The 55,384-nt window shown below is 61.5% G+C and carries 57 protein-coding genes, 6 tRNA genes and 1 pseudogene (1 of these 64 cut by a window edge); 16 read left to right on the top strand and 48 right to left on the bottom strand.

All coding sequences use genetic code 11. From position 1 onward, the window contains the following. Window positions 1–251: 251 nt before the first annotated feature. The 29 genes from ACR2J1_RS01540 to ACR2J1_RS01680 all read right to left on the bottom strand — a co-directional run bounded on the left by ACR2J1_RS01540 (window position 252) and on the right by ACR2J1_RS01680 (window position 27,053). The gene (locus ACR2J1_RS01540) at window positions 252–527 is read right to left on the bottom strand and encodes a DUF1467 family protein (RefSeq protein WP_434017597.1); all 276 of its coding nucleotides are present in this window, start codon (window positions 525–527) and stop codon (window positions 252–254) included. Window positions 528–529: 2 nt separating this feature from the next. Then, entirely contained in the window at window positions 530–934 is a 405-nt protein-coding gene (mce, locus tag ACR2J1_RS01545) for a methylmalonyl-CoA epimerase (protein ID WP_434017598.1), read from the bottom strand. Between the two features lie 100 nt (window positions 935–1,034). After that, on the bottom strand, window positions 1,035–2,720 hold the full coding sequence (locus ACR2J1_RS01550; protein ID WP_434017599.1) for a ribonuclease J: 1,686 nt from the start codon (window positions 2,718–2,720) through the stop codon (window positions 1,035–1,037). 19 nt (window positions 2,721–2,739) lie between these two features. Continuing rightward, on the bottom strand, window positions 2,740–3,519 hold the full coding sequence (locus ACR2J1_RS01555) for a biotin--[acetyl-CoA-carboxylase] ligase (RefSeq protein WP_434017600.1): 780 nt from the start codon (window positions 3,517–3,519) through the stop codon (window positions 2,740–2,742). Continuing rightward, window positions 3,519–4,961, bottom strand: coding sequence for an NADH-quinone oxidoreductase subunit NuoN (gene nuoN, locus ACR2J1_RS01560; protein WP_434017650.1), 1,443 nt, complete (start codon window positions 4,959–4,961; stop codon window positions 3,519–3,521). The genes ACR2J1_RS01555 and nuoN overlap by 1 nt, the downstream gene beginning before the upstream one ends. Beyond that, a complete protein-coding gene (locus ACR2J1_RS01565; protein ID WP_434017601.1) occupies window positions 4,962–6,476 on the bottom strand; it encodes an NADH-quinone oxidoreductase subunit M in 1,515 nt (504 codons plus the stop codon). It lies immediately after the preceding gene. After that, window positions 6,473–8,398: an NADH-quinone oxidoreductase subunit L gene (gene nuoL / locus ACR2J1_RS01570; RefSeq protein ID WP_434017602.1), complete on the bottom strand. Its 1,926-nt coding sequence runs from the start codon at window positions 8,396–8,398 to the stop codon at window positions 6,473–6,475. Before nuoL ends, ACR2J1_RS01565 begins: the two co-directional genes overlap by 4 nt. Before the next feature lie 11 nt (window positions 8,399–8,409). After that, window positions 8,410–8,718: an NADH-quinone oxidoreductase subunit NuoK gene (nuoK, locus tag ACR2J1_RS01575; protein ID WP_434017603.1), complete on the bottom strand. Its 309-nt coding sequence runs from the start codon at window positions 8,716–8,718 to the stop codon at window positions 8,410–8,412. After that, on the bottom strand, window positions 8,715–9,326 hold the full coding sequence (locus tag ACR2J1_RS01580) for an NADH-quinone oxidoreductase subunit J (protein ID WP_434017604.1): 612 nt from the start codon (window positions 9,324–9,326) through the stop codon (window positions 8,715–8,717). The genes nuoK and ACR2J1_RS01580 overlap by 4 nt, the downstream gene beginning before the upstream one ends. A 97-nt stretch (window positions 9,327–9,423) precedes the next feature. Continuing rightward, the gene (gene nuoI, locus ACR2J1_RS01585; RefSeq protein WP_434017605.1) at window positions 9,424–9,915 is read right to left on the bottom strand and encodes an NADH-quinone oxidoreductase subunit NuoI; all 492 of its coding nucleotides are present in this window, start codon (window positions 9,913–9,915) and stop codon (window positions 9,424–9,426) included. A gap of 16 nt (window positions 9,916–9,931) precedes the next feature. Further along, entirely contained in the window at window positions 9,932–10,954 is a 1,023-nt protein-coding gene (nuoH, locus tag ACR2J1_RS01590) for an NADH-quinone oxidoreductase subunit NuoH (protein ID WP_434017606.1), read from the bottom strand. Continuing rightward, window positions 10,947–13,055: an NADH-quinone oxidoreductase subunit NuoG gene (gene nuoG, locus ACR2J1_RS01595; protein WP_434017607.1), complete on the bottom strand. Its 2,109-nt coding sequence runs from the start codon at window positions 13,053–13,055 to the stop codon at window positions 10,947–10,949. Before nuoG ends, nuoH begins: the two co-directional genes overlap by 8 nt. Continuing rightward, window positions 13,048–13,515, bottom strand: coding sequence for a hypothetical protein (locus tag ACR2J1_RS01600; RefSeq protein WP_434017608.1), 468 nt, complete (start codon window positions 13,513–13,515; stop codon window positions 13,048–13,050). Before ACR2J1_RS01600 ends, nuoG begins: the two co-directional genes overlap by 8 nt. A gap of 9 nt (window positions 13,516–13,524) precedes the next feature. Continuing rightward, window positions 13,525–14,826, bottom strand: a complete 1,302-nt coding sequence (gene nuoF / locus ACR2J1_RS01605; RefSeq protein WP_434017609.1) for an NADH-quinone oxidoreductase subunit NuoF — start codon at window positions 14,824–14,826, stop codon at window positions 13,525–13,527. After that, entirely contained in the window at window positions 14,826–15,575 is a 750-nt protein-coding gene (gene nuoE / locus ACR2J1_RS01610) for an NADH-quinone oxidoreductase subunit NuoE (RefSeq protein ID WP_434017610.1), read from the bottom strand. Before nuoE ends, nuoF begins: the two co-directional genes overlap by 1 nt. Window positions 15,576–15,607: 32 nt before the next feature. Further along, window positions 15,608–16,819: an NADH-quinone oxidoreductase subunit D gene (locus ACR2J1_RS01615; protein WP_434017611.1), complete on the bottom strand. Its 1,212-nt coding sequence runs from the start codon at window positions 16,817–16,819 to the stop codon at window positions 15,608–15,610. Next, a complete protein-coding gene (locus ACR2J1_RS01620; RefSeq protein WP_434017612.1) occupies window positions 16,819–17,259 on the bottom strand; it encodes a thioesterase family protein in 441 nt (146 codons plus the stop codon). Before ACR2J1_RS01620 ends, ACR2J1_RS01615 begins: the two co-directional genes overlap by 1 nt. Then, entirely contained in the window at window positions 17,256–17,882 is a 627-nt protein-coding gene (locus ACR2J1_RS01625) for an NADH-quinone oxidoreductase subunit C (RefSeq protein ID WP_434017613.1), read from the bottom strand. Before ACR2J1_RS01625 ends, ACR2J1_RS01620 begins: the two co-directional genes overlap by 4 nt. 26 nt (window positions 17,883–17,908) lie before the next feature. Beyond that, window positions 17,909–18,466: a NuoB/complex I 20 kDa subunit family protein gene (locus tag ACR2J1_RS01630; protein ID WP_434017614.1), complete on the bottom strand. Its 558-nt coding sequence runs from the start codon at window positions 18,464–18,466 to the stop codon at window positions 17,909–17,911. Continuing rightward, on the bottom strand, window positions 18,457–18,822 hold the full coding sequence (locus ACR2J1_RS01635) for an NADH-quinone oxidoreductase subunit A (RefSeq protein WP_434017615.1): 366 nt from the start codon (window positions 18,820–18,822) through the stop codon (window positions 18,457–18,459). Before ACR2J1_RS01635 ends, ACR2J1_RS01630 begins: the two co-directional genes overlap by 10 nt. A gap of 138 nt (window positions 18,823–18,960) precedes the next feature. Next, a complete protein-coding gene (locus tag ACR2J1_RS01640) occupies window positions 18,961–19,380 on the bottom strand; it encodes a D-Ala-D-Ala carboxypeptidase family metallohydrolase (protein WP_434017616.1) in 420 nt (139 codons plus the stop codon). A 187-nt stretch (window positions 19,381–19,567) separates the two neighbouring features. Further along, window positions 19,568–19,644, bottom strand: a tRNA-Asp gene (locus ACR2J1_RS01645). Between the two features lie 159 nt (window positions 19,645–19,803). Beyond that, window positions 19,804–19,879: transfer RNA gene (locus ACR2J1_RS01650), tRNA-Val, on the bottom strand. 102 nt (window positions 19,880–19,981) lie between these two features. Beyond that, window positions 19,982–20,257: an HU family DNA-binding protein gene (locus tag ACR2J1_RS01655; protein WP_434017617.1), complete on the bottom strand. Its 276-nt coding sequence runs from the start codon at window positions 20,255–20,257 to the stop codon at window positions 19,982–19,984. A 188-nt stretch (window positions 20,258–20,445) separates the two neighbouring features. Continuing rightward, window positions 20,446–22,872 (bottom strand): endopeptidase La, encoded by a 2,427-nt coding sequence (gene lon, locus ACR2J1_RS01660; protein WP_434017618.1) that lies wholly within the window; start codon window positions 22,870–22,872, stop codon window positions 20,446–20,448. 258 nt (window positions 22,873–23,130) lie between these two features. Further along, window positions 23,131–24,396: an ATP-dependent Clp protease ATP-binding subunit ClpX gene (gene clpX / locus ACR2J1_RS01665; RefSeq protein ID WP_434017619.1), complete on the bottom strand. Its 1,266-nt coding sequence runs from the start codon at window positions 24,394–24,396 to the stop codon at window positions 23,131–23,133. 299 nt (window positions 24,397–24,695) lie between these two features. Further along, the gene (clpP, locus tag ACR2J1_RS01670) at window positions 24,696–25,346 is read right to left on the bottom strand and encodes an ATP-dependent Clp endopeptidase proteolytic subunit ClpP (RefSeq protein ID WP_434017620.1); all 651 of its coding nucleotides are present in this window, start codon (window positions 25,344–25,346) and stop codon (window positions 24,696–24,698) included. Window positions 25,347–25,473: 127 nt separating this feature from the next. Beyond that, a complete protein-coding gene (tig, locus tag ACR2J1_RS01675) occupies window positions 25,474–26,895 on the bottom strand; it encodes a trigger factor (protein WP_434017621.1) in 1,422 nt (473 codons plus the stop codon). A gap of 73 nt (window positions 26,896–26,968) precedes the next feature. Beyond that, window positions 26,969–27,053, bottom strand: a tRNA-Leu gene (locus ACR2J1_RS01680). 161 nt (window positions 27,054–27,214) lie between these two features. Here ACR2J1_RS01680 and ACR2J1_RS01685 point away from each other — a divergent pair. From ACR2J1_RS01685 to ACR2J1_RS01715, 7 genes and pseudogenes are all read left to right on the top strand, one after another. Beyond that, window positions 27,215–27,334 carry an IS630 transposase-related protein gene (locus ACR2J1_RS01685; protein WP_434017622.1) on the top strand — a complete coding sequence of 40 codons (120 nt, stop codon included), beginning with the start codon at window positions 27,215–27,217 and terminating at the stop codon, window positions 27,332–27,334. A gap of 26 nt (window positions 27,335–27,360) precedes the next feature. Beyond that, complete coding sequence (locus ACR2J1_RS01690) at window positions 27,361–27,621, top strand: hypothetical protein (protein ID WP_434017623.1); 261 nt, start codon at window positions 27,361–27,363, stop codon at window positions 27,619–27,621. Next, window positions 27,593–27,856, top strand: coding sequence for a transposase (locus tag ACR2J1_RS01695; protein WP_434017624.1), 264 nt, complete (start codon window positions 27,593–27,595; stop codon window positions 27,854–27,856). The genes ACR2J1_RS01690 and ACR2J1_RS01695 overlap by 29 nt, the downstream gene beginning before the upstream one ends. A 392-nt stretch (window positions 27,857–28,248) precedes the next feature. Continuing rightward, window positions 28,249–29,283 carry a cysteine synthase A gene (locus tag ACR2J1_RS01700; protein WP_434017625.1) on the top strand — a complete coding sequence of 345 codons (1,035 nt, stop codon included), beginning with the start codon at window positions 28,249–28,251 and terminating at the stop codon, window positions 29,281–29,283. A gap of 10 nt (window positions 29,284–29,293) precedes the next feature. Continuing rightward, the gene (gene sseA / locus ACR2J1_RS01705) at window positions 29,294–30,148 is read left to right on the top strand and encodes a 3-mercaptopyruvate sulfurtransferase (protein ID WP_434017626.1); all 855 of its coding nucleotides are present in this window, start codon (window positions 29,294–29,296) and stop codon (window positions 30,146–30,148) included. Between the two features lie 36 nt (window positions 30,149–30,184). Continuing rightward, window positions 30,185–31,360 carry a cystathionine beta-lyase gene (gene metC / locus ACR2J1_RS01710; RefSeq protein WP_434017627.1) on the top strand — a complete coding sequence of 392 codons (1,176 nt, stop codon included), beginning with the start codon at window positions 30,185–30,187 and terminating at the stop codon, window positions 31,358–31,360. Continuing rightward, window positions 31,360–32,138, top strand: a pseudogene (locus ACR2J1_RS01715) (SDR family NAD(P)-dependent oxidoreductase); the annotation flags it as partial. The gene metC and the pseudogene ACR2J1_RS01715, both read left to right, overlap by 1 nt. Before the next feature lie 36 nt (window positions 32,139–32,174). Here ACR2J1_RS01715 and ACR2J1_RS01720 read toward each other — a convergent pair. From ACR2J1_RS01720 to ACR2J1_RS01745, 6 genes are all read right to left on the bottom strand, one after another. Beyond that, the gene (locus tag ACR2J1_RS01720) at window positions 32,175–33,035 is read right to left on the bottom strand and encodes an SMP-30/gluconolactonase/LRE family protein (protein ID WP_434017628.1); all 861 of its coding nucleotides are present in this window, start codon (window positions 33,033–33,035) and stop codon (window positions 32,175–32,177) included. 44 nt (window positions 33,036–33,079) lie between these two features. After that, a tRNA-Arg gene (locus ACR2J1_RS01725) sits at window positions 33,080–33,155 on the bottom strand. Between the two features lie 49 nt (window positions 33,156–33,204). After that, the gene (locus tag ACR2J1_RS01730; RefSeq protein WP_434017629.1) at window positions 33,205–33,510 is read right to left on the bottom strand and encodes an ETC complex I subunit; all 306 of its coding nucleotides are present in this window, start codon (window positions 33,508–33,510) and stop codon (window positions 33,205–33,207) included. A 39-nt stretch (window positions 33,511–33,549) separates the two neighbouring features. Next, a tRNA-Pro gene (locus ACR2J1_RS01735) sits at window positions 33,550–33,626 on the bottom strand. Between the two features lie 100 nt (window positions 33,627–33,726). Further along, on the bottom strand, window positions 33,727–34,206 hold the full coding sequence (locus tag ACR2J1_RS01740; RefSeq protein WP_434017630.1) for a DUF192 domain-containing protein: 480 nt from the start codon (window positions 34,204–34,206) through the stop codon (window positions 33,727–33,729). A gap of 5 nt (window positions 34,207–34,211) precedes the next feature. After that, a complete protein-coding gene (locus ACR2J1_RS01745; protein ID WP_434017631.1) occupies window positions 34,212–34,784 on the bottom strand; it encodes a cold-shock protein in 573 nt (190 codons plus the stop codon). A gap of 475 nt (window positions 34,785–35,259) precedes the next feature. Here ACR2J1_RS01745 and ACR2J1_RS01750 point away from each other — a divergent pair, with 475 nt between their 5' ends. Beyond that, a complete protein-coding gene (locus ACR2J1_RS01750) occupies window positions 35,260–35,682 on the top strand; it encodes a VOC family protein (RefSeq protein ID WP_434017651.1) in 423 nt (140 codons plus the stop codon). A gap of 20 nt (window positions 35,683–35,702) precedes the next feature. Here the strand turns inward: ACR2J1_RS01750 and ACR2J1_RS01755 are convergent. The 6 genes from ACR2J1_RS01755 to ACR2J1_RS01780 form a co-directional block, all read right to left on the bottom strand. Further along, window positions 35,703–35,777 (bottom strand) — tRNA-Glu (locus ACR2J1_RS01755). 57 nt (window positions 35,778–35,834) lie between these two features. Then, window positions 35,835–37,655 (bottom strand): single-stranded-DNA-specific exonuclease RecJ, encoded by a 1,821-nt coding sequence (recJ, locus tag ACR2J1_RS01760; RefSeq protein WP_434017632.1) that lies wholly within the window; start codon window positions 37,653–37,655, stop codon window positions 35,835–35,837. 62 nt (window positions 37,656–37,717) lie between these two features. Continuing rightward, window positions 37,718–38,710, bottom strand: coding sequence for a class II fructose-bisphosphatase (gene glpX, locus ACR2J1_RS01765; protein WP_434017652.1), 993 nt, complete (start codon window positions 38,708–38,710; stop codon window positions 37,718–37,720). 64 nt (window positions 38,711–38,774) lie between these two features. Continuing rightward, window positions 38,775–40,097 (bottom strand): homoserine dehydrogenase, encoded by a 1,323-nt coding sequence (locus tag ACR2J1_RS01770; RefSeq protein WP_434017633.1) that lies wholly within the window; start codon window positions 40,095–40,097, stop codon window positions 38,775–38,777. Window positions 40,098–40,106: 9 nt separating this feature from the next. Beyond that, entirely contained in the window at window positions 40,107–41,339 is a 1,233-nt protein-coding gene (locus ACR2J1_RS01775) for an LL-diaminopimelate aminotransferase (protein ID WP_434017634.1), read from the bottom strand. A 93-nt stretch (window positions 41,340–41,432) separates the two neighbouring features. Next, complete coding sequence (locus ACR2J1_RS01780) at window positions 41,433–41,708, bottom strand: hypothetical protein (protein ID WP_434017635.1); 276 nt, start codon at window positions 41,706–41,708, stop codon at window positions 41,433–41,435. A gap of 174 nt (window positions 41,709–41,882) precedes the next feature. Between ACR2J1_RS01780 and ACR2J1_RS01785 the strand changes: the two genes are divergently transcribed. Further along, a complete protein-coding gene (locus tag ACR2J1_RS01785) occupies window positions 41,883–43,700 on the top strand; it encodes a PHA/PHB synthase family protein (protein WP_434017636.1) in 1,818 nt (605 codons plus the stop codon). Here the strand turns inward: ACR2J1_RS01785 and argC are convergent. The 3 genes from argC to rplM form a co-directional block, all read right to left on the bottom strand. Then, window positions 43,697–44,746 carry an N-acetyl-gamma-glutamyl-phosphate reductase gene (gene argC / locus ACR2J1_RS01790; RefSeq protein WP_434017637.1) on the bottom strand — a complete coding sequence of 350 codons (1,050 nt, stop codon included), beginning with the start codon at window positions 44,744–44,746 and terminating at the stop codon, window positions 43,697–43,699. The genes ACR2J1_RS01785 and argC overlap by 4 nt on opposite strands. A gap of 94 nt (window positions 44,747–44,840) precedes the next feature. Beyond that, window positions 44,841–45,311 (bottom strand): 30S ribosomal protein S9, encoded by a 471-nt coding sequence (rpsI, locus tag ACR2J1_RS01795; protein ID WP_434017653.1) that lies wholly within the window; start codon window positions 45,309–45,311, stop codon window positions 44,841–44,843. A 25-nt stretch (window positions 45,312–45,336) separates the two neighbouring features. Continuing rightward, the gene (gene rplM, locus ACR2J1_RS01800; protein WP_434017638.1) at window positions 45,337–45,801 is read right to left on the bottom strand and encodes a 50S ribosomal protein L13; all 465 of its coding nucleotides are present in this window, start codon (window positions 45,799–45,801) and stop codon (window positions 45,337–45,339) included. 178 nt (window positions 45,802–45,979) lie between these two features. On the opposite strand from rplM, the gene ACR2J1_RS01805 reads away from it, so the two are divergent. From ACR2J1_RS01805 to ACR2J1_RS01820, 4 genes are all read left to right on the top strand, one after another. Continuing rightward, window positions 45,980–46,783 carry an enoyl-CoA hydratase gene (locus ACR2J1_RS01805; RefSeq protein WP_434017654.1) on the top strand — a complete coding sequence of 268 codons (804 nt, stop codon included), beginning with the start codon at window positions 45,980–45,982 and terminating at the stop codon, window positions 46,781–46,783. Between the two features lie 16 nt (window positions 46,784–46,799). Then, window positions 46,800–47,321, top strand: coding sequence for a CoA-binding protein (locus ACR2J1_RS01810; protein ID WP_434017639.1), 522 nt, complete (start codon window positions 46,800–46,802; stop codon window positions 47,319–47,321). Window positions 47,322–47,438: 117 nt separating this feature from the next. Beyond that, window positions 47,439–47,663: a cysteine rich repeat-containing protein gene (locus tag ACR2J1_RS01815; RefSeq protein ID WP_434017640.1), complete on the top strand. Its 225-nt coding sequence runs from the start codon at window positions 47,439–47,441 to the stop codon at window positions 47,661–47,663. 94 nt (window positions 47,664–47,757) lie between these two features. Further along, a complete protein-coding gene (locus ACR2J1_RS01820; protein WP_434017655.1) occupies window positions 47,758–49,044 on the top strand; it encodes an O-acetylhomoserine aminocarboxypropyltransferase in 1,287 nt (428 codons plus the stop codon). On the opposite strand, the gene ACR2J1_RS01825 is transcribed toward ACR2J1_RS01820, so the two are convergent. Then, the gene (locus ACR2J1_RS01825; RefSeq protein ID WP_434017641.1) at window positions 49,023–50,132 is read right to left on the bottom strand and encodes a COX15/CtaA family protein; all 1,110 of its coding nucleotides are present in this window, start codon (window positions 50,130–50,132) and stop codon (window positions 49,023–49,025) included. The genes ACR2J1_RS01820 and ACR2J1_RS01825 overlap by 22 nt on opposite strands. 105 nt (window positions 50,133–50,237) lie before the next feature. Here ACR2J1_RS01825 and ACR2J1_RS01830 point away from each other — a divergent pair, with 105 nt between their 5' ends. Beyond that, complete coding sequence (locus ACR2J1_RS01830; protein WP_434017642.1) at window positions 50,238–50,441, top strand: DUF2842 domain-containing protein; 204 nt, start codon at window positions 50,238–50,240, stop codon at window positions 50,439–50,441. On the opposite strand, the gene ACR2J1_RS01835 is transcribed toward ACR2J1_RS01830, so the two are convergent. Both ACR2J1_RS01835 and ACR2J1_RS01840 read right to left on the bottom strand, forming a co-directional pair. Beyond that, the gene (locus ACR2J1_RS01835) at window positions 50,438–51,298 is read right to left on the bottom strand and encodes a polysaccharide deacetylase family protein (RefSeq protein WP_434017643.1); all 861 of its coding nucleotides are present in this window, start codon (window positions 51,296–51,298) and stop codon (window positions 50,438–50,440) included. The genes ACR2J1_RS01830 and ACR2J1_RS01835 overlap by 4 nt on opposite strands. Continuing rightward, window positions 51,241–51,492, bottom strand: a complete 252-nt coding sequence (locus ACR2J1_RS01840; RefSeq protein ID WP_434017644.1) for a hypothetical protein — start codon at window positions 51,490–51,492, stop codon at window positions 51,241–51,243. The genes ACR2J1_RS01835 and ACR2J1_RS01840 overlap by 58 nt, the downstream gene beginning before the upstream one ends. 602 nt (window positions 51,493–52,094) lie before the next feature. Between ACR2J1_RS01840 and ACR2J1_RS01845 the strand changes: the two genes are divergently transcribed. After that, window positions 52,095–52,313, top strand: a complete 219-nt coding sequence (locus tag ACR2J1_RS01845) for a hypothetical protein (protein ID WP_434017645.1) — start codon at window positions 52,095–52,097, stop codon at window positions 52,311–52,313. Beyond that, window positions 52,273–52,743, top strand: a complete 471-nt coding sequence (locus ACR2J1_RS01850; RefSeq protein ID WP_434017646.1) for a GNAT family N-acetyltransferase — start codon at window positions 52,273–52,275, stop codon at window positions 52,741–52,743. Before ACR2J1_RS01845 ends, ACR2J1_RS01850 begins: the two co-directional genes overlap by 41 nt. Window positions 52,744–52,796: 53 nt before the next feature. Here the strand turns inward: ACR2J1_RS01850 and ACR2J1_RS01855 are convergent, their stop codons facing one another. Then, window positions 52,797–55,384, bottom strand: the 3' portion of a protein-coding gene (locus tag ACR2J1_RS01855; RefSeq protein ID WP_434017647.1) for a Wzz/FepE/Etk N-terminal domain-containing protein. 34 nt of this gene lie beyond the right edge of the window; the window shows 2,588 of its 2,622 coding nt (coding positions 35–2,622); its start codon lies beyond the right edge, outside the window; it ends in the stop codon at window positions 52,797–52,799.

A 55,384-nucleotide genomic window follows, 5' to 3' on the forward strand; every position in this document is an offset into this window, starting at 1 on the left:
CGGGACCGGTAAAGATCTCGGTGTCATGCGTTGAGATTGGACCAGGTCCAAGTCTTGGGAGGAAGTAGCTCCAGGCGCACCCAATTTGCAGTAGCACATAGGCGCAGCCGCTCTCTGGCCAGAAATTCGAGGTACATCGCTGACTAGCGACTCTCGTCGGCCGGAGAGATAAAGAGACGCGTTACTGAAGCAAGGTCAAAACGACTTTGCTTTTTTTTGGCTAGAATCATGATTTTAGAAGACGAAGGGCGTCATTGCACACGGTCAAAACGCGGCAGGAACGGAATGTCGTCGAGCGTGATCGCGTGATGGACGACGATTGCATACACGCCGGCAAAGACAATGCTGGCGATCACCGTCGTCGCGAGCATTTTCGGTAGCAACTTCGGCAGGTGCGGCGCGCTCGCCACGGTTCCCGGCGCGACCTCGCCCTCCTCCTCCTGAGTCCGGACGCCGATCGGCAACATGGCGAAAAGAACGATCCACCAGATGACGAAGTAGATGGCGACGCCAAAGGCGATCGTCATGTTTAAGCCTGTTCCAGTTCAACCAGGGTGCCGCAGAAATCCTTGGGATGCAGGAAGAGCACCGGCTTGCCATGGGCCCCGATCTTCGGGTCACCTTTGCCGAGAACGCGCGCCCCTTTGGCCACGAGGCGATCCCGCGCTTCCATGATGTCCGGCACCTCGTAGCAAAGATGATGAATGCCACCGTTGGGATTGCGCTCGAGAAAGCTGGCTATCGGCGATCCCTCGCCGAGAAGTCCTAGAAGCTCGATCTTGGTATTGGGAAGCTCGATGAAGACCGTGGTCACCCCATGTTCGGGCTGGTCGACCTCTTCCGATACTTGGGCGCCGAGCGTATCGCGATAGATTGCGGTCGCCGCCTTTAGATCCGGCACGGCGATGGCGACATGGTTCAAACGGCCGATCATCTACTAATCCTCGCTTCGCACTGAACGTGTTCTAATATGCTTCCATGTCCCGCGCTACTTGAGCGGCTTGCTGATGCGCTATCGCTTCGCTACTTGAGCGCTAAAGCACCGTCAACAAGACCGAGCACATCGGCTTCTTGCCCCAAGCCTGGTTGATAGCGGCTCGGACGCTGCGGCGCACCGCCTCGCAGACCGTCGCTTGATCCTTACGCCGTGGGCGGGGGATGCTTTCGATCGTGCCAATCACCGCGTCACGCGCAATCGTCGCCAAGGGCGTTCCCTCGCGGTCGGTCGCAGGCAAACCGGTGAGCGTAACCTCGGGATCTGCGAGAAGCAGGCCCTTATGCGACAGCACCAATGACACGGCGACCGTCCCGGCAAAGCTCAGCTTCCTTCGATCCCGCACCTGACCCTCGTCGGCCCGCGTGAGTATCGCGCCGTCGCGATAAATGCGTCCCACGGGCACGTCGTCGATGATCTTGGCAGGCTCCGGCAGCAGCCGCACCATGGTGCCGTTGCGGGCACGCACCACCTGCTTTATGCCGAGCCGTTCGGCGAGCTTGGCATGAGCTTCCAAATGGCGGCCTTCGCCATGCATCGGCACCGCGATGCGCGGCTTGGTCCAGGCGTAAAGCTGCTTCAATTCCCCGCGGCGGGGATGGCCGGAGACATGCACAGCCGCATTCTGATCGGTGATGACCTCGATGGTCTTGTCCGCCAGCGCATTTTGCACCCGCCCGACGGCCTTCTCGTTGCCGGGAATCGTGCGGGAGGAGAAGATCACCCGGTCGCCGGGATCGAGCTCAACATTGGGATGCTCGCCGGCGGCGATGCGCGACATGGCGGCGCGCGCTTCGCCCTGGCTCCCGGTGCAGAGCGCAACGACATTGCTCGGACGCAAACGGTCAAAGGCGGTCTCCTCAAGAAACGGCAGGTCGGGATCGAGATAGCCCGTCGCCTGGGCCGCCTCGATGACGCGATACATGGCGCGCCCCACGACCACGAGCTCCCGCCTTGCGGCGGTTGCGGCATCGGCGACTGAGCGAATGCGGGCAACGTTTGAGGCAAAGGTCGTCACCGCGACACGCTGCGGCGCCTCGCGGATCAAGCGTGCGAGCGTGACGGCAACGTCGGCCTCGGAGGGAGACACGCCTTCACGCACCGCATTCGTAGAGTCGCAGATGAGCGCCGCGAGCCCTTCCTCGCCTAAAGCGCGGAGGCGCGGCTCGTCTGTCGGGGCGCTCGTCAAAGGATTCGCATCAAGCTTCCAGTCGCCGCTATGGAGGACCGTGCCGAGCGGCGTCTTGATAATCACCGCCGACGGTTCTGGAATCGAGTGCGACATGCTCACGAGCTCGATCTCGAAGGGACCGATCGTCCGGTGGCTGCCCATGGCGACGATCTCCAGAGGCAGATTTTTGCTAGGCCCGTTCTCGGAAAGCTTCAAGGAGAGCATGGCCGCCGTAAACGGCGTGGCATATATGGTGACATCGCCCAGCCTGGGCCAGAGATCGGCGACCGCGCCGAAATGATCCTCATGGGCGTGGGTCAGGAGGAGGCCGACGATGTTCTGACGTTCGCCTTCCAGGAAACTGATGTCGGGGAGGATGACATCGATCCCGGGCTCATAGTCGCCGCCAAAGGTGATGCCCATATCAACGATCAGCCACTCCCGGTCTGATGGCGGACCGTAGCCGTAAAGATAGAGATTCATGCCAATCTCGCCGACGCCGCCGAGCGGGACGAAGACGAGTTCGGGGTCGTTGCGATTTCGTTTTGCGGACATGGATGGCGGCTATCGAGGTTCAGTGACCAGAAAAGAAGACGTCGCCGGCCGTGACGCGGCGTTCCGAACCGTCGGGCGTCAGCAGACGCAGGGCACCATTTGCATCAAGGCCCGCATATGCGCCTTCTATCTCCGCATCGTTCAGCCTGACGCGCAGGGGCCGTCCCGTGGGGCCCGCGCGATCGAGCCAAGCGCGGCGGACGGTCGGAAACCCCGCGCCGTCCCCCCAGCGGGTGAGCCATGCATCCGTCGTCTCAGCGAGTGCCTCCAGGGCGGCGGCGGGCGTGACGTCGACGCCATGCGCGGCGAGGCTCGTTGCCGGCTTCGGTACGTCGTGCGGATGGCTCGCGAGATTGATCCCGGTGCCGATCACCACGACGGAGCGCGTGTCAGATGGAGCGCAGGCATTTTCCAGCAACATGCCGGCAAGCTTGGCCCCTCCGAGCAAGATATCGTTCGGCCATTTCAATATCAGGTTAGACTGATTTTCGGGGCCGAGGAGCTTGGACACGGTGTCGTAGGCGACGACGCCGGCAAGCAGCGCGAGCTGGGCTGCCGTGCGCAGAGGACAATTGATGACGACCAGGAGACTGGCAAAGAGATTTCCCTGGCGGGACTGCCACTCCCGTCCCGCCCGCCCGCGGCCATGCGACTGCCGTGCCGACCAGATCCACAGCGGGCCGGGCTCGCCGGCGGCGGCGCGCCGGCTCGCCTCGGCATTAGTGGAGTCCGTCGTCTCCAGCCGCAGGAGCCGATATCCGCTAGGAACTTTTGCCGAGAGAGAGGAGAGTCCTGCCATTAAAACAGAGACTTGGCCGCGGCCCCGGCGGCGGTCACCAGCGGTGCGGGATAGACGAAATAAAGCAGCGTGAAGAGCCCGCTCACACCAAGGACAGCAACAAGAGATGCGGGCATCGGTTCGAAGCGTTCGGCTGGGGCGTCGAAATACATGAGTTTGACGATGCGCAAATAATAATAGGCCCCCACCACGCTCAGGAGCACGCCGATAACGGCGAGTGCATAAAGACCGGCCTGGATGGCGGCGAGGAACACGTAGAACTTAGCAAAGAAGCCCGCAAGGGGCGGAATGCCGGCGAGCGAGAAGAGGAGCATCGCAAGCATGAAGGCCATCAGCGGTTGGGTCCGCGAGAGGCCCGCGAGCTGCTCGATGTCATCAACCAGGCGCCCGCCGCGCCGCATGGCGAGAATGCATGCGAAGGTACCGAGCGTCATGGCGAGATAGATGGCCATATAGACGATGAGGCCTTGAACGCCCTCTTCGCTCCCGGCTGCGAGGCCGATTAGGGCGTAGCCGACATGACCGATCGAACTATAGGCCATCAGCCGCTTGATATTGCGCTGACCGATGGCGGCGAAGGAGCCGAGCGCCATGGATGCGATCGCCAGGAAGGTGACGATCTGTTGCCACTCGTCGGTCACTGACGGAAAGGCCGTGACGAGGACGCGCACGGTGAGCGCCATGGCGGCAAGCTTGGGTGCGGCGGCAAAGAACGCGGTCACGGGTGTCGGGGCACCCTGGTAGACGTCCGGCGTCCACATATGGAAGGGCACGGCCGAAATCTTGAAGGCAAAGCCTGCCATCAAAAACACAAGGCCGAAAACTAGTCCCAGATTGGTGCCGGACGGCTGGACCGCGGCGGCAATGGTGGCGAAGTCGGTCGAACCAGTGAAGCCGTAGACCAGCGATGCGCCGTAAAGCAGCATGCCCGAGGACAGTGCGCCGAGGACGAAATATTTGAGCCCCGCCTCGCCCGACAGTACCGAGTCGCGCCGGAAGGATGCGATCACGTAAAGCGACAGGCTTTGCAGTTCCAGTCCGACATAGAGCGCGATGAGATCGTTGGCGGAGATCATCATCATCATGCCCGTGGATGCGAGCAGGACGAGAACGGGATATTCGAATTTGAGCCCGCCGGCGTTCCGCCAATAGTCGCCAGACATCAGAAGCGCTGCCGCAGCGCCGGTGAGGGTCAGAAGCTTCATGACACGGGCAAACGGATCGACGATGAAGCTGTCATAAAACAGGGTTTGCGTATCGCTTCCGCCAGCCACCGAGATGCCGGCCGCAACGAGAACGCCGATTGCCAGCCAGAGCACGACATCGCCCTGGCGCCGCGGCATGAAGACCCCGAGCATAAGCAAGGCCATGGCGCCGATCGCAAGGATCAGCTCCGGCAAGGCCGCCTGCAGATCGGTGAAATCGTTCACGAGTGTCTCCAGCTAGGGCGCAAGCGCGAAGCGCGCTTGTTCGGCGGCGGCAAGCGCCGCCTCGTAATTCTTGATCAGAGCTTCGACCGATGTCGTAGTGGCATCGAGAATAGGGCCTGGGTAGAAGCCGAAAAAGATGGTGAGGAAAACGAGCGGCGTCATCACCGCGACCTCACGCCAGCTGAGATCCTTGATGAATTTGAGGCTCGGTTTCTCCAGCTTGCCAAACATCATGCGGCGATAGAGCCACAGCGCATAAGCCGCTGACAGGATTATGCCGGTGGTCGCGAGAAACGCGACCCATGTGTTGACGCGGAAGGCGCCTGCGAGACTTAGGAATTCACCGACAAAGCCGCTCGTACCGGGCAGCCCCACATTGGCGAGCGTGAACACGAGAAAGCAGAACGCATAGAGCGGCATGCGGTCGGCCAGTCCTCCATAGGCAGCAATTTCGCGGGTGTGCATGCGGTCGTAGACGACGCCGACGCAGAGGAAGAGCGCGGCGGAGACAATGCCGTGGGACAGCATCTGAAAAATGCCGCCCTGCAAACCCTGCATGGTGAGCGTGAATACACCGATCGTCACGAAGCCCATATGCGCAACCGAGGAATAGGCGACTAGCTTCTTGACGTCCTGCTGCGCGAGCGCGACCAAGGATGAGTAGATGATGGCGACGACCGACAACGCAAAGATCAGCGGAGCGAACTCCGCGGAGGCGATCGGAAACATCGGAATGGAAAAGCGTAAGAAGCCGTAGCCGCCCATCTTTAGGAGGATACCGGCGAGGATCACCGATCCGGCCGTCGGCGCCTCTACATGGGCGTCGGGCAACCAAGTATGGACAGGCCACATCGGCAGCTTCACCGCGAAGGAGGCTAGAAACGCAAACCAAAGCCAGGTTTGCATCTCCGGCGAAAAGTCGTGGGCCAGCAGCAGTGGAATGTCTGTGGTGCCCGCCTCCCAATAGATCGCCATGATGGCGAGCAGCATCAGCACCGAGCCTGCGAGCGTGTAGAGGAAGAACTTGAAGCTCGCATAGACGCGCCGCTGTCCCCCCCAGACGCCGATGATGAGAAACATCGGGATCAGGCCGCCCTCGAAGAAAAGATAGAACATCACGAGGTCGAGGGAGGTGAAGACGCCGATCATGAGAGTCTCGAGCACCAGGAAGGCGATCATGTATTCCTTCACGCGCGTACTGATCGCGACCCAACTCGCAAGGATACAGAGCGGCATGAGGAAGGTCGTGAGGAGCACGAAAGGCATCGAGATGCCATCGACGCCCATATGGAAGCTGATGGGCCCGAGCCAGGGATGCAGCTCGACGAATTGAAACTGCGCCGTCTGCGGATCGAAGTCGCGCCACAAAAGGAGCGAGATGGCGAAGGTGATGAGGGTGGTCCAAAGCGCGATGAAGCGCGTGTTGTGGAACACGCTCTCGTCCTGTCCGCGCAGCAGCACAATCAGCAGCGCGCCGAGCAATGGCAGGAACGTGACGGTGGAGAGAATGGGCCAGCCATAGCTCATGGCGTCAGGCCTCCACCCGTGAAAATGAAATAAGTGATGAGGAGTGCGACGCCGACCAGCATGACGAAGGCGTAGTGATAGATGTAGCCGGTCTGCAGGCGCACGACGCGGTTGGTGATGTCGATGACTCGCGCCGCGACACCGTCGGGCCCGATGCCGTCGATGACGGTCCCATCACCCGTCCTCCAAAGGAAGTGCCCGAGGCGCTTCGCCGGCCGCACGAAGATGGCGTCGTAGAGCGCGTCGAAATACCAGGCGTTGAGCAGGAACCGGTAGGCGCCGCTGAAGCGCTTCGAGAGCCCAAAGGGCACGAGCGGGTTGCGGATGTAGAAGTACCACGCGACGGCGAAGCCGAGGACCGTGACGATTGTCGGCGACAGTACCACCCGGAGCGGCACGTCGTGATGGCTTTCACTGTGGGTGACGAGCGATCCCCGCCAGAACTCCGCCTGGTCGGCACCGATGAAGAAATTGGCGAAGAGAGCGCCCGCGAACAGGGAGCTGAGCGCGAGGATCACGAGGGGCACACCCATGGTCCAAGGCGGCTCATGCGCGTGCTTCAGCACGTCCGGCTTCTCGTGCGGCTTACCCTCGAAGGCGAGGAACATCAGGCGCCAGGAATAAAATGAAGTGAGTAGCGCGGCGACGAGCGTGAGGACAAAGGCGTACGGCGCCATGACCGCATGGGATGCGTAGGCCGTCTCAATGATGGCGTCCTTGGAGACGAAGCCCGAGGTGAAGGGGAAGCCAGTGAGCGACAGCGTGCCGATAAGCATCATCGCCCAGGTGAAAGGAAGCACGTGACGCAGCGCGCCCATGCGGCGCATGTCCTGCTCGTGATGCAGCGCGTGAATGACGGCGCCAGCGCCCAAGAACAGAAGCGCCTTAAAGAAGGCATGGGTGAAGAGATGGAAGATGCCGGTGCCATAGGCGCCCAGGCCTTCGGCCACGAACATGTAGCCAAGCTGCGAGCAGGTCGAATAGGCGACCAGCCGCTTGATATCGGTTTGCACAAGACCAACGGTGGCGGCAAAGAACGCCGTCGTTGCGCCGAAAAAGGTGACGACGCCGAGCGCGATCGGCGCTAGCTCGAACAGAGGCGATAGGCGCGCGACCATAAACACGCCGGCTGTGACCATGGTGGCCGCATGAATCAGTGCCGAGACCGGAGTCGGCCCCTCCATCGCGTCTGGCAGCCAGGTGTGGAGCAGAAACTGCGCGGACTTCCCCATGGCCCCAATGAAAAGAAGGATGCAGATCAGCGTCAGGACGTCGACCTGCATGCCGAGGAAGTTCATGGTCTTGCCGACCTGATCCGGCGCGGAGGCAAACACCGTGTCGTACTCGACGGTGTTGAAGACGGCGAAGATCGCGAAGATGCCGAGCGCAAAGCCGAAATCGCCGACACGGTTGACGATGAAGGCTTTGATGGCGGCCGCGTTCGCAGCGGGCCGGTGGTACCAAAAGCCGATCAGGAGGTATGAGGCGAGCCCCACCCCTTCCCAGCCGAAGAAGAGCTGGAGGAAATTGTCCGCCGTCACCAGCGCCAGCATCGCGAAGGTGAAAAGCGAGAGATAGGCGAAGAAGCGGGGCCGGTGCGGGTCTTCCTCCATGTAACCGATGGAGTAGAGATGCACGAGGCCTGAGACGGTTGTGACGACCACCAGCATCACGGCGGTCAGCGTATCGATGCGCAGCGCCCAGGCGGATCTGAGGTCGCCAGAGTCGATGAAGCGCAGAAGCTCGATGCGCTCCTCCTGGCCTTGCAGCGCCACCTGATAGAAGGCGAGCCAAGAGAGGGCGGCCGTAATCAGGACGAGCGTCGTTGTGACGATCTCGGTAGGACGTGCGCCCACCGCACGCCCGAAAAAGCCCGCGAAAATCGCGCCGATCAGCGGCAGAAAGAGGATCGCCTCATACATCCGGACGCGCCTCAGCCCTTCATCAGATTGATGTCGGCAACATCGATGGTGCCGCGGTTGCGGAAATAGACCACGATGATGGCGAGGCCAATCGCCGCCTCGGCCGCCGCGACGGTCAGCACGATCAGCGCGAACACCTGGCCGACCAGATCGCCGTGAAAGGCGGAGAAAGCGACGAGATTGATATTCACCGCAAGCAGCATCAGCTCGACGCTCATGAGAATGACGATCACGTTTTTGCGATTGAGGAAGATGCCAAAGATGCCAATGGTGAAGAGGATCGCGGCAACGGTGAGGTAGTGGGAAAGCCCGACGGTCATGGCAGTCCCCTCCCCGATTCGACCTTCACGACCTCGACGGCCATCTCGCGCGTACGGCCGACCTGGGCTGCGATCGACTGCCGCCTCACGCCCTGTTTGTGCTGGAGCGTGAGGACGATCGCCCCAATCATGGCGACGAGCAGGATGAGCCCTGCCGCCTCGAAGAGGTAGACATAGCGGGTATAGAGGACCTGCCCGAGCGCCATCGTGTTGCTGATATCCGAAGCCGGCGGCGTCGGCGCTTGCGCCACCATGTCGGGGGCAGTCACCCATGCGCCGACCACAAAGATGAGCTCGACGAGAAGCAGGATGCCGACCGTCGCGCCAATGGGCAGATATTTGAGAAAGCCTGCGCGAAGCTCGGCGAAGTCGACATCGAGCATCATCACGACAAACAGGAAGAGCACCAGCACCGCGCCGACGTAAACAACGATCAGGATCATGGCGATGAACTCCGCACCAAGAAGCACGAAGAGGCCGGTGGCATTGAAGAAAGCCAGGATCAGGAAGAGCACGGCATGCACCGGGTTCTTCGCGGCGATTACCATGAAGCCCGCGCCGATGCACATGGTGGCGAAAAGATAGAAAAACAGCGCCGACAGCATCACGCAGCCTCAACGGCGGTTTTAAGCTCACTCGGGAGGTTGACCTCTCTTCGCATGCGAGAGGTAACGTATGACAAGGCTAACATGCTTGAAACGCCCCTCACCGATACGGCGCGTCGAGCGCCAAGTTTTTGGCAATCTCGCGTTCCCAGCGGTCGCCGTTCGCGAGCAGCCTGTCCTTGTCGTAGTAGAGCTCCTCACGGGTCTCGGTGGCGAATTCGAAGTTAGGGCCTTCCACGATGGCATCGACGGGGCAGGCTTCCTGACAAAAGCCGCAATAGATGCATTTCACCATGTCGATGTCGTAACGCGTCGTGCGGCGCGTGCCGTCGTTGCGGCGGGGCCCGGCCTCGATCGTGATCGCCTGCGCTGGGCAAATCGCCTCGCACAGCTTGCAGGCGATGCAGCGCTCTTCTCCATTGGGATAGCGGCGCAGCGCATGCTCGCCGCGGAAACGCGGGCTTAGCGGCCCCTTCTCGAAGGGGTAGTTGAGGGTTGGCTTCGGCGCGACGAAATATTTCAGGCCGAGCCAGAACGCTGACAGAAATTCCAGTAGCAGCAAAGATTTGGCGGCGCCGCGGAAGCGATTCACGCGCGAAATTCCTCTCTCAAGCCCCTTGCTGCCAGAGCCGCAATATGGCGGCAACCAAAACCACCATCAGAAGCGAAAGTGGCAAAAAGACCTTCCAACCGAGCCGCATCAATTGGTCGTAGCGGTAGCGCGGCACGATCGCCTTCACCATGGCGATCAGGAAGAACAGGAAGCAGGTCTTCAGCAGGAACCATAGCACGCCCGGAATCCAGGTGAAGGGCGCGACGGGAAATGGCGGCAGCCAGCCGCCCAGAAACAGCACGGTGCCCATGCCGCACATCAGAACGATGGCGACATATTCTCCAAGCATGAAGAGCATATATGGCGTGGAGGAATACTCGACCATGAAGCCCGCCACGAGCTCGGACTCGGCCTCAAGCAGATCGAAGGGTGGACGATTGGTCTCCGCGAGTGCCGATATGAAGAACACGACAAACATCGGCAGGAGCGGCAGCCAATACCAATTGAAGAGCCCAAGCGGGCCGTTCTGCGCTTCGACGATGCCGCTGAGATTGAGCGTGCCGGCGCAAAGCAGAACCGTGATGATAACGAAACCGATCGAGACCTCATAGGAGACCATCTGCGCGGCGGAGCGGAGAGCGGCGAGGAACGCGTATTTCGAATTCGAGGCCCAGCCGGCCATGATGACGCCGTAGACCTGAAGGCTCGAGATCGCGAAGATATAGAGGATACCGACATTGATATCGGCGACGGCCCAGCCTTTCGCGACCGGCATGACCGCCCAGGCCGACAGTGCGAGGCCCGCGGTCACGATGGGCGCGAGCAGAAAGATCCCCTTGTTGGCCGCCGCGGGGATAACGGCTTCCTTGAAGGCGAATTTCAAGAGATCGGCGAAGGACTGGAGCAGGCCGAAGGGACCGACGACGTTCGGCCCGCGGCGGAGCTGCACCGCCGCCCAGACCTTGCGGTCGGCGTAGAGCAGAAATGCCACGATGATCAGCAGCGTGCCCATCAATAGCAGGCTCTCCCCTACGATGAGAAGAAGGGGCAAGGCCGTATGCGACCAGAATTCAGCCATCGGTGCCGGTCGCCTTCGGGCTCGCACCTGCGTGCCAAGCGCTGAGACTCGCCATGATCTTGGAGGCGCGAGCAATGGGATTGGTCAGATAGAAGTCTGCGACGGCTTCCCCGAAACGCTCCTTGCCTGCTTTGTGGGATTTGGTTGCGAGCCGTTCGATGTCCGCACCGTCCGTGGGCGTGATCTCGTCCAGTAGCGCGAGATGCGGATGCGCCGCGAACAGCTTGGCGCGCAGCTCCTTGGTGCTGTTGAACGGTAACGGCTGACCGAGGGCGGCAGATAGCGCGCGCAAAATGGTCCAGTCCTCCTTCGCCTCGCCTGGCGGGAAGACGGCGCGCGCCGTCTGTTGCGGCCGCCCTTCCGTGTTCACGTAGGTTGCGTTTTTTTCGCTATAGGCAGCGCCGGGCAGAATGACATCGGCGCGATGGGCGCCGCGGTCGCCGTGACTGCCTTGATAGATGACAAAGGCGTTGCCTAAGCGTTCCACTTCGATCTCATCGGTGGCGAGCAGGTAGACCACGTCGATCTTTCCGGACGACGACGCGTCCAAGATCCCCTCGACGTCGAGCCCCCCCTCGCCCGGAACAAAACCAACATCAAGCCCTGCCACCCGTGACGCGGCCGTGTGAAGGACATTAAAACCGTTCCAGTATGGCTTGACCGCGCCCACGGTGCGCGCCAACTCGGCGGCAAGAGCCAGCACCGCGGCGCCATCCGCCCGCGCCAAGGCGGCCTGCCCGAGAATGAGCATGGGATGATCCGCCTCACTCAATCTGGAGGCGAAGGGGTGCGAGCCATCCGCGATCTGCGCCAGCGTCTCCGGTCCGCCGCCGAGATAGTCATAGTCGTAGGTGAGGTCGGCCTCGGTGCCGATGAGTCCGATCGGCAGCTTGCCCTGGCATTGGCGCCAGCGTTTGCGGATGCGCGCGTTGAGGACAGACGCCTCGGTCCGGGGATTGGTGCCGATGAGCAGGACTGCATCGGCGTGCTCGATGCCTTCGATGCTCGAGTTGAAGAGGTAGGTCGCGCGGCCCAAGGAGGGGTCGAGCTTGGCGCCATCCTGGCGGCAGTCGATATTCGGCGAGCCGATCTGCTCTGCCAGTGCCTTCAGGGCAAACATTTCCTCGGCAGCAGCGAGATCGCCAGCAATCGCCGCGAAGCGTTTTCCCTCTAAGTCCTTCAGTCTGTCGGCAATCGCATGGAAGGCCTCGTCCCAACTGGCGGGCTCAAGCTTGCCGTTGCGCCGGACGTACGGCTGGTCGAGGCGTTGCGTGCGAAGGCCATCCCAGACGTGACGGGTCTTGTCCGATATCCACTCTTCGTTGACCGCATCGTTGACACGGGGAAGGATGCGCAGCACTTCCTTGCCGCGCGCATCGACTCGAATGGCACTGCCGACGGCGTCCATAACGTCGATGGTTTGCGTCTTGCTCAGTTCCCAGGGCCGCGCCACGAAGGCATAGGGCTTCGACGTCAGGGCGCCGACAGGACACAGGTCCACGACATTGCCGGACAGCTCCGACATCATGCCGTGCTCAAGATAGGTCGTGATTTCCATGTCTTCACCGCGTCCGATGGCGCCGAGTTCCTCGGCGCCGGCGACTTCGGTCATGAAGCGCACACAGCGCGTGCAGTGGATGCAGCGGTTCATGAAGGTTTCGATCAGGGGGCCGAGATATTTATCCTCCACGGCACGTTTGTTGTCCTGGAAGCGCCCGGCATCGAACCCATAGGCCATGGTCTGATCCTGGAGATCGCATTCCCCGCCTTGATCGCAGATGGGGCAATCCAGCGGATGGTTGACCAGCAGGAACTCAAGCACGCCCTCACGCGCCTTTTTCACCTTCTCGGAGTCGGTGATGATGGTCGGTGGTACGCCGTCCCTGCCGGGCCTGAGGTCATTGACGCTCATTGCGCAGGAAGCGACCGGCTTTGGCATCCCGGCAATCTCGACGAGACACATGCGGCAATTGCCGGCAATTGAGAGACGCTCGTGATAGCAGAAGCGCGGTATCTCGATGCCTTCAAGCTCGCAGGCCTGAATCAACGTGATTCCGTTCGGCACCTCGACTTTGCGATTGTTGATGATGAGCTTAGGCATCGCGCTTCGGCGTCTCTCTCAAGGCGTTGTGCATGAAGGCCCGAAACTTTGGCGTGTATTGTTCGAGGTAGCCGGAATTCAGAAAGTGAGGCGATAGCAGATAGGCCCGATGCAGTCGAAGTTGAATGCGGACGGCTGCGTGCCATTCCTTTGACGGCAAGACCACCAAAATCTCTTCGCTCGCATTCAAGACTGTGTCAAACAGCTCGTATTTCTGAAACAGTTCCTGACTGCCGTCGATGGTCAGATTGAACTCAGCCAGCCTCAGGGTCGGGTCGGAGAGTTTGGGATTGTCGAAGGCAAGCCTCAGAGTCTCTCTCCACAATTCATTGGCGTTGCCACGACGCTCGGCTCGGTGATTTTCTGAGATTTGCAGATGCGCATAGATCAGGGCGGCGATGGCAGCGGCCGCCATCACCACGGTCCCCAGCGTTACGGCATTGTCCCAGGCCCATCCCATGCACGATCCCTACTCCGCAGCGACCGGCACCGACGGCGCGATTGGCTTCGTGCTCTGCGCGTCGATGCGGTCCTCGATAACGTGTCGGAAATGGCGGATGAGCCCTTGCACCGGCCAGGCGGCGGCATCGCCGAGGGCGCAGATGGTGTGGCCTTCGACCTGATAGCTCACGTCGAGCAGCATCTGGATCTCGCCCTTCTCCGCCTCCCCTTTCGCCATGCGCTCGAGGACGCGCCACATCCAGCCGGTACCCTCGCGGCAGGGCGTGCACTGACCGCAGCTCTCATGTTTGTAGAAATACGAGATGCGGGCGATGGCACGGATAATGTCCGTGGACTTATCCATGACGATGACGCCGGCCGTGCCGAGGCCGCTCTTCACGTCGCGCAAACTGTCGAAATCCATCGGGAGATACTTACATTGGCTCGCCGGGATGCAGGGAACCGACGAGCCGCCGGGAATGACCGCAAGAAGATTATCCCATCCGCCGCGAACGCCATTGGCGTGAACCTCGATCAACTCCCGCAACGGGATGCCCATCTCCTCCTCGACATTGCAGGGCTCGTTCACATGCCCTGAAATGCAGTAGATCTTGGTGCCGCTGTTATTGGGGCGACCGAGTGAGGCAAACCACGTGGCGCCACGGCGCAGGATGTCCGGCACCACGGCAATTGTCTCGACATTGTTGACTGTGGTCGGCGATCCGTAGAGCCCGACACTGGCCGGGAACGGCGGCTTGAGGCGCGGCTGGCCCTTCTTGCCTTCTAGGCTTTCGAGGAGTGCGGTTTCCTCGCCGCAGATATGCGCGCCCGCCCCGTGATGGACGTAGAGGTCGAAATCCCAATCGTTCACATTGTTCACGCCAAGGAGTTTCGCCGCATAGGCCTCATCGATGGCGGCTTGCAGGATCTCACGCTCGCGGATGAATTCGCCGCGAATATAGATATAGGCCGTGTGGGCGCGCATGGCGAAACCGGCGATCAGCGCACCCTCGATGAGAAGATGCGGATCGTGACGCATGATGTCGCGGTCTTTGCAGGTGCCGGGTTCCGATTCGTCGGCATTGATGACGAGATAGTTCGGCCTGCCGTCGGACTTGGTCGGCATGAAGGACCATTTCAGTCCCGTCGGAAAACCGGCCCCGCCGCGTCCGCGCAAACCTGACGCCTTCACCTCCTCGATGATGCCCTCGGGACCCCGCTCGATCATGGCCTTGGTGCCGTCCCAAGTTCCGCGCGCACGCGCAGCCTCGAGGCCCCAAGGGTGGATGCCATAGAGATTCTTGAATATGCGGTCCTTGTCCTGCAGCATCATCGCACCTTCTTGCTGCTGGCATCGCTGAGCGGCGGCTTGGGCTCGACGGCGTCGCGGACATTCGCGGCAGCCCCGGGACGCTTCGCCTTGCGGTCCGTCAAGGCGGTTGCCTCGCCCCCGCCCGTCTCGCGCGGCTTCGACGCGTAAAGTTCCGGATCGGATAACGTCGTCGGACCGCTTAGGGGCGCCGACGTCTGCCGCTCGACCTGCGGCCCGGGGGGCGCCTCGCGTCCAGCCTTCAGGCCGCTAAGCAGCGCTTCTAAGGTCTCTGGCGTGAGGTCCTCGTAGTAATCCTTATTGATCTGCACCATCGGCGCATTCACGCACGCGCCGAGGCACTCAACCTCGGTCCAGGAGAACAGGCCGTCAGCGGTGACATGGCCGGGTGCGCCGATCATCGCGCGGCAGACACGCTTGAGACCATCTGCGCCGCGTAGCCAGCATGGCGTGGTGCCGCAAAGCTGCACGTAATAGCGGCCGACAGGCGCGAGATTGAACATCGTGTAGAAGGTCGCGATCTCATAAACACGGATATAGGCCATGCCCAGCATGTCCGCGACATAGCGGAGTGCCGGCTCCGGCAGCCAACCGCCCATCTGTTCCTGGGCGCGCCATAGGAGTAGGAGCACCGCCGAGGCTTGGCGGCCTTCCGGATATTTCGTGAGCTGCATCTTTGCCCAGTCGAGATTCTCGGGCGTAAAGGCAAAACCTTCGGGCTGCTCAGTTGCGAGGCGTCGAACGCTCATTTTTTCTCATTGTAAACGGCGGTTGCTGAGATTCACCGGTCGACCTCGCCGAAGACGACATCGATCGATCCCAGCACGGCGGAGACGTCCGCCAGCATATGCCCGCGGCAGAGGAAATCCATGGCTTGGAGATGCACGAAGCTCGGCGCCCTGATCTTGCAGCGATAGGGCCGATTGGTCCCGTCCGATACGAGATAGACGCCGAACTCGCCCTTGGGCGCCTCGACCGCCGCGTAGGCTTCGCCCGCCGGCACGTGATAGCCCTCGGTGTAAAGCTTGAAATGGTGAATAAGCGCCTCCATCGAGCTTTTCATCTCGGCGCGGCGCGGCGGCACCATCTTGTGGTTCTCGACCACGACGGGGCCGATCTCCGTGGTCAGACGCTCGCAGCATTGCTTCATAAGATGAGCAGACTGGCGCATCTCCTCCATCCGCACGAGATAGCGGTCGTAGCAGTCACCGTTCTTGCCGATGGGAATGTCGAAATCCAGCTCGCTATAACATTCGTAAGGCTGTGACTTACGCAAGTCCCAGGCGGCACCCGAGCCGCGCACCATCACGCCGGAGAAGCCGAGCGCCCACGCGTCCTCCAGGGACACCACGCCAATGTCGACATTGCGCTGCTTGAAGATCCGATTGTCGGTGAGCAGGCTCTCGATGTCGTCGCAGACCTTAAGGAACGGATCGCAGAAGGCGTAGATATCCTCGACGAGCTTGGGCGGCAGATCCTGATGGACGCCGCCTGGGCGGAAATAGGCCGCGTGCATGCGGCTGCCGCTGGCGCGCTCATAAAAGACCATCAGCTTTTCACGCTCCTCGAAGCCCCACAGCGGGGGGGTCAGCGCGCCAACATCCATGGCTTGGGTCGTGACATTGAGGAGATGGGACAAGAGGCGTCCAATCTCCGAATACAGAACCCTGATGAGCTGCGCCCGTCTCGGGACCGTGACCCCGACAAGCTTCTCAACGGCCAGCGAATAAGCATGCTCCTGATTCATCGGCGCGACGTAGTCGAGGCGATCGAAATAGGGCAGCGCCTGCAAATAGGTCTTGTACTCGATTAGCTTCTCGGTGCCGCGGTGCAGAAGGCCGATATGGGGATCGACCCGATCGACCACCTCCCCGTCAAGCTCAAGGACAAGGCGCAATACGCCGTGAGCGGCCGGATGCTGCGGCCCGAAATTGATCGTAAACTTGCGGTCCTCGGCGGCCGATGCGAGTTCTTCAAAATCAGTTTTGGACATCAGGCGTCGACCTTGACAGCGGCGACCTTGGCAAGCTTCGGCGCGAGCCCGCGCTTGAAGCGATCCCAGGTAACGATGAATCGCTCGTGCGTCCCGGAGCCGATCTCGTCCATGCCGTCATGGGCCGTGACCTTGAATTTCACGCGCGGACCCCTCGCCTCGACGCACTCCGCATCCACCGTCACGGTCAGCCCCGGAGGGGTCGCGGCCTTGTGGGAGACGTCGATATGGACGCCCAGACTGCCTTCGCCGGCGTCGAGATGCGGCTCCAGCAATTGCACGCAGGTCCATTCCATCAGACCGACCATGAAGCCAGTGGCGAAAACCTCTGGCATCGCCTGAAGCTGCGGCGCTTCGGGATAGAGATTGGGAACCGTCTTGCTTACCGGCACGGTAAACTTGAAGTGATGTGTGAGACCTGGCTGGAGCGACGGCTTCATGGCGTGTCGTCCCGTTCGCGCGCCTCGCCTGCCTTCTCATCGCCGGGTATTGCGGTGTCCATGCCTTCCCAGGGGCTGAGGAAGTCGAAGCTGCGATATTCCTGCATGAGTTTCACGGGCTCATAAACGACCCGCTTTAGCTCGTCGTCGTAACGCAGTTCGATGAAGCCCGTGAGAGGGAAATCCTTCCGCAGCGGATGCCCCTGAAACCCGTAATCGGTGAGGATGCGGCGAAGGTCGGGATGACCGTCGAACAGGATCCCGTAGAGATCGTAGGCCTCGCGCTCGAACCAGTTGGCCGCTGGAAAAATCTCGACCACGCTCGGGACAGGCGTGCTCGCATCTGTCGTGGTGCGGACGCGGATGCGATGGTTCAACCATGGACTCAAGAGGTGATAGACGACCTCGAAGCGCTGTTCGCGCTCGGGGTAATCAACGCCGCAAATGTCGATGAGGCAACCGAAGCGGCAGCTTGGATCGTCACGCAACAGCGCCAGCACGTGGGGAACATTCTCGCGCTCGATCTCGATGGTGAGCTCGCCCAGCGCGATCTGCCAGCGCAGCAGCGTCGTTCCAAGGCAGTCGGCAAGATGGGCGCCGAGCTCGTTCAGTGCGTCATCCATGAAAACTCCCGGATCGGAGCGTCCGCTCAGCGCTCGATGGTGCCGGTCCGCCTGATCTTCTTTTGTAAGAGCAGGACGCCGTAGACAAGCGCCTCCGCTGTTGGCGGGCAGCCAGGCACGTAGATGTCCACCGGAACGATGCGGTCGCAACCGCGGACCACGGAATAGGAATAGTGATAGTACCCGCCACCATTGGCGCAGGACCCCATTGAAATCACATAGCGAGGCTCAGGCATCTGGTCGTAGACCTTGCGCAGGGCCGGAGCCATCTTGTTGCACAGTGTGCCTGCTACGATCATGACGTCCGACTGCCGCGGGCTTGCGCGGGGCGCGAAGCCGAAACGCTCAAGATCGTAGCGGGGCATCGAAGCCTGCATCATCTCCACAGCACAACAGGCCAACCCGAAGGTCATCCACATCAAGGATCCGGTCCGGGCCCAGTTGATCAACTCGTCGGCCGTGGTGAGCAGAAAACCCTTATCCGCCAGTTCGTCTGACATTAGGCCAAAGCTCGTTGCGCCGGGGGCTATCAACTCTCGGGAACAGGGTTCCTTGTCGAAAACAGGCTCAGGCATCAATCCCATTCGAGCGCGCCCTTCCGCCACTCATAGATGAAGCCGATCGTCAAAATTCCCAAAAACACCATCATCGACCAGAAGCCCAAACTGCTGAGATCCTTGAAGGCGACGGCCCAGGGAAAAAGGAACGCTATCTCAAGGTCAAAGATAATGAACAAAAGCGCCACGAGGTAGAAGCGGACATCAAATTTCATGCGCGCGTCATCGAAGGCTTCGAAGCCGCATTCATACGCGGAGAGCTTTTCGGGATCGGGCTTATGCGGCGCGATGAGAAACGGCGCCAGCATAAGCCCAGCGCTGATGACAAAGGCGATTCCGATGAAAATGACGAGCGGCAGGTATTCTTGCAGGAGCTGGCTCATGATGTTTGGTTCTGCGACGTCGTGTGATTTTCGCCTCTGAATGAGCACTTTGCGCTTAGCGTATGGGTGTGAAGTTAGCAAGACGCCAAGGTCGCACTGCATGCGCTAAAAAGGGTGGGATGCCTTCGCGTCCCGCCCTCAAAGGGACCAGGCGAGGTCGTTTGCTAGTGTGGCCGTCTTTTTGCCGCGGGTGCTTTGGCCGTTGTCGATGTGGATGTGATTCATGCCGCAGGAATAGGTGCCGACGCCGCCTTTGTGATTGGCCTTAAGCCAAGACGCGACCTGACCGTATTTGCCGCGGGGCGGGTTGAAGTCCACCGCGCGGCAATCGGCATGTTTGCTGCGGTTGCCTGAGCCCGCAATCTTGGCCCCAGGTCGATGGGTGGAGACGACCTGCACCGCGCCAAAGCGGCGCTCGATTTCCGCGATCGTGCGCTTCAGGTCCTGGGGTATGAAGGCTTGGCTCGTGGATGGGCGTTGCGCAGACCGCGCCGATGCCGGCGCCGCAGCTGCCCCCACGGCAGCCAAAAACATGAACAGTGCGAAAACGATCCGCATGACTTACTCCTCAGTTTGTTTGGGAGGTTTTAGAGGTAAGACGCGGTTCGCCTGGGAAAGCCGGTGATACTAAGGCGTGGACGGCACGAAATTGCGAACAAGTTGGGCAGAGTTGGACAAAGGTTGGAACGCGGAGTCGCATTGCGCGCAAATGTGCACGTCACCTTTGCAATTGACGCCATGGGAATGGCGGGAGTGACGGGACTCGAACCCGCGGCCTCCGGCGTGACAGGCCGGCGCTCTAACCAACTGAGCTACACCCCCTTACGGGCCGTAACGGCGCCCAGAGGCGAAGCCAGCATGTACGGCTTGGGATTCGCCAAGTCAAGGCGGGCAGGCTTTCGGGACACGGGATGCGGTGTCCGCGTCACGGAAGTGATGTGCCGCCGGCTTACGGCAAGCTTCTTGGGATTGGGGCGAATGTGGTGGGCGGTGACAGGCTCGAACTGCCGACATCCACGGTGTAAACGTGGCGCTCTACCAACTGAGCTAACCGCCCATTGCGAAACGGCTGCGATGTGATCGCGACCGGAGAAAATAATCAGGCGAAGCCTTACTCAGAAAAGCAAGGCTCCGCCCTGAAAAGTGACATGCTCTCGCGCTAGGTGTTGCAAGCTTCTTTGAGAGCCTTGCCAGCCCGGAATTTCGGTACCTTCGAGGCTGGGATTTGCACTTCTTCGCCAGTGCGGGGATTGCGACCGACAGAGGCCTTACGCTGCGCAACCTGGAAATTTCCAAAGCCGACGATGCGAACGGTGTCACCGTTGCGCAATGCCTTTTCGATGTTGCTGAACATCGCGTCCACAGCCTTCTCGGCCGAGTCCTTCGACAGCTCGCCGTCTTTCGCCACCTGGGTGATCAGCTCTGCTTTGTTCAAGGTTTTGATCCTTTCGCTAGGGGGGCCCAAATCGAGAGTCCGCACCCCCGGGCCGCATGGTACGCTCCGACTACAACAAGTGGTGTATGACTGGCGCAAAAAACCCGGAGAATCAACAAAAATGGTCCGACTCTGTTACCAGGGCCGGACCACGTGATTCAGGCAATTAAAAGGCACGCGAGACGAGGTTAATGTGCTGTCACGGTTGCCGGGGATTCGTCCTTTGGAGGCACGACTTGCACGGACTTATCCTCCTCTTCCCAGGCGATGGGTTGAGGCTGACGCGTGAGCGCAATCTTGAGCACCTCGTCCATGCGTGAGACGGGGCGAATATCAAGCGCATTCTTCAAGTCGTCGGTTATCTCCGTGAGATCCTTAGCATTTTCGTCCGGGATGATCACGGTCTTGATGCCAGCGCGCAGGGCCGCGAGGAGCTTTTCCTTGAGCCCGCCGATGGGCAAAACGCGACCGCGAAGTGTGATCTCGCCAGTCATGGCGACGTCGCGCTTCACGGGAATTCCGGTCATCAAAGAGACAATCGCGGTAACCATAGCGACGCCCGCGGAGGGGCCATCCTTTGGCGTGGCTCCTTCGGGCACATGAACGTGAATATCCCGCCTCTCGAAAAGAGGCGGCTCAATGCCGAAATCCACGGCCCGAGACCGCACATAGGCGCTGGCGGCCTGGATCGATTCTTTCATGACATCGCGCAAATTGCCGGTGACGGTCATCTTGCCCTTGCCCGGCATCATGACGCCCTCGACAGTCAGGATCTCACCACCGACCTCCGTCCAGGCAAGCCCGGTCACGACGCCAACCTGATCCTCGAGCTCGGCCTCGCCATAGCGATATTTCGGTACGCCGAGATAGTCCTCGAGGTTATCGAGCGTGACGTCGATGGACTTCTTCTTGGAGGTCAGCAGCTCCTTCACCGATTTGCGGGAGAGCTTGGCGAACTCCCGCTCCAAATTGCGGACGCCGGCTTCGCGCGTGTAGCGACGGATTACCTGCTTGAGCGCTGCGTCATCCAAAGAGAATTCTTCGGGCTCAAGTCCATGCGCCTTGGTCTGGCTCGGGATGAGATGGCGGCGTGCAATCTGCACCTTCTCGTCCTCGGTGTAGCCCGCGATGCGAATGATCTCCATCCGGTCCATCAGAGCCGGCGGAATGTTCAACGTGTTCGCGGTGGTCACGAACATCACATTCGAGAGATCGTAGTCGACCTCGAGATAGTGATCGTTGAAGGTATGGTTCTGCTCCGGATCGAGCACTTCGAGCAGCGCCGAGGCGGGATCGCCGCGGAAGTCCGCGCCCATCTTGTCGATCTCGTCGAGAAGGAAGAGCGGATTGATCTTCTTCGCCTTCTTCATCGACTGAATGACCTTGCCGGGCATGGAGCCGATATAGGTACGGCGATGCCCCCTAATCTCGGCCTCGTCGCGGACGCCACCGAGGCTCATGCGCACGAACTCACGGCCTGTGGCGCGCGCCATAGACTTGCCGAGCGACGTCTTGCCAACGCCGGGGGGACCGACCAGGCAAAGAATCGGGCCTTTCAGCATATTGGTGCGGTTCTGGACCGCGAGATACTCGACGATGCGGTCCTTCACCTTCGCGAGCCCGTAATGATCCTGATCGAGGATCTTTTGGGCGTCATCCAAGTCGCGCTTGACCTTGTTCTTGACGCCCCACGGGATGGACAGGAGCCAATCCAGATAATTGCGGACCACGGTCGCTTCGGCCGACATCGGGCTCATCTGGCGGAGCTTCTTCAGCTCGCCCATGGCCTTCTCGCGCGCCTCTTTCGACAGGCGGGTGCGCTCGATCTTCTGCTCCATCTCGGCAAGATCGTCGCGGCCTTCTTCGTTGTCGCCGAGCTCCTTCTGGATCGCCTTCATTTGCTCGTTCAGGTAATACTCGCGTTGCGTCTTCTCCATTTGACGCTTCACGCGGGTCCTGATCTTGCGCTCGACTTGGAGGACAGCGATCTCACTTTCCATGAGTGTGAACACGCGCTCAAGGCGGGCGGAGACCGTGGTGATCTCCAGGATCTGCTGCTTCTCGGCGATCTTGACGGCAAGATGCGAGGCAATCGTGTCGGCCAGCTTCGAGTAATCCTCGATCTGACCAACGGTGCCCAACACCTCGGGTGAGATCTTCTTGTTGAGCTTCACGTAGCTCTCGAACTGGGAGACGACCGAGCGCGAAAGCGCCTCGATCTCGTCTTCAGTCCCGACCACCTCCTCGACGCGTTCGATCTCGGCCTCGAAGTAATTGTCGTTCTCGATATAGCGGCTGATGGAGGCGCGCACGGTGCCTTCAACCAGCACCTTGACCGTGCCATCGGGCAGCTTCAGCAATTGCAGGACCGACGCAAGCGTCCCCATGGCATAGATGCCATCGGTGGAGGGCTCGTCGTCACTCGCATTCTTTTGGGCGACAAGCAGGATCTCCTTGTCGGCGCGCATGACCTCTTCGAGCGCCGCGATCGACTTTTCGCGGCCTACGAACAGCGGCACGATCATATAAGGAAACACCACGATGTCCCGGAGCGGCAGCACCGGATAGAGTTCCTGGGCGCCTTCTTTTGTCGTCTGGGGCTTGGATTCGGTCATAGCGGTTCCGTCGCATTATGCAGGCGGCCGCCGAAGCGTTCCGCTGCTGCCTCTTTCCCCCAGTGCCGGCCGTCTCTCTGTCGGAGACAATTATCGTGGTAAACGGCCGCCTCGGCCCTGTGGCATGTTAGCCAGACAGGCTAGCTTAAGTGGCAACCCACTGGGCCGCCGTCAAGCCGGTGCTGTACAAGGGCGCACCCAATAATGTCACTATTGTGAGCGGGATTCGCGCAGCCCGGCAAGCGGCAATGGGGCAACTTAAGCGCTTGACCCCAACTCTTCCTGCCGGTCGGAATAGATCCGCAAAGGCCTCGCTTTACCCTCGACCACTTCGGAGCTGATGACGACCTCTTCCACGCCGCGCAAGCTCGGAAGCTCGAACATGGTGTCGAGCAGGATGCTCTCCATGATCGACCGCAGGCCCCGGGCTCCGGTTTTGCGCTCGATGGCCTTCTTGGAGATGGTGCGCAATGATTCCTCGGCGAAGCTGAGTTGCACGTCTTCCATCTCGAACAGCCTTTGATACTGCCGGACCAAGGCATTCTTGGGTTCGGTCAGGATCCGCATCAAGGACTCCTCGTCGAGGTCGTCGAGGGTCGCGATCACCGGCACGCGGCCGATGAACTCCGGGATAAGGCCGAACTTCAAGAGATCCTCAGGTTCGACCTCTTTGAGGATGTCGCCGGTGCGGCGATCGTCGACAGCACCCACTTTCGCGCCGAAGCCGATCGACGTGGAACGGCCGCGGGCGGAAATGATCTTTTCCAGCCCCGCAAAGGCTCCGCCGCAGACGAACAGAATATTGGTCGTATCGACCTGCAGGAACTCCTGCTGGGGATGCTTGCGGCCGCCCTGCGGTGGCACCGAGGCCACGGTGCCTTCCATGATTTTCAGCAGCGCCTGCTGCACGCCCTCGCCCGACACGTCCCTCGTGATGGACGGGTTGTCGGATTTACGGCTGATCTTATCGACCTCGTCGATATAGACGATACCGCGCTGGGCACGCTCGACATTGTAATCGGCGGCCTGCAGCAGCTTCAGGATGATGTTCTCGACATCCTCGCCCACATAGCCGGCCTCGGTGAGAGTGGTGGCATCGGCCATGGTGAAGGGCACATCGAGGATGCGCGCCAGCGTCTGGGCAAGCAGCGTCTTGCCGCAGCCCGTGGGGCCGACCAAGAGGATGTTCGACTTCGCCAGTTCGACGTCGGCGTTCTTGCTCGAATGATTGAGCCGCTTGTAGTGGTTGTGGACGGCCACAGAGAGCACGCGCTTGGCGTATTCCTGGCCGATCACGTAATCGTCGAGAACGGCGCAAATCTCCATCGGGGTCGGGACGCCGTCCCGCGACTTCACGAGAGAACTCTTGTTCTCCTCGCGGATGATATCCATGCAGAGTTCGACGCATTCATCGCAGATGAACACGGTCGGCCCGGCAATGAGCTTGCGCACCTCGTGCTGGCTCTTCCCGCAGAAGGAGCAGTAGAGGGTGTTCTTCGAATCTGTTCCGCTCACCTTGCTCATCCGCTCATCCAGTCCTCAATGGCTATATATACGGCGAGGGAGGATTTCCACCCGCAACCTTTAGCCGTTGTTTCCACCTCGCAAGCTGGGCCCCTCCTCCGCCGAAAAGTTGCCCGACGCGGCAATCTCAGCATGCTACTGCGTCCCTGATCAAGGATTGATTAATCGCTAAGTTCCTTCCGGCAGCTGCCAGCAACCACGATGCAGCTTCATGCCTATCAGTGCGGTATCGGCGCTTACGCCGCCTCCCTTCGATTAGGGGCTAACACGAACCGAGCCACATTCCGATTGGTGCCCCGCTACGATACGGGCGCCAACTTTTCCATCTTCTCGTCGATGGTGTAGCGCTTCGTGATCACCTCATCGACCAGGCCGAATGCCTTCGCGTCCTCCGCCGACATGAAATAATCACGGTCAAGAGTCTTATCGATGGTCGCGTAGTCCTGGCCGGTATGTTTCACATAGATATCGTTGAGGCGCCGCTTCATTTTGATGATGTCTTCGGCGTGGCGTTCGATGTCACTTGCCTGCCCCTGGAAGCCACCGGAGGGCTGGTGCAGAAGCACGCGCGCGTTGGGAAGCACGTAGCGCATGCCCTTTGCACCGGCGCAGAGCAGCAAAGAGCCCATCGACGCCGCCTGCCCGATGCAAAGCGTCGCAACCGGCGGGCGAATAAATTGCATGGTATCGTAAATGGCCATGCCCGAGGTGACGACGCCACCCGGCGAATTGATATAGAGCGAGATCTCCTTTTTCGGGTTCTCAGCCTCCAAGAACAGAAGCTGCGCCGTGATCAACGACGCCACGTGATCCTCGATGGGGCCCGTCACGAACACGATGCGCTCCTTGAGGAGACGCGAATAAATGTCGTAGGCCCGTTCGCCGCGGTTGGTCTGCTCGACCACCATGGGAACAAGGGTGCTGAGGGAGAGTTCTGCCGGATCTCTCATGAATTATCCTGACGCGCGAAACTGCGCTTGGGGGATTTTCCTGCGAATCCCTAATGAGCGCTACTACATATTGGGTCCTGTCCCGAAATGGAAGAGGCAGCGCCCAACGGCGTAAACCGCCGGTCTTCTAACCGTGCTTTTGGTCATGGTCATGTCCGTGATCATTATGGGAATGGTCGTGACCATGATCGTGGTGATGATGCCCATGGTCGTTGTCGGGGTCGGCGTAAAGCTCCTCAGCGGTGACAGGCTTTTCCGTCACCTTGGCTAGCTCTGTGAGGTAATCGACCACCTTGTCCTCGAACAGCGGCGCCCGGATTTCTGCCAGCATTTGCGGGTTGTTGCGATAGTAGTCGTAGACCTTGCGTTCTTGCCCCGGGAATTGGCGGACGCGCTCCAGCAGCGCGCGGCTCACCTCCTCATCCGTCACGGTGATCTTGTTGCGCGTGCCAATCTCCGACAGCACCAGCCCGAGCCGCACGCGGCGCGCCGCGATGTCCCGATATTCCTCGCGCGCCTTTTCCTCGGTCGTGCCTTCATTGGCGAAGCTTCGCTTGGTGCGCTCCAGATCACCGGTAACCTGCTGCCAGATCGCTTCGAACTCGTTGTCGACCAATGTCGGCGGCAGTTCGAAGGTATGGCCCTCGTTGAGCGCGTCGAGCAGGGAGCGCTTGAGCTTGAGGCGCGATGCTGCCGCGCGGTCTTGCTCCAGGCGCGTCTTGACCGCGGTGCGCAGCTGCTCGAGAGACTCGATGCCAAGCCCCTTGGCGAACTCGTCGTCGATCGTCGGCGTCAGGGGGCTCGCAACCTCTTTGATCTTCACTTCGAACGTAGCCTTCTTCCCGGCGAGACTCGCTTCGGGGTAGGCCTCGGGAAACGTTGCCTCGATGCTGCTTTCCTCGCCGGCCTTGGCGCCGAGGAGCCCCTCCTCGAAACCAGGGATGAAGTTCGCGTTGCCGAGTACAACCTGCGCGTCCTCTGCGCTGCCGCCTTCGAAGACTTCGCCGGCAAGCTTGCCGACAAAATCCATGGTTACGCGGTCACCGTTCTCGGCCGCGCCGTCTTTCGGTTTGTATTGGAGATTGGTGGCTGCCAGGCGCTCCATGGAACTTACGATATCGGCGTCTTCCACTGAAGCTACCGGCCGTTCCAGATTGACCTTGCTCACGTCCATGATCTCGAATTTCGGAAGGACCTCGAACGAGAGCGTGTAGGCAAGATCGCCCTTGCCGTCGAAAATGCTATCGATCTCGCTCTCATCCTCGGGAAGCCCGACCCTGGGCTGGAATGCCGGCTGCTCCTGCCGTTGGGAGATTGCTTCCTGACTCGTCTCGGCGACGGCCTGCTGCACGACCTCCGCCATCACCGAGCGGCCGTAGACCCTGCGCAAATGGTCTGTGGGCACATGGCCGGGTCTGAAGCCCTTCAGCCGCACGCGGCTTTTCAGCTCGTCGAGGCGCTGGGACAGGCGCTGCTCGAGCTCCTCCGCGCCGATGGTCACCTTCAGCTGCCGCCGCAAACCTTCCGCATTCGTTTCGGTCACATTCATGCTGTCTCAATCCATCGGATGTCGGCGCCGCGCGACGCCCAGGCTTCGTAACGAAGAGGGCAATGCCTCAAATTGGTGCGGGCGGAGGGAGTTGAACCCCCACGGCCGAAGCCACCAGAACCTAAATCTGGCGTGTCTACCAGTTCCACCACGCCCGCAAGTAAAGGCCGGCCCGTCCTAAAGGTTCGGGGTCTATATCACAGCGGATTCCATTGCCACTAGAGCCGTTTTGATTGAATCCGAGTCGCAAGGGATTCCCAAGGCGTGCGAATGCTGATTCTGTCTCCTTTCGGATTGCAGATTCGCGGGGAGGGAGATGATGGCGCGGGCTTACAGCCTTGATTTGCGGCGGCGGGTTGTTGATGCGATAGAGGGTGGATTATCGACCCGAGAGGCGGCGCGGCGGTTTGCCATTGGCATCGCGACGGCAGGGGCATAGCGTCGGCTCTGGCAGCGGAAGGGGATGTGCGGCCTGGCCGTCAGGGTCAGCGCGAGGGCTTCAAGCTCGATCCGCATGAGGACTTCATCCTCGGCCTCGTCGAAGACGTGAAGGACATCTCGCTGGCGGAGATCGCCGCGCGGCTGGCGGAGGAACGTGGTTTGACGGCCTGCCCGGCCACCATCTGGTATTCTTCGACAAGCGCGGGATCACGCACAAAAAAAGACGGCGCACGCCAGCGAGCAGCAGCGCGCGGATGTGAAAGCCGCCCGCCGGAGGTGGTTTGAAGGTCAGCTTGATCTCGATCCGGAACGGCTCATCTTCATCGACGAGACCGGCGCCTCGACCAGAATGGCGCGGCTGAGAGGGCGCGCACGCAAGGGAGAGCGCTGCCGCGCCTCGATACCCCATGGTCATTGCAAGACCACGACCTTCACCGCCGGGCTCCGTCTCGATGGCCTGACGGCCCCAATGATCCTCGATGGGCCCATGCATGGAGGAGCGCTCCTCGCCTATATATGACTGCAATTAAATTGAATCCGCTCTAGCCTTTGGGGGGCGCTGAATCCAAATGCTTCAGCCGCTGCCCTCGGAGGCCGAGTTCGATACCATGCCGCTCGAACGGACGTTCGAAGAGCTAAAGCTCGCCATGAACGACTGCGTTCGGGTTGCCGAGCTTGAGGCGAATCCGGTGGCGCGCGCTTTTAAGGGCGACGAAATTGGTGCCCTCCGACAGCATTGCGACCTCATCAAAGCGCGCCAGGATGCCCTACAGGGACCGTGGCTGCCCCAGAGGCTCTCCTCTTTGGAACAAGATGCTCGCAGGGGCTCTGCGCGCACCATAAGCGCAGCTTGCGGCAAGCTACCCTGCTCATTAGTTTGCCGCAGAGGCCCCGCGAATCCAAAGGCTCCCCGTGCAGATCCGGAACGGCATCATCGAGGCGATCGGGAACACGCCGCTGATTAGACTCAAACGTGCGTCTGAGACAACCGGCTGCACCATCCTCGGCAAGGCGGAGTTCATGAATCCCGGGCAGTCCGTAAAGGACCGTGCCGCTCTGTTCATCATTCGCGACGCTCTCAAGAGCGGGAAACTTCAGCCCGGCGGCACCGTGGTCGAAGGCACCGCCGGCAATACTGGCATCGGGCTTGCCCTGGTCGGCAATGCTCTCGGGCTCAAGACCGTCATCGTCATCCCGGAGACTCAATCCGATGAAAAGAAGGACATGCTGAGGCTGGCGGGCGCTGAACTGATCGAGGTCCCTGCCGTTCCTTACAAGGACCCCTACAATTACGTGAAATATTCAGGACGCCTTGCCGAGCAGCTCGCGGCGACTGCGCCCAACGGCGCTGTTTGGGCGAACCAGTTCGACAACACGGCCAACCGCCAAGGCCATATCGAGACCACGGCCGCCGAGATTTGGGAGCAGACCGATGGCAAGGTCCACGGCTTCATCTGTGCCGTGGGCACCGGCGGAACGCTCGCTGGCGTGTCCGTCGGGCTTAAGGAGCGGAATCCGAGCGTGACGATCGGGCTCGCAGATCCGATGGGCGCGGCGCTCTATAATTATTACAAGCACGGCGAGCTTAAATCTGAGGGCAGCTCCATCACCGAAGGCATCGGCCAGGGGCGCATTACCGCCAATCTCGAAGGCGCCAAAATCGACGAGGCCTATCAAATTCGAGACGCGGAGGCGCTTCCGATCATCTTCGACCTCCTTAAGGAAGAGGGTCTCTGCCTTGGCGGGTCCACCGGCATCAACGTTGCCGGGGCCATACGACTGGCGAGGGATATGGGCCCGGGCCATACCATTGTTACGGTGCTCTGCGATTACGGCACCCGCTACCAGAGCCGGCTCTTCAACCCTAAATTCTTACATGAGAAGGGATTGCCGGTGCCGGACTGGCTTGACCACAAAAAAATCGCCGCGCCGGATGCGTTTGGTTAGCTACGAGGAGATGGCTGATTTGTCGAAGACCTGGCTGATTGAGACCGACGAGCTCGAACGCGAGCTTTCCGCGCCCGACTTTGTCATCATCGATGCGTCTTGGAATTTGCCCGGCGAAGGCAAGGACGCGCGCGAGGAATATCTCGAGGAGCATATTCCCGGCGCCCTCTTCTTCGACATCGACGAGATCGCGGATACGAAGAACCCCCTTCCCCACATGCTGCCGCCGCCGGAGAAGTTCTCATCGCGCATGCGCGCCATGGGCATCGGCGACGGTTCGCGCATCGTCATCTACGACAACAAGGGTCTTTTCAGCGCCGCGCGCGTTTGGTGGACGTTTCGCGTGATGGGTGTCGAAGACGTGAGCGTGTTGAATGGCGGTCTGCCGAAATGGAAACGTGAAGGCCGCCCTCTCGATAGCGGAGAGCCGACAGCGCGGAGCACGCGCCACTTCACCGCGCGGCGCAATCTCGACCTGGTCCGCGATGTGGACGATGTGAAGGCGGTGCTCAAGGACAAGTCGGCCGAGATCGTCGACGCGCGTTCGCCAGACCGGTTCACCGGCAAGGCGGAAGAGCCGCGGCCGGGCCTGCGCTCCGGCCACATTCCCGGCGCGCACAATCTTCCCTTTCAGCAGCTCCTCAACACGGACGGCACGCTCAAGCCGGCCCCAGAACTCGAACGCGTATTTGAGGAGGCCGGAGTGGATCTCAGCAAGCCGGTCGTCGCAAGCTGCGGTTCCGGCATCACGGCCAGTATCCTTGCTTTGGCACTTGCCGAAATTGGACACCGTCGCTTAGCAGTCTATGACGGGTCCTGGGCAGAGTGGGGCGCCGATCAAAGCCTCCCCGTCGAGACGGGCTAGCTTGCAGTTCGCTCCCTCCCCTTCAGGCCTAGGTCTATGAGCAAGCGGTCTTCCGGACAGAAGCAGGATACACGGCTCGCTCACGCCGGCCGGGAACCCACGCAGCAGCACGGTTTCGTCAACACCCCGATCTATCGGGGCTCGACCGTTCTGTTTCCGACCGTGAAATGTCTGGAGGAGAGCGCGCAGCCTTTCACCTATGGTCGGCTCGGGACGCCGACGGTTGAAGCCCTGCAGGACGCCCTTGCGGAACTTGAAGGCGGTTACCGGACCCTCCTCACGCCGTCAGGCCTGTCGGCGATCGCCACCACACTCTTGGCGCTGCTCTCGGCGGGCGATCACGTGCTTGTCAGCGACAGCGTGTATCGGCCGACGCGGCGTTTCTGCGACAAGGTGCTGAAGCGTTTGGGGATCCGCACCACCTACTACGATCCTCTCGTCGGTGCCAGCATCGCCCAGCTGATCGAGGACAATACGCGGGTGGTTTTCACGGAGTCGCCGGGTTCGCAAACGTTCGAAGTGCAGGACATTCCGGCTATCGTTGCCGCTGCGCATGCGCGCAATGTCCTCGTCGTGCTCGACAATACCTGGGCGACGCCTCTCTTCTTCAAGCCCTTCGCCCACGGGGCCGACATCTCGATTCAGGCGGCCACGAAATATATTGTCGGCCATGCCGATGCGATGCTCGGCGCCATCACGACGAGCGAAGCCACATGGGCGCCGATCGCGGAGGCCCATGACGAATTCGGGCTCTGCCCTGGTCCGGACGACACCTATCTCGGCCTGCGCGGCTTGCGCAGTTTGAGTGCGCGACTGGAACGGCATCAGCGCTCCGCGTTGCAGGTCGCCGAGTGGCTTGGCAAACGGCCGGAAGTCGCGCGCGTCATCTACCCAGCGCTTCCCTCCGATCCCGGCCACGCACTTTGGAAGCGAGACTTCACCGGCGCTTCGGGCTTGTTCGCCATCGTGTTGAAGCCCGTGTCGAAGCCGGCCCTCGCGGCCATGCTCGATGGCCTCTCCCTGTTCGGCATGGGCTATTCCTGGGGTGGCTTTGAGAGTCTGATCCTGCCCTTCGATCCACGCACCTACCGCACGGCGACCACGTGGCAGGCCGAGGGACCGGCACTGCGATTGCATGTTGGGTTGGAGGATTTCGGTGACTTGAGGGCCGATCTAGAAGCAGGCTTCGGGCGTTTAAGCGCGGCGAGCTGATGGGAGCGGATCTGGACCTCAAGCTTCGAGGCGGCGCCTTGGTGACGGGATCGACCGCAGGCATCGGCTTTGCCATCGCCCGTGGACTGGCGCGGGAGCGGGCCGAGGTCATCGTCAACGGACGCAGCGAAGCGAAGGTCTTCGATGCGGTGCAGCGTATCAACTCCGAGATTGGGAGCCGCGCGAGCGGCATGGTCGCGGATCTGAGCTCGGCCGACGGCGTCGAGCAGCTGGTCGAGGCGTGCGGACGCATCGACGTGGTCGTCCAACAATGTGGCATCTTCGAGCCGCGGCCCTTTCTGGAAATCACCGACGAGGACTGGCTCCGCTTTTTCGAGACGAACGTCATGAGCGGCGTGCGTCTCTCGCGGGCGCTGCTGCCCCAGATGGTGGAGCGCAATTGGGGACGCATCGTCTTCATCTCCAGCGAGTCGGGCGTGCAGATCCCGCCGGAGATGATTCATTACGGCCTTACCAAGTCCGCGCAGTTGGCGCTTTCGCGCGGCATAGTAGAGAGCGCGCCGGCACCGGGGTGACAGTGAACGCCGTGCTTCCCGGACCGACGCGCTCGGAGGGCGTGGTCCAATTTCTGGAGAAGGTGGCCAATGACCACGGTTCTCAGACCACGTAGGTGGAGGTGGAGTTCCTGCGCACAATGCGCCCCTCCTCGCTCATAAGGCGCTTCGCCGAGCCGGAGGAAGTTGCCAATGTCGTCGTCTATCTTGCCGGCGAAGGCGCCTCCGCGACATCGGGCGCAGCCATCCGTGTCGACGGCGGCTGGTCAGGAGCCTCGTCTAGACCACGCCGGTTCGCTCTACTTCAAGGTGTAAGCCGCGAGAGCATTATCGATCATCATGGGGATGATGACGGTCTTCGTCTCGGGAAGGTAGAGATGATCCGCGCTGCCCTGATTGGTATCGAGGATCCGCTCCGCATTGCCTTTGGTATCGATGCGGTAAAGGGCACCCTCAGCCCAGTCGGTCACCAAATACACGCCGGGCTCAAGCGGCTCCAGACCATCCCAATGGCCGGTGGACATAACATTCGCGAACGGCGTTATGCTCTTGTCCTTTAGGGAGACCGAAACCAGTCCGCCCTTCACCGCCTCTTGTCCCTCCTCGGGCAGCTTTCCAAACTGTGCGACGATCAAATTGTCTCCCTGCACGACAAGGCCGTTCGGACCGTTGAGCGCGTCGTCTTTCAACCAGGGCCCGAAGGTGCCGTCCTTCAGGCGCCAGATCGTGTTATTCGGCATGTCGTCCACATAGATGCTGCCGTCTGGACCGGCGGCCACGTCGTTTAGGAACGTCGCATCTTTGGCTTGATAACGTTGGACGATCTTCCAGCCCGCGACATCGATCTCCACGAGCTGATCAATATCGGCGACGTAAAGCTTGCCACCGTGCAGCGCGAGACCCGTCGGACCGTTGAGCCCCTTGACCCATTCTCGCTCGATCATGGTGCCGTCGGGCTTCAGTTTCGCGATGAAGCCATCGCCATCCTTTCGCATGACCTCACCCCCGATATTGCTGACATAGAGGGCGTCCGACGCAGGATCGAGCACAACCGATTCAGGAAGCGCCAGGCCTTTCGTCTCCCACAGAAGCGTGGGCGCCGCCGCCGCCGCGGCAGTGGCGAAGATCAGGGTCAACAGAAGTTCTGCAAGCCGGCGCATAGCGTTCCTCAGTTTGATTGGCCAATGGTGGCGCTTGTGGCGGCTGGTGATCCCGGAAGGATTCGAACCTTCAACCCTCTGCTTAGAAGGCAGATGCTCTATCCCTTGAGCTACGGGACCATGCTTTGACGCCGCTTGGGCTCACGCCCATTGTAACGGAAATAAGCGACTAATGTGTCCAACGATCGAGCCGGCCGAACTTGAAGTTGTCCGCGTAGGATTTCGGTCTCACCCGGCCGGGCTGGGGCTCGATCAGACGAAACGCGATGCCCTGGCGGGTGGCATAAGCGATCGCTTCCTCCTTGGTCGCAAAGGTCATGTGGATTTGCGTTTTGGTGTCGGCAGAGCTCGTCCATCCCATGAGGGGCTCGATCGACCGAGGCTCGTCCGGCTCGAACTCGAGCACCCACTCCCGCGACGCAGCCCTGCCCTGCTGCATCGCGGTCTTGGCAGGCTTGAAGATGCGAGCCACCATAAACCAGACCTCGTTCTTGGCCCTATGAGCCGGTGGTAATGGTCGGGGCAGCAAGATTCGAACTTGCGACCCCCTGCTCCCAAAGCAGGTGCGCTACCAAGCTGCGCTATGCCCCGATAAAAGCTGGCCCAAGGCCATTCAAGACCAGCACATACAGAGTTCGCCGTATCGCGGCAAGCCAAGCCAGGGCGGAAGGGTGAACACGAGGGCGTCGGCCTATTCCCAGCCCTTCTCCGCCAATCCTGGGTAAACCACGCGGTCGCCAGACTTGAGCCCGATCGCGGCGGCCTTGCCGGCATTCAACTCGAGCACGCCAACCACATCGCCGTCTGAGGGAATCGGGGTCGTGGAAAAGGGCTCGGTGCTGCTTTCGATGCGGTGCACGCGGCCCGTCGCGTCAATGAAAACCATGTCGAGCGAGATGATCGTGTTCCGCATCCACATCGCGGCCGGTTGCGGGCGGTCATAGAGAAAGAGCATACCGCCGTCGTCGGGCAGCGAGCGCCGATACATCAGGCCGAGCGCACGTTCGCCGTCGGTAGTGGCGACCTCAATATTGAAGCGATGCGCGCCCGATGCGGTCTCGAGCACGAGCGTGTTTCGGCTGAGCGCCAAGCCCACGCTTGGCAGCGCAAAGAGGGCGAAGGCCAGCATGTAGGCCGCGACCCCAAGGTTGCCGGCAGCGCTACGCGCCACCGATCTTAGTGCGAGGAAGGACCTTGCGTTCCATCGGGCTTGAGCTCCGCCGCCATCAACCCCTTCGGCCCCTTGCCGAAGCGGACCAGAAGCGACTGCCCCGGGCGCAGCTCCGCAAAGCCACAGCGCCGCAGCGTCTCCATGTGGACGAAGATGTCCGACGTATCGAGACCGCGGGTCAGAAAGCCGAACCCCCGTAAGCGGTTGAACCATTTCACGACGGCCGTTTCCCACTCGCTCTCCGGGACGACGATGACGTGCGTTCGCTGCGGAAGCTGCGAAGGATGCACCGCCGTCGAGTCGTCCATCTCTAGAACGCGAAATGCTTGCAAGCCTTTCGGCCGGCGCAGAACCTGGCAGATCACGCGCGCACCTTCGTAGGCGGTCTGAAAACCGTCGCGCCGAAGACAGGTTACGTGCAGCAAAATGTCGGGAAGATTTTCGTCCGGAACAATAAAGCCATAACCTTTGGACGCGTCGAACCACTTAATCGACCCAGATATTTCAAAAACGTCAACTGTGGCTTCTTCGTCGTGCTGGGTAAAGCCCTCTAAAAGTGGCGGTTCTTTCGCCCCCATGCCGCATTCCCCCGCTTCACTTCCTCCCAGCCGCATCCACGCCCCACACGAATCAGCTGGTGTACATTCGGTGCGAACATAGCATCGCCAGTATGAGCGGCCACTGGAAATTTCCCGCGCGCAACGCATTCTCCACACACGCGCGGCGCGTTCGTCGTCTCTGCGCATTGACGACAACAAGCATCTGATCGAACAACATAACTTGCACCGCACGCGAGAGAAAAGCGGAGTTGCGGGAATCACGCGGCGCGCAGGTGTGGCGATGGCGCAAACGTTTCTACTAGCGAGCAAAAATCCTGTTTCGCCCTCTGGGAAACACTCAAAGGGTAAACGTGTGGGCGCCGGGCAACAATGGCACTGCAATCTGCATCGGATAGAGGCAGAGATGTCTCATTGGGTGACGCGCTTGCCACAGTGTGGCCCATCACGCTAAGGGTTCGACGCCTTCAGGATGAAGCGCGAGGAGGTCATGACGATGAAGTTTCTGCATACCATGGTGCGCGTCTCCGACGTCGATCAGTCCCTCGACTTCTACTGCAATAAGCTTGGACTGAAGGAAGTGAGGCGCATGGACAGCGAGCAGGGGCGCTTCACGCTGATCTACTTGGGCGCGCCTGGCAGCGAGGACGAGGGGCAGGTCGAGCTCACCCATAATTGGGACCCGGAAGCCTATGGCGAGGGACGCAATTTCGGGCACCTCGCCTTCGAGGTGGACGACATCTATGCCGCCTGCCAGCGGCTGATGGACAAGGGCGTCACCATCAACCGGCCGCCGCGGGACGGCTACATGGCGTTCATCCGCTCCCCGGACAATATCTCTATCGAGTTGTTGCAGAAGGGAAAGCCGCTCCCGGAACAGGAGCCGTGGGCGTCCATGCCCAATACCGGCAAGTGGTAGCCCGCAGACCGCACGAGCATTGGCGCCCCCTAGGGGAATTGAACCCCTGTTTTCAGGTTGAAAACCTGACGTCCTGACCATTAGACGAAGGGGGCGTGCCGCGCGCCTCGTCATATAGAAAGCTTTCCAAGTTCAGGCAAGAACGGCGGTGTTTACGCTCCGTTCGCCTCGGCGGCGTCGTCGATGAGGAGCTCCACGCCCTCGCGGCCGTTCCAGCTCGTCGGTCGCAGCCGACCTGCGATGTGCAGGGTCAGGCCTCCGTTCTTTAAGAGAAGCTCCGCCAGCGGTGTCTCACCGACGCGGAAGGCACACGCCTCGAGGCGCGCGCCGTCCGACGACTGGAGCGTGCAGCGAATGTGGGTGTCCTTCAGGAGGCGAACACGGCTTATGCGGTGAGACGGAAACACGAAACGCGGTTCGGGATGTCGCGGTCCGTAGGGGCCCGCACGATCGAGCAAGGTAAGCAGGTCCTTCGAGGCACCCTTCGCGGACATGACGCCGTCGAGCTTGAGCTGACGCGTGAATTGCGCCGTGGCGACCGGCGCTGCGATGCGATCCGTCAGAAAGTCGAGGAACGAAGCTTGCTTGCTGCGCTCCAGCTTGAAGCCTGCCGCCATCGCATGGCCGCCACCCTTTACGAGCAGTCCGGCATGAACGGCTGCCCTGATGGCCGCGCCGAGATCGACGGAGGCAATAGAGCGGGCAGAGCCGGTCCCCGATCCATCTGGCTCCCATGAAACGACGAAAGCCGGACGCGCGAAGCGCTCGGTAATGCGCCCGGCAACGAGGCCGAGCAAGCCCTTATGCCAGCGCTCCACACCGAGAAAGATCGACGGCCGGTCTGGATCCGACGCGAGCAAGTTGTCCGCGGCCGTGTAGGCCTCCTCCAACATGGTCTGCTCGATGGCTTTGCGCTCGGTGTTGAGCGTCTCGAGCTTCGCCGCGATGCCCCGCGCCTCGACCTCGTCATCGCAGGCGAGCAGCTTGGCGCCGAGACCCGGTGCGCCGATCCTGCCACCGGCATTGATTCGCGGGCCGAGAATGAAACCGAGCGTGTAGCAGCTTGGCGCAGTGTCGACGCGCGCTGCGTCGGCCAGGGCGCGCAATCCGGCATTGTGACGAAGGCGCAGGACCGCCAGTCCCTTGGCCACGAACGCGCGATTGACGCCGATGAAAGGCACCACATCGCAAACCGTGGCGAGTGCTACGAGATCGAGCAGCCCCAGCAGGTCCGGTTCGGCCTGACCCTGGTAGTAACCGCCGTGCCGCAGAGCCCTCGTCGTCGCCACGAGAAACAAGAAGACGAGTCCCGCCGCAGCGAGATGCCCTTGCCCCGAGAGGTCGTCCTGACGGTTGGGATTGACGATGGCCGTGGCCGGGGGCAGCGCCTCGTCAGCCTGGTGATGATCGATGACGATCACCTCCCCCCCCGCCATTTGTGCCGCAGCGATCGCCGTGTCGGCGCCGGTGCCGCAATCGACCGTCAGGATGAGGGTCGCGCCTTGCTGGACCAACCCCTCCAGTGCAGCCGGGCTCGGGCCATAACCCTCGGTCAAGCGGTCGGGGATATAGGTCGTGACCCCCTGGCCGTGCGCGCGAAGGAACCGCTCGATCAGCGCCACCGAGGCGGCGCCATCCACATCGTAGTCGCCGAAGACGGCGACAGGCTCACGGTTGCGGATCGCATCCGCGAGACGGTTTGCAGCCTTGTCCATGTCCTGCAGCGTTGCAGGGTCGGGCAGAAGAGTGCGCAGCGCGGGATCGAGATACCGGGAGGCGGTCTGGCTGTCGGCGCCGCGCGCGGCGAGAATGCGCCCCAGAAGCTCCGGTAGCCCGTTCGCCTGGGCAATGGCGGTTGCCACCAGCGAGAGCCCGGAGTCGAGCCTTTCGATCCAGCGGTAACCGCGCGCGGAACGCTGCACGCCGAGGAGTGCAGGTGCATCCTCAAACTTATAACTGAAAGCCGCCGTCACGCCGGGATGCCTACTTGTCTCAAGGTTCCTGATCTTGGCGACAAGTTTAGCTGATTCGCTCCCTAGCTTTCGGTGCTGGCTAGCTTGTCCGCACGTTTCGTGCGGATCCAACGCACCGTGCCGGTCGACGCGCGCATCACCACGGTATGGGTGAATATCTCATTCTTCCCGAAGCGAACGCCTTCGAGAAGCGAGCCATCGGTAATGCCGGTGGCAGTGATGCTGACGTCGCCCGACACCATGTCCGCAAGGGTGTATTTGCGGTTGAGATCATCGATCTCGGCCGCATCGGCGCGGGCGCGCTGCTGCTCGTTGGTGGCGCAGAGCCGCCCCTGAATCTGACCTCCGGTGCAGGCGAGCGCCGCGGCGGCGAGTATTCCTTCGGGAGCGCCGCCGACGCCCATATAGATGTCTATCCCGGTATTTTCGGGGTCGGTGGTGTGAATCACGCCGGCGATATCGCCGTCGCCGATCAACCGCAACGCGGCGCCTGACGCCCGCAACTCCTCGATGAGCTTGGCATGACGGGGACGATCGAGAAGACAGGCGGTGAGCTCGGCGACCGCCACGCCCTTCGCCTTCGCGAGAGCGCGCAAATTGTCCCCGGGGCTTGCGTCGAGATCGACCACGCCCTCGGGATAGCCCGGACCGATGGCAATCTTGTCCATGTAGATCGTGGGGACCTTAAGCAGACCGCCGCGTTCGGCGATCGCCACGACGGAGAGAGCATTGGGTAGCGCCTTGGCGCAGAGGGTGGAGCCTTCTAGCGGATCCACGGCGAGGTCGACCTGAAGGCCGACGTGATCGCGATCGCCAATCGTCTCGCCGATAAAAAGGACCGGCGCCTCGTTCTCCTCGCCCTCCCCGACGACGACGACGCCTTCGATGGGAAGGCGGGTGAGTTCGCGATGCATGGCGTTGGCGGCGGCCGCGTCGGCGGCAGCTTCATCGCCGCGTCCTCGTAACCGCGCGGCGGCTATGGCGGTCGCCTCGGTGACGCGCACAATATCAAGCGCAAGAGTGCGGTCGAGCCCGGTCCTGGCCGCAGCCTGCAACACGTCCTGCCTCCTCCTGGGGCCGCGATGTTGAACCTCGCGTCTTCCAGCTAGCACATTCTTATCACAGTTTTTCGATCCGGATCATCTGCGGCTTGGCCTCGACGTGGCCGTCGCGCGCGATGCTTTGCAAAGCCTTGCGAATGGCGGCTTCCGTGGTCTGGTGCGTGATCATGACCACGGTGGCAGGCGTGCCCTCGCGGCGGCGATGCACGCCTGGAAGCTCCGCGGAAGCGAGCCGCTGGACGATGCTCTCGAGCGAGATCCCCTGATCCGCCATACGGGTGGCGATCGCGGCAAAAGCCCCGGTGCGGTCAAACACCGACAGGCGGATGTAATATCCGCCTTCATGCGTTCGCATCTGGGCTTTCTTATACGGCATGAGGTCCTTCGCCTTCGTGGCGAACGGCGCCAGAATATGGTTGCGGGCGATATCGAGCAGGTCGCTCATCACGGAGGACGCCGTGGGGCCCGCGCCGGCACCCGGGCCGATGAGCATAACGTCTCCGACAAAATCCCCGTCGATGGCGACACAGTTGGAAACGCCGTCGACCTCGGCGATGGCCGTCTCCTTTGGCACCATGGTGGGATGCACGCGCTGCTCGATGCCGCTTTCGGTGCGTAGCGCCACGCCAAGGAGCTTGATGCGGTAGCCGAGACCGTCAGCGGCCTCGATGTCTGCAGGCGCGATGGTCTCGATGCCTTCCACATAGACGGATTCGAACGCTGGCCGCGTGCCGAAGGCGAGGCTCGTCAGGAGGGCGAGTTTGTGCGCGGTGTCGAAGCCGCCGATATCGAAGCCTGGGTCGGCCTCGGCATAACCCTCCGCTTGCGCCTCCTTCAGAGCTTCGGCGAAACTCCGCCCCTCGCGTTCCATCAGCGTCAGGATGTAATTGCAGGTGCCGTTGAGAATGCCGTAGACGCGGGAGATGTCGCTGCCCTTGAGGCTCTCGCGCATCACTTTGACGACGGGAATGCCGCCGGCGACCGCCGCTTCAAAATTTAGGGCGACGCCATGTTTCTCAGCGAGCGCAGCGAGGCTTGCGCCATGATGGGCAAGCAGCGCCTTGTTCGCGGTCACGACATGCTTGCCGGCCTTAAGCGCTGCCTCGACAGCTTCCTTGGCGACACCGCCCTCCCCGCCGATTAGTTCGACAAAGACGTCGATCTCGGGATCCCGGGCGAGCGCGACAGGATCGCCGACAAAACGAAATTGGGAGATGTCGACGTCGCGCTTCTTACGTTTGTTCCGCGCCGACACGGCAACAATTTCGATCGGCTTACCAGCCCTCGACGCGAGCGAGGACCCTCGTGCCGCCATGAGCCGCACCAGACCGCTTCCGACCGTGCCGAGGCCGGCTAGTCCTAGTTTCAAACGATCCGTCATAGGAAGGGATCAGAACGTCCGATTCGCCTTGGAGGCAATGGGAATGACGTTGTGCAGACTTTGGGCCTGTTCGGCCAGAAACTTACGGATGTTGCGCGCGGCCTGGCGAATGCGCTGCTCGTTCTCCACGAGAGCAATGCGGACATAGCCCTCGCCATATTCGCCGAAGCCGACGCCAGGGGATACTGCAACGCCCGCCTTCTCCAGGACGAGCTTGGAAAATTCGAGCGAACCGAGATGAGCAAACATCTCAGGGATTGACGCCCAGGCGAACATGGTCGCCGGCGGTGACGGGATGGGCCAGCCGGCCCGCGTCAGGGAATCGACAAGGCAGTCGCGGCGGCGGCGATAGATGTCGCGGATCTCGTCGATGCAGTCCTGCGGCCCGTTGAGCGCGGCGGCGGCGGCAACCTGGATCGGCGTAAAGGCGCCATAGTCGAGATAGGACTTGACCCGCGTGAGGGCCTGGATCAGGCGCTCGTTGCCGACGGCGAAGCCCATGCGCCAGCCGGGCATGGCATAGGTCTTGGACAGGGACGTGAACTCGACGGCGATGTCCAACGCGCCCTCGACCTCAAGGATCGACGGCGGTGGCGGTCCCTCGAAATAGATCTCGGCGTAGGCGAGGTCGGACAACACAAGCAGGTCATGCTTCTTCGCGAACGCAACGACCTCCCGATAGAAGTCGAGATCGGCCACGATCGCGGTCGGATTGGACGGATAATTGAGCACAAGCGCCGACGGCTTCGGAACCGAATGGCGCACCGCCTTGTCGAACGAGGTCATGAATTGGGAATCGGTCCGCGCCGGAAGGTGCCGGATAACCCCGCCCGACATGATAAAGCCGAATTCGTGGATGGGATAAGTCGGGTTCGGGACCAAGATGACGTCCCCCGGGGCGGTGATGGCTTGCGCGACATTGGCGAAGCCTTCCTTGGAGCCGAGCGTTGCCACGATCTGCGTATCAGGGTTGAGCTTCACACCGAAGCGGCGGTCGTAATAGGCGGCTTGCGCCTTGCGGAGACCGGGAATTCCGCGCGAGGCTGAGTAGCGATTGGTGCGGGGATCGTTGATCGTTTCGACCAGCTTTTGCACGATGTGCGACGGCGTGGGCATGTCGGGGTTGCCCATACCGAAATCGATGATGTCATCGCCGCGCGCGCGCGCCTGCGCCTTGAGCTTGTTGACCTGCTCAAAGACGTAAGGCGGTAGCCGCTTAATCCTGTGGAAATCGTTATTCACACCGTTCGTCCACCCCGCCCAGAACCCCCAAACGAGGATACGGCACTTGAACCACAGAAGGCGACCCCCGAGCAAGCCGCTCCTTTGCGTGTGTTAGTTTTGCTTTTGCGCCGTTTTGGCGGCCGGCGCGGTCGATTCAGTCGGTGTTGCGGCCGGCTTAACCGCCTTGCCGTCTTGCTTGGCCCGCGCCTGCTCTTCCTGAAGTTCGGCGATCGCGGCCTTCTGCTCTTCCTTGGTCATGGTCTTGTCATAGCGAACCAGGTCCGTGAACCGGGACAGGGACTTGCCCGTGGTCAGAGAATCGGCGCAGCCGCTTAAGAAAAGCGGGATTAGCGCAGCAAGAAGGAGACTTGCGGGTCTAAACGGCATGCGCAACTCAAGCCCCGTTCAAGTTGGTGGGACATTTCACGCGATTGGCACAGAGGACTGATTGTTATATTGCATAGCACAATAGCGTTTTGCTGGAAGTCGACGCAGGGGACTCTGCTGCTTTTGCACATTGGCGAGCGTGTGATTAAGCAGTGGTAAAATAAGGGCAACTCGATGCAGGAGAAGAGCGACGGTTCCAAAGAGGTCGCAACCGAGGATTACGCCGGAAACCAGTTCGAGACGCTAGCTCGTAATATGATGCGGTTGTTCGACCAGGGGGCCAAGGTCGTCGCCACGCTCGCAGAGCGATCAAACGGCGATGGCCCGTACAGCGTCTCCTCCGAAGTCAGCGAAGCGGCAAAGTCGCTGGGCGAAATCGCGCAGCACTGGATCAGCGAGCCAGGCAAGCTTGCGGCCGCGCAAGGAGAGCTGTTCAAGGACCACGCGGAGCTTTGGGGCCGCTCTTTCCGCCGCATGCTTGGCGAAGACGTCAAGCCGGTGGTCGAGCCCGAGCCCGGCGACAACCGTTTCAAGGACCCGGACTGGTCCAACAGCCAGTTCTTCGATTTCTGGAAACAGTCCTATCTTATCACCTCGCGCTGGGCGGAAGACGTCACCCGCAACACGCAAGGCGTCGACGATAAGACGCGCAAGAAGGCGTTGTTCTATCTCAATCAGACGCTCGCGGCGCTATCGCCATCTAACTTCGCTCTCACCAATCCCGAGGTGTTGCGCGCCACGATCGCAACCAACGCCGAAAACCTCGTCCGAGGCATGCAGCATCTCGCCGAGGATTTGGGGCAGTCGAAAGATCTATTGCGAATCAGCCAGACTGATCTGTCCGCGTTCGAGGTCGGGCGCAACCTTGCGATCACGCCCGGAAAGGTCGTGTTTCAGAATGAGTTGATCCAGCTTATTCAATATATGCCGACGACGGGCGAGGTGTATGAGAAGCCTCTCCTTATCGTGCCGCCTTGGATCAACAAATACTACATCCTCGATCTCGTCCAAGAGAAGTCCTTCGTAAAATGGGCCGTGGATCAAGGCTTCACCGTGTTCTTGGTCTCCTGGGTGAACCCCGACACGCGTCTCGCGGTGAAGACCTTCGAGGACTACATGCAGGACGGCATTCTCGCCGCCATCGGAGCGATCAACCGGCAATTCGGCATCCGCTCGATCAATGCGCTTGGTTATTGCGTCGGCGGCACGCTCCTCGCCTCGACCCTGGCTTATATGGCCGCCAAGGGCGACGACCGGATTTCGTCGGTGACGTTTCTTGCCGCGCAAGTGGATTTCAGCGAGGCCGGCGACCTTCTCGTCTTCATCGACGATACGCAGTTGAAGGCGTTGGAAGAGATGATGGCGGAGCACGGCTATCTCGACGGTTCGCGGATGGCGGCCGTGTTCAACATGCTCCGGCCACGCGATCTGATCTGGCCTTACGTCGTGAACAATTATCTGCTCGGTAAGAAGCCCTTCCCGTTCGACCTGCTTTATTGGAACTCCGATTCAACGCGGCTGTCTGCTGCCAATCATGCTTTCTATCTGCGTGAATTTTATCATCTCAACCGATTGGCCAAGGGCGAGATGGAGCTTGGCGGCATCCCGCTCGACCTCTCGAAGATCAAGATTCCAATCTACGAGCTTGCCACCAAGGAAGATCACATCGCGCCCGCTGAGTCCGTGTTTATCGGCTCCAAACTGTTCGGCGGCCAGGTGCGCTTCGTGCTTGCAGGATCCGGCCACATCGCCGGCGTGATCAACCCGCCAACCAAGAAGAAGTATCAGTTCTGGACCGGCGATCCGGCAGGCACGCTGCAAGACTGGATCGGCCGCGCTACCGAGGCGCCTGGGTCGTGGTGGCCGGATTGGGGGAAGTGGCTTGCCGATCACTCGGGACAGAAAGTCCCGCCCCGAGATCCGTCCTCCGGGCCATTGGCACCGATCGAGGATGCGCCTGGGTCTTACGTGCGGAGCAAGGACGAGGCTTAAGGAAACAGGGGCAGCTGCTCCAGGCCGAGCGTTTCGTCGAGGCCGTGCATGACGTTGAAGTTCTGCAGCGCCTGGCCGGCAGAGCCCTTCACCAGATTGTCGATGGCCGAGACCACGATGGCGCGACCCTGAAGCCGGTCGGCGAAGACGCCGATATGGCAGAAGTTCGAGCCGCGCACGTGCTGGGTGGCCGGAATCACGCCCTCCGCGACGACATGGACGAAGGGATTGTCAGCATAGGCCGTGACAAGCGCGTTGCGGAGACCGGGCGCAGTTGCCTGGCCGGCAAGCCGCACATAGCAGGTGCAAAGCTCGCCCCGGCTCATGGGCGCCAGATGCGGCGTGAAGTTGACGGTCACTGCCGAACCCGCGGCGAGACCCAATTCCTGCTCGATCTCCGGCAGGTGCCTATGGCTGCCGATGCCGTAGGGCGAGAGCCCCTCGCCTGCCTCGGAAAAAAGAATGTTCTGCTTCAGCGTACGGCCTGCACCTGATACCCCCGATTTCGCATCGATGATCAGGTCGTCAGTTGTGATGAGCTTGGCTTTGGCGAGCGGGAGCAACGCGAGCAGCACGCCGGTCGGATAGCAGCCCGGGCAGGCAACGAGGCGTGCGCCCTTGATGGCGTCGCGATAATGCTCCGTTAGGCCGTAGACGGCGCCCTTCAAAAGGTGAGGTGCGCCATGCTCGCCGCCATACCACTCGGCATAGCTGGCAGCATCCCGCAGTCGGAAGTCCGCCGACATGTCGATGACCTTGACGCTGTCCGGCAGCTTGGCGATCTCGCTATGCGCGGTGCCATGCGGCAGTCCGCCGAACACCACATCGACTGCACTCCAATCGACCTCGTCCGAGGTGACGAGCGCGGGCAAATCGAGGCTGCCGAGATGCGGGAACACTTGCGCCAAACTCTGGCCGGCATGCCCCTTGGCAACCAGCGCGGTGATAGCGATGGCAGGGTGACGCGCGGCAAGCCTGACGAGGTCGGCGCCGGTGTAACCCGAGGCGCCGAGAACTGCCGCTCTGATCTTGCTGGTATTCGCCATGATGAATGCAATGAGGCTCCGCGCTTCCACGCGGGCTTAACGGAATTCGAGAGTTTAGAAAAGGACGGAGCGTGAGCCTTGCGGCTCTTCCGCGCTAGCGCTTCGAGAACTGGAAGCTCTTTCGCGCCTTGGCCTTGCCATACTTCTTGCGCTCGACCACGCGCGAGTCGCGGGTCAGGAAGCCGCCCTTCTTCAAGACTGAGCGAAGCTCCGGCTCGAAGCGCGTGAGCGCAATGGAGATGCCGTGACGGACGGCGCCGGCCTGACCGGAAAGGCCGCCGCCCTTAACCGTGCAGACGACATCGAACTGGCCTTCGCGCTTGGAGGCAACGATCGGCTGCTTCAAAATCATCTGGAGGACGGGCCGCGCGAAATAGGTGACGTGGTCCCTGCCGTTGACGGTGATGCGACCGCCACCCGGCTTCAACCAAACGCGCGCAACGGCGTCCTTGCGCTTGCCGGTGGCATAGGAACGGCCCTGCGCGTCGACCTTCTTCTCATAGACGCGCGCTTGCGGAGTAGCAGCAGCGTCGCCACGGGCGGTGCCGAGATCTTCGAGTGTCATCACGTCGGTGTTGGCGGCCATGGCTCTAGGCGCTCCTTACGTTCTTGCTGTTCAGAGCAGCCACATCGAGCGTCTGCGGGTTTTGGGCCTCATGCGGATGCTCTGCACCCGCGTACACGCGCAGATTCTTCATCTGCCTGCGGCCAAGCGGTCCGCGCGGCAACATCCGTTCCACTGCCTTTTGCAGCACACGCTCGGGATGCCTTCCGTCGAGGGTCTTCTCGGCGGTGCGCTCTTTGATGCCGCCGGGATAACCTGTATGCCAGTAATAGACCTTGTCGGCGCGCTTGTTGCCCGTGAACACGACCTTGTCGGCGTTGATTACGATCACATTGTCCCCGCAATCGATATGGGGCGTGAACGTCGGCAGATGCTTGCCGCGAAGCATGGTCGCGATCACGGTCGCAAGCCTGCCGACGACGAGACCGGTCGCGTCGATAAGGATCCAGGACTTCTCGATGTCCTTGGGTGTGGCCGAATAGGTCTTCATGAATTTGGTTCTTGGCTTTACATCGATTAAGAGCGGCCGCGTTGGACCGAAGGGCGGTTCCTACCGGCTTCGTTGAGCTTGGTCAAGCGAGACAAATTTTTGAAGTTTTATCAAAGGTTTAAATATGTGGTATCATAATACCACGCTGTATGCATTTGAGGCATCTACAGAAATGGCAATGATATCATGTGAGGAGTTGGACCTGCTCGCACGCGAAAATCGCGGCCAAGTGGGCATTCTCACTCTCAATCGACCGGCAGCGCGGAACTGCCTTTCTGAAGATCTCATCGCGGCCTTGCACCGGGGCGTGAATGATCTCAGCCAAGACGACGATCTGCGTGCCATCATCATCACCGGTGCCGGCAGCGCGTTCTCGTCCGGGCACGACCTGAAGGAACTGACGGCGCACCGGAACGACGAGGATCGCGGGCGGGCCTTCTTTGCGAAGACCATGGCGGCGTGTTCGGCCATGATGCTTGCGATCATACGCTGTCCCAAGCCCGTCATCGCGGCGGTCAATGGCATTGCGACCGCAGCTGGCTGCCAGCTTGTGGCGAGCTGCGACCTGGCGGTGGCGAGTATCGATGCCCGCTTCGCGACGCCGGGCGTCAATATCGGTCTCTTCTGCTCGACCCCGATGGTCGCGCTGAGCCGCAATCTCTCACGCAAGGCCGCAATGGAGATGTTGCTTCTCGGCGAGATGGTGGATGCGAACGACGCCAGGGCGCTCGGTCTCGTCAATCGCGTCGTGTCGCCGGATCGATGCCTGAACGAGGCCGTCGAGCTTGGCCGCATGATCGCCAGCAAGCCAAAGGCGACCCTGAAGATCGGCAAGGAAGCCTTCTATCGGCAAATCGAAATGCCGATCGAGGACGCTTACGCCTATACGTCCGCCGTTATGGTGGAGAACATGCTGCATGAGGAGGCAGAGGAAGGGATCGGCGCCTTTCTCGACAAGCGCCCGCCGCGCTGGCCTGTATGAGCCCCTCCTGCACTTGATGAACCACGACGCCTATAGCGACGCGTATATCCGTGACATTCTCGTGGGCTACCGCGTCATCGCCATGGTGGGGGCAAGCCCCAACCCGTCGCGGCCAAGCTATTTCGCCATGAAATATCTTCAGGCGAAGGGCTTTCGAGTCATTCCGGTCAACCCGGGCCAGGCGGGCAAGCCCCTCCTCGGCGAGACGGTTTACGCCTCGCTCCGCGACATTCCGGACGCGGTCGGCATCGTGGATGTCTTCCGCAACTCCGGAGCCGCCCTCGAGATCACGAAGGATGCGATTGCCATCAACGCCAAGGTGGTTTGGATGCAGCTTGGTGTTCGGAACGATGAAGCCGCGAAGCTCGCTGAGGATGCAGGCCTGAAGGTCGTGATGAATCGCTGCCCTAAAATTGAATATGGCAGACTTTCGGGAGAACTCGCCTGGGCCGGCGTCAACTCACGTCTCCTGTCGAGCAAACGTCCCATCCTCGCAAAAACCGGGGTGCAACATCGCGTTATCGGCAAGGATGGCTGAGGTTTGGCCCGACCGCCCGTTCGACGGTATCTTGAAAGGCGGTACAGGCTGTCATACCAGCCTTTTGGCAGAGGCACTCTCTATCCAACACACATTCGCAACGAAACTGGAGACGACATGAAGTCCCTTTACGTAACATTGCTTTCGTTCGGCCTCGCAGCAACGCTGCCGGGTCATGGGTTTGCGCAAACCATGGCCCAGAAGGTGGCCTGCAAGGATGATGCGAAGAAATTCTGCCAAGGGGTGCAGCCTGGCAATGGGCGCATGCTTGTCAGTCTCGCGCCGCACAAGGAGCAGCTCAGCGAGGCGTGCCACCTGGTGATTGAGAGGAACGGCCATTAGGGATTTAAAGATGGTGCAAATGGCTTCGGCAGCGCTGCGCCATCTCTTACCAGATATATTGTACCGGACCTGAGGCGCTAGAGAGGGAATGACCATGTCCGCCGACCGCACCCCCGGCTTCAACACGCTTGCCATTCATGCCGGCGCGCAGCCCGATCCCGCCACGGGTGCGCGCGTGACACCGATTTATCAGACCACATCCTTCGTCTTCGACGACGTGGATCATGCGGCGGCGCTGTTCAATCTCGAGACCTTCGGCAACATCTACACCCGCATCATGAATCCGACGCAAGCCGTGCTCGAGGAGCGCATCGCCGCGCTCGAGGGCGGCACCGCTGCGCTCGCGGTCGCCTCCGGGCACGCGGCGCAGCTTCTCGTCTTTCACACCTTGCTTGAGCCCGGCGACGAGTTCATTGCCGCTCGCCAGCTCTATGGCGGTTCGATCAACCAATTTGGCTATTCGTTCCAGAAATGCGGCTGGACGGTGCGCTGGGCCGACACCACGGACGCGGAGTCGTTCCGCGCGGCGGTGACGCCGAAGACCAAGGCGATCTTCGCAGAGTCGATTGCCAATCCCGGTGGCATCATCACCGACATCGAAGCGATCGCCAAGGTAGCGAAGGAAGCCGGCGTACCGCTGATCGTCGACAACACGCTGGCTACGCCCTACTTGCTTCGTCCCAAGGAATACGGCGCGGACATCATCGTGCATTCCCTGACGAAGTTTCTTGGCGGCCATGGCAACTCGATCGGCGGCGTCATTGTCGATTGCGGCACCTTCGACTGGCTCGCCAGCGGCCGCTACCCGACGCTTTCGCAGCCGACGCAGAGCTATCACGGCATCACGCTGGCGGAGACGTTCGGCAATTTCGCATTCGCTATCGCCGCGCGGGTGCTGGCCTTGCGCGACCTCGGCCCCGCGATCTCACCTTTCAATGCCTTTCTAATCCTCACCGGGATCGAGACGTTGCCTTTGCGCATGCAACGCCATTGCGACAACGCCCTTGCCGTCGCGGAGTGGCTGTCCAAACACGAGAGGGTGGCGTGGGTGAACTATGCGGGGCTTCCCGGCAATGCGTATCACGCGCTTGCAAAGCGCTATTGCCCCACGGGCGCCGGCGGTGTCTTCACGTTTGGGCTAAAGGCCGGCTATGAGGCGGGCGTCAAGCTCGTCGGCAACGTCAAGCTTTTCAGCCATCTCGCCAATATCGGCGATACTCGAAGCCTGATCATCCATCCTGCCTCGACCACGCATCGCCAGCTCAGCGATGAGAATCGCGCGCGCGCCGGAGCCGGCCCCGATGTCGTTCGCTTGTCGATCGGTCTTGAGGATGTCGGCGATATCATCGCCGATCTCGATCAGGCTTTGGCGGCGGGCTGACGCGCGATTGCGCTTTGCGCGCCTTTCGCGATCCAGAAATGATAAATGCCCGCGGCGAAAACCGCGATGGCGCCGGCCTGATGCGCAAGGCCAAGCTCGATCGGAACTTTCAGCAGCAGCGTCCAGACCCCGATGGTGGCCTGAAGCAGCGCGGCGCCGGCAACGATCAAAGCGCTGATCGCAAGCGAGGAGCCCCAGGTGCGCGCTGCGAACCATAGCAGCTGCGCGAGCGTGGCGAGGACGACCGCGTAGCCGAGCATGCGGTGGTTGAACTGCACGGTCAGCGGGTTCTCGAACAGGTTCAGATACCAGGGCGACGCCTCGCCGAGGCCGCTCGGTACGAAGGCGCCGTTGATGAGCGGCCAGGTGTTGAAGCCGAAGCCCGCGTCGAGCCCGGCGACCAGCGCGCCGGCCAACATTTGCAGGAAGATGAGCGCGAGCAGGAGGCCTGCGATCCAGGCGGCGACGAGCGACGGCCGTACTTTGACTTCGCGCCGCCTGTCACCGAGGCCGAACAGCAGCCAAAGCGTATAGCCAAAGATCAACACCGCGATGCCGAAATGCGCTGCAAGGCGGTACTGGCTGACATCGACGCGTTCCACGAGCCCGCTTTTCACCATGTACCAGCCAACGACGCCTTGCAGTCCGCCAAGGAGGAAGAGACCGGCGAGACGCGGCAGAAGCGCGCGCGGGATGTATCCCGCCATCCAGAAAATGACGAAGGGAACGAAGAAGACGATGCCGATGAAGCGGCCGAGAAATCTGTGCGCCCACTCCCACCAGTAGATGGACTTGAAGTCTTCCAGCGTCATGTCCGGGTTCACGTGCGTATATTCCGGGATCGTTCGATAATCTTTGAACGCCTCCCGCCACGCCTCTTCGGTCAACGGGGGGATGGCGCCAAGGATCGGCTGCCATTCGGTGATCGAAAGCCCTGAGTCCGTGAGCCGCGTTGCGCCGCCGACCAGGATCATCGCGACGATCAAGGCGGCGATCACGCTAAGCCAGATGCGGAGCGCGCGAGCGTGGGTCGCGTTGATGGCTGGTGTTTCGATGCGGCGGAGGGCTGGAGCTGCGGTCGTCGACATGGGCCGGTGATAACGGGCGACGGCGTCAAACTCAATGGAGGCCTAGTACCACAATCACCGCAGAACCAAGCTGTTACCGCAGCCCTGTCCCGCTAAAATGCCCAAATGCGCCTGCGTACCCGAAAGCTGGTCGGCACAATTCTCCTGCTTGGCTTTCTCATCGCCTATAGCTGGGCGGCGGTCGCGGTCGGTGCGGGCCGCATCGCGCTTGCGCCGCCGCTGGCGCAATTCGCCTATTTCCTCACAGCAGGCCTGCTCTGGGTGCCCCCTGCGGGATTTCTGATCCGCTGGATGCAGCGGCCGGACTAAGCCGCGCTGACCTGCTGAAAGCCGCTCCAAAGCGCGAAAGGCGCGCCGGACAGATAGAGCGCGGTATAGGTCAGCGACCGATAATCGCCATTTAGGGAAACTCGGGGCAATGCGGTTAAATGCGCTGCATGAGCGGGGAATAGCATGCCCTTTCGTGTCGTGACCGCGGTCTTGAAGCCGAGCTCGCGCGCCAGCGCAAATTCGCGGCGTCCGGCACTGCCGGGATCGCCATAGGGGAAGCTGAAATGCTCCGGCCGCACACCCAGCTCACGCTCGATGCGACCGGCGCGCCGCCCAGCTCTTCGGTGGCGCTCGAGGGGGGTAAGCTTGGAGACGGCGTAGTGCCCGCGCGTGCGCGCGCCGATGGTGACGAGTGGATCGGCCGCCCGACCTGATCTCTCCCACGTCATGATCAGGTCGCGGCAGTCCTTGGCCATGTCGATGCCATAACGATCCGCAAGGACGCTGACGATCTGGCGCTGGGTCGACTCATCGAGACTGCGCAGCCACCAATAGATCTGCTCGAAGCTCCTCTGCTTCTCCGCCACCGTGCCCGTGGGCAATTGCCATAGATCGCCGTTGCGACAAAGCTCGATGCCATCTTCAGCGCGCGCCACGATCTTCTCCAGCGCCAGCCACCAAAGCTCGCCCTTGCCGTCCGGGAAGTCGGTCGGCACATAGATCGTCATGGGCAGGCCGTGAGCCTTGAAGAGCGGGTAGGCGTGTTCAAGAATGTCGCGATAGCCGTCGTCGAAGGTGAAGGACACAAAGCGGCGGTCGGTCCCCTCCTCCAGCCGCGTCACGGCCTCATCGAGCGAGACGACATCGAGGCCGGCATCCTGCACCTGGTCGAGCACGGAAGCAGAAAATCGGGCGTCACCTCGAGGATGCGGTTCGGCGCAAACGCCTTCTCCTCCCCCTCTGGGCGCACCTGATGCAGCGGGAAAATCAACCCAGTGCCTTGCGTATAGGGTGCGAGCAGCCGGTGCGCCTTCGAATGGTAAAGGCCCGACATGGCCGCCTTCATCATCGCGGTCTTCACGTTCTGCACGGCCGTTCTCCTCCTCCAGCCATCAACCGTTAACCCGGCTCTGGCATCGTCCAAGGAGGGATCGTGACAGCGGTTCCTTGCAAAACGATTGCCGCCCGAAAGAGAGCGGAAGGTAGGGTCCTCCAGCGGGGGCCGTGAAGGATGGTATCCGCGTATGAGTTCCACTGCGCTTTTCCGCACGGAAGCCGAGTCCGCCAGACGCAGGCTCGAGCAATGCGGCCCGATTTTCGTCGATACGAGCCCGGGCAAGATTTCGCTTCACCTCACCGACGATTGGGCGAGCCTCCAGGCGACCTGGGAGGCGCTCCAGGACGTCGCGGCGTGTAGCGGCCCAGACCTACGATTGGGCGCGCGCGATTGCGCGCCATGTGCTCGGGCCGGAAGGCCGGGAAGCCGTGATTGCCGTCGGGTACGGAAGCGATGGTGCCCCCCTTCTGCTTTGGCCGTTCGAGATGGCGAAAGCGGCGGGCATGCCGGTTCTGTCGTGGCTCGGCCACGATCACGCAATTACAATATGGGATTGTTCGCGCCCGACGCCGCGGAGAGGTTCAACGCCGACGACATCGGCCGTCTGCTGACCGCCGTTGGCCGCGAGTGCGCGCATGGTCCTCACAGCCCAGCCCGAAGCCTGGGACGGCATCCCAAACCCCTTTGCCAAGCTTTCGCATCAAGTCGCACCCAATAGCGGCTACGCCGTCAAGCTCGGCGACTTCGATACCCTCTTCAAGGAGCGCTTCAGCAAGCGCTCGCGCGGCACGTTGAACCGCAAAGAACGGAATGATGGATGTCTTCTTCGCGCAGAAGACCCGCCAATTCGCTGAGATGGGCGTCAAGGACGTCTTCGATGTGCATGCGCGCGCCTTCTATCGCGAGGTGGCGCAATCCCAGCAGGCTCCATCTCGGATTTCTCAAGGCCGGCGACGACATCGCCGCAACGTTCAGCGGAACGTCTGTCACAACCGCATGGCCGTCTCGCTGTCGTCGCTCGCCGAAGGCGAGGTGCAGCGCTTCTCCCCCGGAGGCCTCCTCCTTCGCCACCAGATCAAGGAAGCTTGCGAGGAGGGACTTGCCCTTTACGCCATGGGCGTCGGCGAAGCGCGCCACAAAACGGAGTGGTGCGAGATCACGCAACCGCTGTTCGACAGCTTCATCGCCTTGAAGCCCCAAGGTCTCATACTGACGCAGGCCTTCGCCGTTATGGCGCGGGCAAGCGGGTCATCTAAACCAATCGCTATCTGTGGCCCTTGGTAAAGCGCTTCCGGCGCACTCTGCTTGCCCGCAAGGCGGACGGCGCAGGGGCGCGCTCAACCCATGGCGGCGACGCGGCCGAAGAAACCTGAGCGCGCGCCCTTGCCATCCTGCTCGTAGACGACGATCGGGCAACCCAGCTGCACGAATTCCGACAAATCCTCTTGGCCGCCCTTGGCGCTTGCACCCTTAGGCAGCACGGCGACCATCACCGGCAATTCCAGCCGCAACGCGGGCTTCAACTTCTTCGCCGCGTCATAGTCGGCATGAAGCACCACGCAGTCATAGGCCTTGGTGAGGGCATCGAAGAGACGGCCGAAGCGGGCGACCTCATCGCCGTCTGACTTGATCGCCGGATTGCCGGCTGGAATGACCTGGAGCGCGGTGTCGGGATCGATCCGGATCACATCCTCAAACCCGGCGCGTCCAGCCAGCAGGTCCGTAAAGCCCGGCGCGCGCGGAAGTCCAAGCGCGCCCGACACGGCGGACGCACTGCGGGTGAGGTCTACCAGTACGACGCGCTCGCGCTTGGCGACAAAACCGCGCGCGATCTCGATCGCTTCTGCCGCTGCATCTGCCTTGGGGGAGGCAGAAGAAACGAGCAGCGCGCGAGGCGCCTCCCCGTTCGCCGTCGCCACAACGTGATTGAGCACGGCGTCGAGAGACTTGAGAATGGGCCCGATGCGGCCATTGCCGGCCTTCAAAGGTCGCGGAGCGGTTTGGCGCGGGCTTTCAGCGGACGGCTCTCGATGCGACGCAGCCAGCCTCTGTTGGAGGTAATGCCGCAAATCGTTCGGCCGCGTGGACGGCAGCTCCACAGCTTCTTCAATCCCGGCGTCGATGATCGCCGCATCCTCTGTATTGGGCGGACTCTCCATGTGCGATGCGGCATCTCCTGTCTTGAATGCTTGGCGCACGCGCTGAAAAATGCCGGCGGCTTGTTGACCCACCGCGGGTTGCGCCTGCGCCGTGGACGGTGTCGGCGCCGCAAGTGGCTCGGCTCTCTTCATCTCAGTCCCCTTTAGCCATTTCGGGCGCACGCGGGGTGCACGCGGCAGAGTTGGTTCCGCCTCCGCCGCTACAGGCTCGGATAGAGGTTCGGCAATCGTAGCGACGGAAGTTGGAATGGCGACGGTCGCAGCCGCAGCCGGCGGCGTGGCAGCTTGGGACGTTTGCGGCTGCGGTGGCTGTACGGCCTGACGGGTGAGTCTGGCCCGGGGCGCTTGCGGTGTGGCACGGACCGGCGGAGCGCGAAGAGACGGCTCGGTCTCCCGCAGGGGCATGGCTGGGGTCCCGCTCATCAGCTCACGCGCGAGGATGTAAGCGATCGCCAGCAACGCAGCGGCGAGCGTTGCGAGGAGTGTCATCGGCAGCCGTTTGGGGAAGGACGGCAGCAGCGAGGCGTGGGCGCGCGAGACGATCGCGGCTTGCGCCGGCACCGAGCCCACGTCGTGGCGCGCGCTCGCGTCCTGATACCGCGCCAGGTACGATTCCAGGAGATCGCGATTGGCCTTGGCCTCGCGCTCGAGCGCGCGCAACTGGATCTCGGCGTCGCTCATTCCGGAGCCCCGGGTCTTCACATCGTTCAGGCTCTTGCGCAGCGAGCTCTCGCGCGCGCTTGCGACCTGCGCCTCATTCTCCAGGCCCTTGACGATCTTGGTCGCCTCCAAGCGGATCTGCTCACGACTGTCAGCAAGCTCGGAGTTCAGTTGCTTGATGCGGGGGTGGGATGGCATCAACGTCGCGGAAAGCTTTGCAAGCTGGCGCTGCACCTGGGCGCGCTGCTCGGTCAGCCGGCTGATCAGCTCGGAATTGAGAACTTCGGGAGTGGCATCCACCTCGCCCTTCTCGTCCAGCATCGTCTTGATGAGGCGCGCACGGGCCACGGCTTCGGATTTCTGCCCGGCGGCGAGAATGAGCTGGCTATTCAACTCCGAAAGCTGCTGCGCATTGAGCGTGACATTGTTGCCGCCCGAATAGAGGCCGTGGGCCGCGCGAAATTTTTCCGCGGCGGCTTCGGACTCGGCGACCTTCTTGCGGATCTCGTCGATTTGGACCCGCAGCCATGCCGTGGCGTCGCGGGTCTGCTCGAGCTTTGCCTTGCGTTGCCACTCGATATAGACGTCGGCGAGCTTGTTGGCGGCCTTGGCCGCGAGCGACGGATCGCCCGAGGTGTATTCGATGGCGATGACGCTCGATTTGGCGAGCGGAAACACGGATAGATGTTCGGCAAAGGCGTCGGCCGCCTTCTCGCGCTCGGACTTTGCCGAATCGCGACCAAGCCCGAGACTATGCATCATGCGCTTGAATAGATTGACGCCCGCGTCCTTCTGAAACGCGGGGTCGTTCGGCAGGTCGAGAGCCTTGACGGCTTCGAGCACAAGGTCGCGCGAGGTCAACACCTGCACCTGGCTCTGCACCGCCTGCTCGTCCAGCGCACGGTCCTGCTCCCGGCCCTGATCCGAAGCGGGCCGGGTAAAGGCCGATTCCTCATTTTGAATTAGGACCCGCGCCTCGGACGTGTAGAGCGGCCGCACCATCGAGAGCCCGACAAAGGTGACGATGCCGCAGCCGACGGCAAAACCAAGCACCCACCCCTTCGCGCGCCATAGGGCACGGCCAAGGCCGGCAAGATCGACATCCT

The organism is Methyloceanibacter sp. (genome assembly GCF_050999895.1).
In the GTDB taxonomy this organism is placed as follows: domain Bacteria; phylum Pseudomonadota; class Alphaproteobacteria; order Rhizobiales; family Methyloligellaceae; genus Methyloceanibacter.

Bases quoted from the DNA above. Each gene is read 5' to 3' on its own strand.
- ACR2J1_RS01540 (WP_434017597.1), bottom strand. From the start codon at position 527: ATGACGATCGCCTTTGGCGTCGCCATCTACTTCGTCATCTGGTGGATC.
- mce (WP_434017598.1), bottom strand. From the start codon at position 934: ATGATCGGCCGTTTGAACCATGTCGCCATCGCCGTGCCGGATCTAAAG.
- ACR2J1_RS01550 (WP_434017599.1), bottom strand. From the start codon at position 2,720: ATGTCCGCAAAACGAAATCGCAACGACCCCGAACTCGTCTTCGTCCCG.
- ACR2J1_RS01555 (WP_434017600.1), bottom strand. From the start codon at position 3,519: ATGGCAGGACTCTCCTCTCTCTCGGCAAAAGTTCCTAGCGGATATCGG.
- ACR2J1_RS01565 (WP_434017601.1), bottom strand. From the start codon at position 6,476: ATGAGCTATGGCTGGCCCATTCTCTCCACCGTCACGTTCCTGCCATTG.
- nuoL (WP_434017602.1), bottom strand. From the start codon at position 8,398: ATGTATGAGGCGATCCTCTTTCTGCCGCTGATCGGCGCGATTTTCGCG.
- nuoK (WP_434017603.1), bottom strand. From the start codon at position 8,718: ATGACCGTCGGGCTTTCCCACTACCTCACCGTTGCCGCGATCCTCTTC.
- nuoH (WP_434017606.1), bottom strand. From the start codon at position 10,954: ATGGCTGAATTCTGGTCGCATACGGCCTTGCCCCTTCTTCTCATCGTA.
- nuoG (WP_434017607.1), bottom strand. From the start codon at position 13,055: ATGCCTAAGCTCATCATCAACAATCGCAAAGTCGAGGTGCCGAACGGA.
- ACR2J1_RS01600 (WP_434017608.1), bottom strand. From the start codon at position 13,515: ATGGGATGGGCCTGGGACAATGCCGTAACGCTGGGGACCGTGGTGATG.
- nuoF (WP_434017609.1), bottom strand. From the start codon at position 14,826: ATGCTGCAGGACAAGGACCGCATATTCAAGAATCTCTATGGCATCCAC.
- nuoE (WP_434017610.1), bottom strand. From the start codon at position 15,575: ATGAGCGTTCGACGCCTCGCAACTGAGCAGCCCGAAGGTTTTGCCTTT.
- ACR2J1_RS01615 (WP_434017611.1), bottom strand. From the start codon at position 16,819: ATGTCCAAAACTGATTTTGAAGAACTCGCATCGGCCGCCGAGGACCGC.
- ACR2J1_RS01620 (WP_434017612.1), bottom strand. From the start codon at position 17,259: ATGAAGCCGTCGCTCCAGCCAGGTCTCACACATCACTTCAAGTTTACC.
- ACR2J1_RS01625 (WP_434017613.1), bottom strand. From the start codon at position 17,882: ATGGATGACGCACTGAACGAGCTCGGCGCCCATCTTGCCGACTGCCTT.
- ACR2J1_RS01630 (WP_434017614.1), bottom strand. From the start codon at position 18,466: ATGGGATTGATGCCTGAGCCTGTTTTCGACAAGGAACCCTGTTCCCGA.
- ACR2J1_RS01635 (WP_434017615.1), bottom strand. From the start codon at position 18,822: ATGAGCCAGCTCCTGCAAGAATACCTGCCGCTCGTCATTTTCATCGGA.
- ACR2J1_RS01640 (WP_434017616.1), bottom strand. From the start codon at position 19,380: ATGCGGATCGTTTTCGCACTGTTCATGTTTTTGGCTGCCGTGGGGGCA.
- lon (WP_434017618.1), bottom strand. From the start codon at position 22,872: ATGACCGAATCCAAGCCCCAGACGACAAAAGAAGGCGCCCAGGAACTC.
- clpX (WP_434017619.1), bottom strand. From the start codon at position 24,396: ATGAGCAAGGTGAGCGGAACAGATTCGAAGAACACCCTCTACTGCTCC.
- clpP (WP_434017620.1), bottom strand. From the start codon at position 25,346: ATGAGAGATCCGGCAGAACTCTCCCTCAGCACCCTTGTTCCCATGGTG.
- tig (WP_434017621.1), bottom strand. From the start codon at position 26,895: ATGAATGTGACCGAAACGAATGCGGAAGGTTTGCGGCGGCAGCTGAAG.
- ACR2J1_RS01685 (WP_434017622.1), top strand. From the start codon at position 27,215: ATGGCGCGGGCTTACAGCCTTGATTTGCGGCGGCGGGTTGTTGATGCG.
- sseA (WP_434017626.1), top strand. From the start codon at position 29,294: ATGGCTGATTTGTCGAAGACCTGGCTGATTGAGACCGACGAGCTCGAA.
- metC (WP_434017627.1), top strand. From the start codon at position 30,185: ATGAGCAAGCGGTCTTCCGGACAGAAGCAGGATACACGGCTCGCTCAC.
- ACR2J1_RS01720 (WP_434017628.1), bottom strand. From the start codon at position 33,035: ATGCGCCGGCTTGCAGAACTTCTGTTGACCCTGATCTTCGCCACTGCC.
- ACR2J1_RS01730 (WP_434017629.1), bottom strand. From the start codon at position 33,510: ATGGTGGCTCGCATCTTCAAGCCTGCCAAGACCGCGATGCAGCAGGGC.
- ACR2J1_RS01745 (WP_434017631.1), bottom strand. From the start codon at position 34,784: ATGGGGGCGAAAGAACCGCCACTTTTAGAGGGCTTTACCCAGCACGAC.
- ACR2J1_RS01750 (WP_434017651.1), top strand. From the start codon at position 35,260: ATGAAGTTTCTGCATACCATGGTGCGCGTCTCCGACGTCGATCAGTCC.
- ACR2J1_RS01770 (WP_434017633.1), bottom strand. From the start codon at position 40,097: ATGACGGATCGTTTGAAACTAGGACTAGCCGGCCTCGGCACGGTCGGA.
- ACR2J1_RS01780 (WP_434017635.1), bottom strand. From the start codon at position 41,708: ATGCCGTTTAGACCCGCAAGTCTCCTTCTTGCTGCGCTAATCCCGCTT.
- ACR2J1_RS01785 (WP_434017636.1), top strand. From the start codon at position 41,883: ATGCAGGAGAAGAGCGACGGTTCCAAAGAGGTCGCAACCGAGGATTAC.
- argC (WP_434017637.1), bottom strand. From the start codon at position 44,746: ATGGCGAATACCAGCAAGATCAGAGCGGCAGTTCTCGGCGCCTCGGGT.
- rpsI (WP_434017653.1), bottom strand. From the start codon at position 45,311: ATGACACTCGAAGATCTCGGCACCGCCCGTGGCGACGCTGCTGCTACT.
- rplM (WP_434017638.1), bottom strand. From the start codon at position 45,801: ATGAAGACCTATTCGGCCACACCCAAGGACATCGAGAAGTCCTGGATC.
- ACR2J1_RS01805 (WP_434017654.1), top strand. From the start codon at position 45,980: ATGATATCATGTGAGGAGTTGGACCTGCTCGCACGCGAAAATCGCGGC.
- ACR2J1_RS01810 (WP_434017639.1), top strand. From the start codon at position 46,800: ATGAACCACGACGCCTATAGCGACGCGTATATCCGTGACATTCTCGTG.
- ACR2J1_RS01815 (WP_434017640.1), top strand. From the start codon at position 47,439: ATGAAGTCCCTTTACGTAACATTGCTTTCGTTCGGCCTCGCAGCAACG.
- ACR2J1_RS01820 (WP_434017655.1), top strand. From the start codon at position 47,758: ATGTCCGCCGACCGCACCCCCGGCTTCAACACGCTTGCCATTCATGCC.
- ACR2J1_RS01825 (WP_434017641.1), bottom strand. From the start codon at position 50,132: ATGTCGACGACCGCAGCTCCAGCCCTCCGCCGCATCGAAACACCAGCC.
- ACR2J1_RS01830 (WP_434017642.1), top strand. From the start codon at position 50,238: ATGCGCCTGCGTACCCGAAAGCTGGTCGGCACAATTCTCCTGCTTGGC.
- ACR2J1_RS01845 (WP_434017645.1), top strand. From the start codon at position 52,095: ATGGTCCTCACAGCCCAGCCCGAAGCCTGGGACGGCATCCCAAACCCC.
- ACR2J1_RS01850 (WP_434017646.1), top strand. From the start codon at position 52,273: ATGGATGTCTTCTTCGCGCAGAAGACCCGCCAATTCGCTGAGATGGGC.